Annotated in this window: 53 protein-coding genes (2 of these 53 running past the window's edge); 33 read left to right on the plus strand and 20 right to left on the minus strand. The window is 66.3% G+C overall.

Annotated elements, in window-relative coordinates:
* Window positions 1-219, plus strand: the 3' end of a protein-coding gene (locus OXR00_RS12240) for an AAA family ATPase (protein WP_242152331.1). It extends 582 nt beyond the left edge of the window; only the last 219 of its 801 coding nucleotides appear in the window; its start codon lies beyond the left edge, outside the window; the stop codon is at window positions 217-219.
* A complete protein-coding gene (locus tag OXR00_RS12245) occupies window positions 216-1,118 on the plus strand; it encodes a ParB/RepB/Spo0J family partition protein (protein WP_267388488.1) in 903 nt (300 codons plus the stop codon). The genes OXR00_RS12240 and OXR00_RS12245 overlap by 4 nt, the downstream gene beginning before the upstream one ends.
* Window positions 1,119-1,121: 3 nt before the next feature.
* Here OXR00_RS12245 and holA read toward each other — a convergent pair whose 3' ends face one another.
* The 4 genes from holA to OXR00_RS12265 are packed head-to-tail and all read right to left on the minus strand — an operon-like array spanning window position 1,122 to window position 5,648.
* Window positions 1,122-2,135 (minus strand): DNA polymerase III subunit delta, encoded by a 1,014-nt coding sequence (gene holA, locus OXR00_RS12250; protein ID WP_267388489.1) that lies wholly within the window; start codon window positions 2,133-2,135, stop codon window positions 1,122-1,124.
* The gene (gene lptE, locus OXR00_RS12255; protein ID WP_267388490.1) at window positions 2,132-2,632 is read right to left on the minus strand and encodes an LPS assembly lipoprotein LptE; all 501 of its coding nucleotides are present in this window, start codon (window positions 2,630-2,632) and stop codon (window positions 2,132-2,134) included. The genes holA and lptE overlap by 4 nt, the downstream gene beginning before the upstream one ends.
* Window positions 2,629-5,184 (minus strand): leucine--tRNA ligase, encoded by a 2,556-nt coding sequence (gene leuS / locus OXR00_RS12260; RefSeq protein ID WP_267388571.1) that lies wholly within the window; start codon window positions 5,182-5,184, stop codon window positions 2,629-2,631. The genes lptE and leuS overlap by 4 nt, the downstream gene beginning before the upstream one ends.
* A 26-nt stretch (window positions 5,185-5,210) precedes the next feature.
* Window positions 5,211-5,648, minus strand: a complete 438-nt coding sequence (locus OXR00_RS12265) for a DUF3576 domain-containing protein (RefSeq protein ID WP_267388491.1) — start codon at window positions 5,646-5,648, stop codon at window positions 5,211-5,213.
* A gap of 225 nt (window positions 5,649-5,873) precedes the next feature.
* Between OXR00_RS12265 and OXR00_RS12270 the strand changes: the two genes are divergently transcribed.
* On the plus strand, window positions 5,874-6,596 hold the full coding sequence (locus tag OXR00_RS12270; protein ID WP_346732001.1) for a hypothetical protein: 723 nt from the start codon (window positions 5,874-5,876) through the stop codon (window positions 6,594-6,596).
* A gap of 73 nt (window positions 6,597-6,669) precedes the next feature.
* On the opposite strand, the gene OXR00_RS12275 is transcribed toward OXR00_RS12270, so the two are convergent.
* A complete protein-coding gene (locus tag OXR00_RS12275; RefSeq protein ID WP_267388492.1) occupies window positions 6,670-7,230 on the minus strand; it encodes a thiamine phosphate synthase in 561 nt (186 codons plus the stop codon).
* A 22-nt stretch (window positions 7,231-7,252) separates the two neighbouring features.
* Between OXR00_RS12275 and OXR00_RS12280 the strand changes: the two genes are divergently transcribed.
* The 4 genes from OXR00_RS12280 to OXR00_RS12295 all read left to right on the plus strand — a co-directional run bounded on the left by OXR00_RS12280 (window position 7,253) and on the right by OXR00_RS12295 (window position 12,035).
* Window positions 7,253-7,921 (plus strand): YggS family pyridoxal phosphate-dependent enzyme, encoded by a 669-nt coding sequence (locus tag OXR00_RS12280; protein WP_267388575.1) that lies wholly within the window; start codon window positions 7,253-7,255, stop codon window positions 7,919-7,921.
* Window positions 7,918-8,631, plus strand: a complete 714-nt coding sequence (locus OXR00_RS12285) for an HAD family phosphatase (protein WP_267388493.1) — start codon at window positions 7,918-7,920, stop codon at window positions 8,629-8,631. Before OXR00_RS12280 ends, OXR00_RS12285 begins: the two co-directional genes overlap by 4 nt.
* Window positions 8,632-8,695: 64 nt before the next feature.
* Window positions 8,696-11,227 carry a DNA topoisomerase (ATP-hydrolyzing) subunit B gene (gene gyrB / locus OXR00_RS12290; RefSeq protein WP_267388494.1) on the plus strand — a complete coding sequence of 844 codons (2,532 nt, stop codon included), beginning with the start codon at window positions 8,696-8,698 and terminating at the stop codon, window positions 11,225-11,227.
* Window positions 11,228-11,303: 76 nt separating this feature from the next.
* Window positions 11,304-12,035: a methyltransferase gene (locus tag OXR00_RS12295; RefSeq protein WP_267388495.1), complete on the plus strand. Its 732-nt coding sequence runs from the start codon at window positions 11,304-11,306 to the stop codon at window positions 12,033-12,035.
* A 248-nt stretch (window positions 12,036-12,283) separates the two neighbouring features.
* Here OXR00_RS12295 and OXR00_RS12300 read toward each other — a convergent pair whose 3' ends face one another.
* Complete coding sequence (locus OXR00_RS12300; RefSeq protein ID WP_267388496.1) at window positions 12,284-13,081, minus strand: sterol desaturase family protein; 798 nt, start codon at window positions 13,079-13,081, stop codon at window positions 12,284-12,286.
* A 64-nt stretch (window positions 13,082-13,145) separates the two neighbouring features.
* On the opposite strand from OXR00_RS12300, the gene crtY reads away from it, so the two are divergent.
* From crtY to OXR00_RS12320, 4 genes are read left to right on the plus strand one after another with little or no spacing between them, the layout of a single operon-like run.
* The gene (gene crtY / locus OXR00_RS12305) at window positions 13,146-14,318 is read left to right on the plus strand and encodes a lycopene beta-cyclase CrtY (protein WP_267388497.1); all 1,173 of its coding nucleotides are present in this window, start codon (window positions 13,146-13,148) and stop codon (window positions 14,316-14,318) included.
* On the plus strand, window positions 14,318-15,808 hold the full coding sequence (locus OXR00_RS12310) for a phytoene desaturase (protein ID WP_267388498.1): 1,491 nt from the start codon (window positions 14,318-14,320) through the stop codon (window positions 15,806-15,808). Before crtY ends, OXR00_RS12310 begins: the two co-directional genes overlap by 1 nt.
* Window positions 15,808-16,389 (plus strand): TIGR00730 family Rossman fold protein, encoded by a 582-nt coding sequence (locus OXR00_RS12315; RefSeq protein ID WP_267388499.1) that lies wholly within the window; start codon window positions 15,808-15,810, stop codon window positions 16,387-16,389. Before OXR00_RS12310 ends, OXR00_RS12315 begins: the two co-directional genes overlap by 1 nt.
* A gap of 3 nt (window positions 16,390-16,392) precedes the next feature.
* Window positions 16,393-17,343, plus strand: a complete 951-nt coding sequence (locus tag OXR00_RS12320; protein ID WP_267388500.1) for a phytoene/squalene synthase family protein — start codon at window positions 16,393-16,395, stop codon at window positions 17,341-17,343.
* A 7-nt stretch (window positions 17,344-17,350) separates the two neighbouring features.
* Here the strand turns inward: OXR00_RS12320 and OXR00_RS12325 are convergent, their stop codons facing one another.
* Window positions 17,351-18,013, minus strand: coding sequence for a hypothetical protein (locus OXR00_RS12325; protein WP_267388501.1), 663 nt, complete (start codon window positions 18,011-18,013; stop codon window positions 17,351-17,353).
* A gap of 48 nt (window positions 18,014-18,061) precedes the next feature.
* Window positions 18,062-19,651 (minus strand): lysine--tRNA ligase, encoded by a 1,590-nt coding sequence (locus tag OXR00_RS12330; RefSeq protein ID WP_267388502.1) that lies wholly within the window; start codon window positions 19,649-19,651, stop codon window positions 18,062-18,064.
* Window positions 19,652-19,855: 204 nt separating this feature from the next.
* On the opposite strand from OXR00_RS12330, the gene OXR00_RS12335 reads away from it, so the two are divergent.
* The 4 genes from OXR00_RS12335 to OXR00_RS12350 all read left to right on the plus strand — a co-directional run bounded on the left by OXR00_RS12335 (window position 19,856) and on the right by OXR00_RS12350 (window position 23,726).
* A complete protein-coding gene (locus tag OXR00_RS12335) occupies window positions 19,856-20,068 on the plus strand; it encodes a hypothetical protein (RefSeq protein WP_267388503.1) in 213 nt (70 codons plus the stop codon).
* Between the two features lie 150 nt (window positions 20,069-20,218).
* Window positions 20,219-20,401, plus strand: coding sequence for a hypothetical protein (locus OXR00_RS12340; RefSeq protein ID WP_267388504.1), 183 nt, complete (start codon window positions 20,219-20,221; stop codon window positions 20,399-20,401).
* A 58-nt stretch (window positions 20,402-20,459) separates the two neighbouring features.
* Complete coding sequence (locus OXR00_RS12345; RefSeq protein ID WP_267388505.1) at window positions 20,460-23,171, plus strand: ATP-dependent DNA helicase; 2,712 nt, start codon at window positions 20,460-20,462, stop codon at window positions 23,169-23,171.
* A gap of 15 nt (window positions 23,172-23,186) precedes the next feature.
* Window positions 23,187-23,726, plus strand: a complete 540-nt coding sequence (locus tag OXR00_RS12350; protein WP_267388506.1) for a histidine phosphatase family protein — start codon at window positions 23,187-23,189, stop codon at window positions 23,724-23,726.
* A 50-nt stretch (window positions 23,727-23,776) separates the two neighbouring features.
* Here the strand turns inward: OXR00_RS12350 and OXR00_RS12355 are convergent, their stop codons facing one another.
* Complete coding sequence (locus tag OXR00_RS12355) at window positions 23,777-24,310, minus strand: DUF177 domain-containing protein (RefSeq protein ID WP_267388507.1); 534 nt, start codon at window positions 24,308-24,310, stop codon at window positions 23,777-23,779.
* Window positions 24,307-24,795 carry a ubiquinol-cytochrome C chaperone family protein gene (locus OXR00_RS12360; RefSeq protein ID WP_267388576.1) on the minus strand — a complete coding sequence of 163 codons (489 nt, stop codon included), beginning with the start codon at window positions 24,793-24,795 and terminating at the stop codon, window positions 24,307-24,309. Before OXR00_RS12360 ends, OXR00_RS12355 begins: the two co-directional genes overlap by 4 nt.
* A 155-nt stretch (window positions 24,796-24,950) precedes the next feature.
* On the opposite strand from OXR00_RS12360, the gene bamE reads away from it, so the two are divergent.
* The 6 genes from bamE to OXR00_RS12390 all read left to right on the plus strand — a co-directional run bounded on the left by bamE (window position 24,951) and on the right by OXR00_RS12390 (window position 32,069).
* On the plus strand, window positions 24,951-25,448 hold the full coding sequence (gene bamE / locus OXR00_RS12365; protein WP_242152146.1) for an outer membrane protein assembly factor BamE: 498 nt from the start codon (window positions 24,951-24,953) through the stop codon (window positions 25,446-25,448).
* Window positions 25,449-26,073: 625 nt separating this feature from the next.
* Complete coding sequence (locus tag OXR00_RS12370; protein WP_267388508.1) at window positions 26,074-27,477, plus strand: glycosyl transferase family protein; 1,404 nt, start codon at window positions 26,074-26,076, stop codon at window positions 27,475-27,477.
* Window positions 27,474-28,508: a hypothetical protein gene (locus tag OXR00_RS12375; RefSeq protein ID WP_267388509.1), complete on the plus strand. Its 1,035-nt coding sequence runs from the start codon at window positions 27,474-27,476 to the stop codon at window positions 28,506-28,508. Before OXR00_RS12370 ends, OXR00_RS12375 begins: the two co-directional genes overlap by 4 nt.
* A 116-nt stretch (window positions 28,509-28,624) precedes the next feature.
* Window positions 28,625-29,539, plus strand: coding sequence for a sulfite exporter TauE/SafE family protein (locus OXR00_RS12380; protein WP_267388510.1), 915 nt, complete (start codon window positions 28,625-28,627; stop codon window positions 29,537-29,539).
* 41 nt (window positions 29,540-29,580) lie between these two features.
* Window positions 29,581-30,306, plus strand: coding sequence for a TIGR02186 family protein (locus tag OXR00_RS12385; protein WP_242152343.1), 726 nt, complete (start codon window positions 29,581-29,583; stop codon window positions 30,304-30,306).
* A 110-nt stretch (window positions 30,307-30,416) separates the two neighbouring features.
* Window positions 30,417-32,069, plus strand: a complete 1,653-nt coding sequence (locus OXR00_RS12390) for a DUF87 domain-containing protein (RefSeq protein ID WP_267388511.1) — start codon at window positions 30,417-30,419, stop codon at window positions 32,067-32,069.
* 523 nt (window positions 32,070-32,592) lie between these two features.
* Here OXR00_RS12390 and OXR00_RS12395 read toward each other — a convergent pair.
* Window positions 32,593-34,068 (minus strand): M23 family metallopeptidase, encoded by a 1,476-nt coding sequence (locus OXR00_RS12395; RefSeq protein ID WP_346732002.1) that lies wholly within the window; start codon window positions 34,066-34,068, stop codon window positions 32,593-32,595.
* 281 nt (window positions 34,069-34,349) lie between these two features.
* Here OXR00_RS12395 and OXR00_RS12400 point away from each other — a divergent pair, with 281 nt between their 5' ends.
* The 6 genes from OXR00_RS12400 to OXR00_RS12425 all read left to right on the plus strand — a co-directional run bounded on the left by OXR00_RS12400 (window position 34,350) and on the right by OXR00_RS12425 (window position 39,894).
* A complete protein-coding gene (locus tag OXR00_RS12400) occupies window positions 34,350-36,842 on the plus strand; it encodes a helicase-related protein (RefSeq protein WP_267388513.1) in 2,493 nt (830 codons plus the stop codon).
* Window positions 36,843-36,858: 16 nt separating this feature from the next.
* Window positions 36,859-37,140, plus strand: a complete 282-nt coding sequence (locus tag OXR00_RS12405; RefSeq protein WP_242152346.1) for a S4 domain-containing protein — start codon at window positions 36,859-36,861, stop codon at window positions 37,138-37,140.
* 58 nt (window positions 37,141-37,198) lie between these two features.
* Complete coding sequence (gene fdxA, locus OXR00_RS12410; protein WP_267388514.1) at window positions 37,199-37,540, plus strand: ferredoxin FdxA; 342 nt, start codon at window positions 37,199-37,201, stop codon at window positions 37,538-37,540.
* A gap of 222 nt (window positions 37,541-37,762) precedes the next feature.
* On the plus strand, window positions 37,763-38,296 hold the full coding sequence (locus OXR00_RS12415) for a CarD family transcriptional regulator (RefSeq protein ID WP_242152172.1): 534 nt from the start codon (window positions 37,763-37,765) through the stop codon (window positions 38,294-38,296).
* Between the two features lie 109 nt (window positions 38,297-38,405).
* On the plus strand, window positions 38,406-39,134 hold the full coding sequence (locus tag OXR00_RS12420; protein ID WP_267388515.1) for a head GIN domain-containing protein: 729 nt from the start codon (window positions 38,406-38,408) through the stop codon (window positions 39,132-39,134).
* 40 nt (window positions 39,135-39,174) lie between these two features.
* Window positions 39,175-39,894, plus strand: a complete 720-nt coding sequence (locus OXR00_RS12425) for a DUF2807 domain-containing protein (RefSeq protein ID WP_267388516.1) — start codon at window positions 39,175-39,177, stop codon at window positions 39,892-39,894.
* Window positions 39,895-39,916: 22 nt separating this feature from the next.
* Here the strand turns inward: OXR00_RS12425 and OXR00_RS12430 are convergent, their stop codons facing one another.
* Together OXR00_RS12430 and mgtE are read right to left on the minus strand one after the other, a co-directional pair.
* Window positions 39,917-40,321 carry a DUF1489 domain-containing protein gene (locus OXR00_RS12430; RefSeq protein ID WP_267388517.1) on the minus strand — a complete coding sequence of 135 codons (405 nt, stop codon included), beginning with the start codon at window positions 40,319-40,321 and terminating at the stop codon, window positions 39,917-39,919.
* Between the two features lie 24 nt (window positions 40,322-40,345).
* A complete protein-coding gene (gene mgtE / locus OXR00_RS12435) occupies window positions 40,346-41,755 on the minus strand; it encodes a magnesium transporter (protein ID WP_267388518.1) in 1,410 nt (469 codons plus the stop codon).
* 151 nt (window positions 41,756-41,906) lie between these two features.
* Between mgtE and OXR00_RS12440 the strand changes: the two genes are divergently transcribed.
* Complete coding sequence (locus OXR00_RS12440) at window positions 41,907-42,362, plus strand: peptidylprolyl isomerase (protein WP_242152187.1); 456 nt, start codon at window positions 41,907-41,909, stop codon at window positions 42,360-42,362.
* Between the two features lie 42 nt (window positions 42,363-42,404).
* Here the strand turns inward: OXR00_RS12440 and OXR00_RS12445 are convergent, their stop codons facing one another.
* Complete coding sequence (locus OXR00_RS12445; protein ID WP_242152190.1) at window positions 42,405-43,295, minus strand: LysR substrate-binding domain-containing protein; 891 nt, start codon at window positions 43,293-43,295, stop codon at window positions 42,405-42,407.
* A gap of 313 nt (window positions 43,296-43,608) precedes the next feature.
* Here OXR00_RS12445 and OXR00_RS12450 point away from each other — a divergent pair, with 313 nt between their 5' ends.
* Entirely contained in the window at window positions 43,609-45,888 is a 2,280-nt protein-coding gene (locus OXR00_RS12450; RefSeq protein WP_242152193.1) for a CDC48 family AAA ATPase, read from the plus strand.
* Window positions 45,889-45,939: 51 nt separating this feature from the next.
* Here the strand turns inward: OXR00_RS12450 and OXR00_RS12455 are convergent, their stop codons facing one another.
* Window positions 45,940-46,221, minus strand: a complete 282-nt coding sequence (locus OXR00_RS12455; RefSeq protein ID WP_267388519.1) for an antibiotic biosynthesis monooxygenase — start codon at window positions 46,219-46,221, stop codon at window positions 45,940-45,942.
* Between the two features lie 198 nt (window positions 46,222-46,419).
* Here OXR00_RS12455 and OXR00_RS12460 point away from each other — a divergent pair, with 198 nt between their 5' ends.
* Window positions 46,420-46,965 (plus strand): methyltransferase domain-containing protein, encoded by a 546-nt coding sequence (locus tag OXR00_RS12460; RefSeq protein ID WP_267388577.1) that lies wholly within the window; start codon window positions 46,420-46,422, stop codon window positions 46,963-46,965.
* Here OXR00_RS12460 and pdeM read toward each other — a convergent pair.
* Window positions 46,962-47,624 (minus strand): ligase-associated DNA damage response endonuclease PdeM, encoded by a 663-nt coding sequence (gene pdeM, locus OXR00_RS12465; protein ID WP_267388520.1) that lies wholly within the window; start codon window positions 47,622-47,624, stop codon window positions 46,962-46,964. The two genes, OXR00_RS12460 and pdeM, sit on opposite strands and share 4 nt — an antisense overlap.
* Window positions 47,625-47,763: 139 nt before the next feature.
* On the opposite strand from pdeM, the gene OXR00_RS12470 reads away from it, so the two are divergent.
* The gene (locus OXR00_RS12470) at window positions 47,764-49,713 is read left to right on the plus strand and encodes a potassium transporter Kup (RefSeq protein ID WP_267388521.1); all 1,950 of its coding nucleotides are present in this window, start codon (window positions 47,764-47,766) and stop codon (window positions 49,711-49,713) included.
* A gap of 128 nt (window positions 49,714-49,841) precedes the next feature.
* On the opposite strand, the gene OXR00_RS12475 is transcribed toward OXR00_RS12470, so the two are convergent.
* On the minus strand, window positions 49,842-50,096 hold the full coding sequence (locus OXR00_RS12475; RefSeq protein WP_242152208.1) for a DUF6356 family protein: 255 nt from the start codon (window positions 50,094-50,096) through the stop codon (window positions 49,842-49,844).
* Between the two features lie 22 nt (window positions 50,097-50,118).
* A complete protein-coding gene (locus OXR00_RS12480; RefSeq protein WP_267388522.1) occupies window positions 50,119-51,516 on the minus strand; it encodes a Mur ligase family protein in 1,398 nt (465 codons plus the stop codon).
* Between the two features lie 77 nt (window positions 51,517-51,593).
* Here OXR00_RS12480 and OXR00_RS12485 point away from each other — a divergent pair, with 77 nt between their 5' ends.
* Window positions 51,594-52,412, plus strand: a complete 819-nt coding sequence (locus OXR00_RS12485) for an LD-carboxypeptidase (protein ID WP_267388523.1) — start codon at window positions 51,594-51,596, stop codon at window positions 52,410-52,412.
* Between the two features lie 74 nt (window positions 52,413-52,486).
* A complete protein-coding gene (gene thrS, locus OXR00_RS12490; RefSeq protein WP_267388524.1) occupies window positions 52,487-54,487 on the plus strand; it encodes a threonine--tRNA ligase in 2,001 nt (666 codons plus the stop codon).
* Window positions 54,488-54,547: 60 nt separating this feature from the next.
* Here the strand turns inward: thrS and OXR00_RS12495 are convergent, their stop codons facing one another.
* Window positions 54,548-55,228 (minus strand): hypothetical protein, encoded by a 681-nt coding sequence (locus tag OXR00_RS12495; protein ID WP_242152220.1) that lies wholly within the window; start codon window positions 55,226-55,228, stop codon window positions 54,548-54,550.
* Between the two features lie 1,118 nt (window positions 55,229-56,346).
* On the minus strand, window positions 56,347-56,883 hold the 3' portion of the coding sequence (locus tag OXR00_RS12500; protein WP_267388525.1) for an efflux RND transporter permease subunit. It continues 2,493 nt past the right edge of the window; only the last 537 of its 3,030 coding nucleotides appear in the window; its start codon lies beyond the right edge, outside the window; the stop codon is at window positions 56,347-56,349.

The following is a 56,883-nucleotide window of genomic DNA, read 5'->3' on the forward strand; positions in this document are numbered from 1 at the left end:
GTTTCAGCGGATGTGCGCGCTGTGCTTGGCCGCGTCGTCTTCGACACCGTCATTCCGCGTAACGTGCGCTTGTCCGAGGCACCCAGTCATGGTTTGCCCGCCCTGATCTATGATTTCCGCTGTTCGGGGTCGGAGGCCTATATCGCGCTTGCTCGTGAGTTGCTGACGCGGTTGCCCGACTCCTTCACACCTGACCACTCGACCAAAGCCGCGGCATGAGCGACAGCACCACACCGATCAGCCGTCCCAAGGGTCGATCAGGCCTAGGCCGCGGCTTGGGTGCCCTGATGGGCGAGATGACGCGCGAACAGCCGGTCGGCGCGAGCCAACCGGTCGCGCAAGGGGTGCGCATGCTCCCGGTGGGGTCGATTGCACCGCACCCGGGCCAGCCGCGTCGTCACTTCAAGGAGGAGGCGCTGGACGAACTGGCGGAATCGATCGGCGCACGCGGATTGATCCAACCGATTGTGGTGCGGCCGCATGGCACAGGCTATCAGATCGTCGCGGGCGAACGCCGTTGGCGCGCTGCGCAACGTGCACGGCTGCACGAAGTCCCGGTGATCGTGCGCGACTTTAGCGATACCGAGACGCTGGAGGTCGCGCTGATCGAAAACATCCAGCGCCAGGATCTCAACGCGATCGAAGAAGCGGAGGCGTATCAGCGCCTGCTCGCCGACTTCGGCCACACGCAAGAAGCGCTCGGCAAGATCGTCCACAAGTCGCGCAGCCATATCGCCAATCTGCTGCGCCTGCTGGAACTGCCGAAACCGGTGCAAGATCGTGTCGTCGATGGCGCGATCAGCATGGGCCATGCCCGCGCGCTGATCGGCGCGCCTGACGTTGAGGCGCTGGCCGACCAGGTTGTCGCCAAAGGGCTATCGGTCCGAGATACCGAGAAGCTCGCGCGGACGGTGAAGCCTGAAACTGCGCGGGTGCGTGGTCACGGTAGTGGCGAGCGCGATGCGGATCTCAGCGCGCTCGAGCATCAGCTTGGCGATCTGCTCGGGCTGTCGGTGCGGATCGCTTATGGTGCCAAGGGAGGTTCGTTGACGCTCGGCTTCTCGACTCTCGATCAACTCGATATGCTGTGCCAGCGCCTCAGCGGCGAGCGGATCTAACGTTCAACGTTGCCGGGCCGCCATCCTTGCGATGACCGTCATCGCAGCATCGGCGACCACGTTTCCGGGATTGTTCGGCAACATGATCGCACGCTCGGCTTGGCGGATCCGCTCGATCGCGTCGCTGATCCGGGCAGTATCCCACAGCCGTAGCGCACGCGTCGTGCTAGCCCGCTCGCGGAAGAACACGCGCTCGATCAGCGCCTTCGGGTCTGCACCGGCGTCGATGTCCGCCTGCATCTCGGCTAGCGCGATCAGGCGGCGGGCGAGTTGGCGCAACACCGGGATCGGCGATACGCCCGCTTCCGCAAGGCCGGCGAGTTCGTCGGCGAGCGTGTCGGGATAACCGTCAAGCGCAGCCTCGATCGCGCGCGACATCTCGCTGTCGCCAAGATTGGCGCCGACTGCGTCCAAGGCGGCATCGTCCAGTTCTCGTGGCCGCTCCGGCGCCGCGTCAAGATACAACGCAAGCTTTTCGAGCTCACGTGTCATCACGGCGCGATCGCCACCGCTCGCCGCTGCGAGCCTTGCGGCAGTGCCGCCGGTCGTTCGCAGGCCATGCTCACGCGCGATCGCGGTCGCGAGGCGATCGGCATCACCACCTTCTGGCAGGTAGCAGGCCAGACACATCGCGCATTGGTGGGCGAGTGCAAGCTTGACGACTTTGGCCGTGGCCTTGAGCGTTGGGGCGAGCACCACCACCGGGTTGCCGCTCCGATCAGCGTCCAAAAGCAGCGTCAGCGCTTCGAGGCTTTCCTCGCCCGCGCCGGCGACCCGGATATGGCGTGCGCCGCCGAATAACGACAGCGCTGCCGCCTCATCGGCAAGTAGCCCGGGATTACTGCGCAGTTGAGCCGGTTCGAGATCGATCCGTTCAGCTTCCGGGCCAAGCGCACGCCCGAGCCGTGCCGCCAGCTCGCGTGCGCCAGACTCGTCGGGTCCATGGAAGAGATACAAGCGAACGTCGGGGCTAACCGCGTCGATGGCGGTGCGTATCTGGTTGGCGTTTGCCTTCACGGCTCGGATGCGGGCGCGTGTTCGGCGTACAGCGCGACGCGCGACACGATCTGATCTGCGACGATGGCCGAGAGGTTTTCCAAAGCCGTGTTTTCCGCCGCGATCGTGGCGTATTCGGAATTGACCACGTCGATGCCGGCATCCGATCCGGCTGTCGCGTCCAACACCACGGTACCTTTGGCAAGCTCGACCAGTTGATAGCGCGCCCGCAGCGTGCGCCGCTCACGCGACACGCTGTCATCGCTCCGCACGCCCAGACCGATGATCTTATCGTCGAGGCGGACCTCAAGCCGATACAACGGGGCCTCGCCATTTGCCGCCAGCTTATCGCGTAGCGCATTGGACATCAGCCAGCCGGACTTGCCTGCGATCGGCGCGACTTCGACACGGGTCAGCATCGTCGCGACGGCCCCGCTGCTGCCGCCGGAGTACAGCGGATGCAGCCCACACCCCGGCAGCGCCAGCGCAAGCAACAGAGCGGCGGCACGCGCCCTCATGCGACGAGGTTCACGAGGCGGTCAGGCACGACGATGACCTTGCGCGGCTCCTTGCCTTCCAAAAAGGCAATTACCTTTTCGGATCCGCGTGCCATTGCCTCCAGCGTTGCCTTGTCGGCGCCCTTGGCGGCGGTGAGCGTATCGCGCAGCTTGCCGTTGACCTGAATCGCGATCGTCACCTCATCCTCGACAAGCAGGGCAGGGTCGACTTCCGGCCAGGCGGCGTCGGCGATCAGGCCATCCTGTCCCGCCATCGACCATAGTTCCTCCGCGATATGAGGCGTCATCGGCGCGACCAGCCGCAGCATGGTCATCGCGGCGTCCTGCCGGTCGCGCGATGCGGGCGCCTTCTCAATCGCATTCGCCAGCGTGTAGAGCGCCGCGACCGCCTTGTTGAACTGCAATCCCTCGATCGCCTTGGCGACTGCATCGGTGGTGCGGTGGACCAGCCGGCGCAGCGGCAGGTCGTCACCGGCTGTGAAATTGAAGTCTCCGCCTTCAGGGATCGGCGGCACCTCATTCTCGAACACCCGCCAGACCCGCTGCACAAACCGCCACGAACCTTCGATACCGGCCTCGCTCCACTCGAGATCGCGTTCAGGCGGAGAGTCGGACAGCACGAACCAGCGCACCGCATCGGCGCCGTATTGATCGACGATCTCGGTCGGGTCGACGGTGTTCTTCTTCGACTTCGACATCTTTTCGACGCGACCGACGATCACATCCTCGCCCGTATCGGTGACGAAGGCGGTGCCGTCCGCACGGCGTGAAATCGCCGACGGTTCGAAGTAGGTTGGCCGTTCGTGCTCTTGGCCCCGCTGGTAGTAACTCGCGTGCGTCACCATGCCTTGCGTGAACAATCCGGCAAACGGCTCGGCGATGTCGAGCATGCCGATATGCTTAAGCGCCCGCGTCCAGAACCGCGCATAGAGCAGGTGGAGAATGGCATGCTCCACCCCGCCGATATATTGCGCGACCGGCAGCCATTTTTCCGCCGCCGCCCGGTCGAACGGCTTGTCACCCGGTTGGCTGGCGAAACGGATGAAGTACCACGACGAATCGACGAACGTGTCGAGCGTATCGGTCTCACGCCGTGCGTCACCACCGCAGGACGGGCAGGGGACATGCTTCCAGGTGGGATGGCGATCGAGCGGGTTACCGGGGATGTCGAAGCTGACGTCCTCGGGCAGCACGACCGGCAACTGTTCGCGCGGCACCGGCACCGCGCCGCATGCGTCGCAGTGGATGATCGGGATCGGCGTGCCCCAGTAGCGCTGACGGCTGACGCCCCAGTCGCGCAGGCGGAACACGGTCGACCCCGTGCCCCAGCCTTCGGCCTCGGCGCGCTGGATAACAGTGCGCTTGGCATCCTCGATCTCAAGCCCGTCAAGGAACTGCGAGTTCACCAACGTACCCGGCCCGGTATAGGCGGTGTCGCCGACGAACACCGGAGCGGTGTCGTCACCCTCCGCCACAACGCGGCGCACCGGCAGGTCGTATTTACGCGCGAAATCGAGATCGCGCTGGTCGTGCGCGGGCACGCCGAACACCGCGCCGGTGCCATAGTCCATCAGCACGAAGTTGGCGATGTAGACCGGCACCTGCCAGTCGGGGTCGAACGGATGCGTCGCGGTCAGCCCGGTGTCGAAGCCGAGCTTCTCCTGCGTTTCCAGTTCGGCGGCGGTGGTGCCACCCTGTTTGCACCGCTCGATGAATGCGGTGACCTCAGGGTTTCCGGCGCTGAGCTTCTGCGCGATCGGGTGATCCGCCGCCACCGCGACGAAACTCGCGCCGAAGATCGTATCAGGCCGGGTGGTGAACACCGCGACCTGTTCGCCGTCGCTGAGGTTCCACGTGAAACGTAACCCCTGGCTCTTGCCGATCCAGTTCTCCTGCATCAGCTTGACCTTGTCGGGCCAATGCTCAAGCTCACCCAGACCGGCGAGCAACTCGTCAGCAAAGTCGGTGATCTTCAGGAACCACTGCGACAGCTTGCGCCGCTCGACCAAAGCACCCGAGCGCCAGCCGCGCCCATCGATCACCTGTTCGTTGGCGAGCACGGTCATGTCGACCGGATCCCAGTTGACCGACGATTCCTTGCGATAGACGAGATCGTGCGCGAACAGATCCAGGAATAGCGCCTGCTCCTGCCCGTAATACTCAGGATCGCAGGTGGCGAACTCGCGGCTCCAATCGAGCGCGAAGCCCAGCCGCTTCAACTGCGCCTTCATCGTCGCGATGTTGTCGCGGGTCCAGCCGCCGGGGTGGACGTGCTTCTCCATCGCGGCGTTTTCGGCCGGCATACCGAATGCGTCCCAGCCCATCGGGTGGAGCACTTCGTGGCCGGTCATGCGCCGGAAGCGCGCCAGCACGTCGCCCATCGTATAGTTGCGGACGTGCCCCATGTGAATTTTCCCCGAAGGATAGGGAAACATCTCAAGCACATAGCTACGCGGCTTAGAGGAATCGTCGCGCGCGGCGAAGGTACGGTGCTGGTCCCACGCCGCCTGCCACGCCGCGTCGGACTTCAGGCTGTTGAAGCGTGACATGATGGTATTGGTACTCCGCTAGGGGCGGTTCAGTTCGTGATCGCGGCTCGGCGCAGGTCGCGTGCGCGGGTGAGAATGATGTCTTCCAGCTTCTGCACGGTCGCGGCCTGCACCGGCGATTCGACCCACTGGCCGTTCTGGTTGACTTCGCGCAGCGCGGCGACACGGAGGCCATCGGCACGCAGATCCTGGTCGAGGATCGTCACCGTTACCTTCATCCGCTCGGTCGGCGCGGCAGGGTTTACATACCAGTCGGTGACGATCACGCCGCCGTTGGAATCGGTCTGGAGAAGCGGCATGAAGCTCAGCGTGTCGAGGCTGGCGCGCCACAAATAGGCGTTGACGCCGATGGTGGTGACCTTCGACGGCGCCAATGCCGCCGATTTGGGATGACCACCCTTGTGGGCGCAGGCGGCAGACGACAAAAGCAGCGAGACCACGATCGCGGTGCGCAACGGGCGGGACATGGGCGGTTTCCTGAGCGTGGTCATGAAGAAGCCTGTCTCTATAGAATGTACCGGCCCCGCCGCAAGCCGCGAGCGCGACCGGCACCCTGTGGCCCGGGAACCACATGCCGGATAAATTGCGTCCGTATAGTGGCAGGCGGGAATGGAATCGTGATAGGCGCGTTCCAACTTATAAGAGCGGGTAAGCGCAAGGCTTTGCCGGCAAAGGGAAACGGGGACTGTTCGGTGATTTCGATTCGGCTGCTGTCGGGAATAGGGGTGGGGGCGTTGATCGCCGTCGGCCTCGCCGTGGCGCCCGCAATCGGCGCATCGGATGATGCCAAGCTGCGTGCGGTCCGCACGACCGCGCCGGTCTATGGCGGTATCGGGGCGTTCACGCCCGCGTCGGCCGATCCTCGGCTGGCCGCGCTGCTCGCGCAGGGCGGGCTCGATCCGGCGGGTTTCCGCTTCACGCCAGCCGAATCGCATCGTGAAGGCAGCCGGGCCGTGACCGTGGCCGTGCAGGCGCGTTCCTCGCGTGGGGTGCTGGCGGCGGAACGGACCAGCGGCGCTTCGGTCGCGGCGGTGCAGCTCGCACCGATCGCCTACAATCTCGGCGTTGCGGTCGGTTGGCGGCGTTTCGCCGTATCGGGTGATATGACCAAGATCGATCTTGCCGGCCTGCCGGGCAGCCGCGAGGCTACCGATGTCGGGGTGAGCTACACGGGCAAGCGCTTCAGCGGTCAGGTCAAGGCGGGAAGCGATCGTCCGCTACCGGGTGGCCCGAAGCTGATCGAAGAGGCACCGGCCTATTCGCTCGACGTAGGTGGATCGTACCGGCTGACGCGGAACTTCGACGTTACCGCCGGCGTCCGTTACAAGGCCGAACACAGCGACCGGCTGGCGGACCTCAATGTCGATCGGCGCGACAGCCAGGCCGTTTACGTCGGGACCGCCTTCCGCTTCTAGGCGGTACTGTTTTGCCGTTCGCGCCGCGCGAATCGCCAACGACTTTCGCCACCGTAGACGACGTAGCCCTGCATTAGCCTCGCGTTGCCGGTCGGGTTTGCGCGCGATTAGCAACGCTCCAGGCGTCAATCGCAGCCCAGCCGTGAAAGCCGAGGCGACGCAGCCGTCGGAACCGAACACCATCCATCCCGCCTAATGCAATGGCAGCGATCGGCAGCCCCCGCCCGATCGCCGCCGCTCGTGTCGGGCCGAGCGCGCGCACGCCGGGGTGCGACCGTGTCGGAAAGACCGGCGACACCATTACCGCGTCCGCTCCGGCACGACATGCGGCGACCGCGTCGGACCGGCGGTGCGCAGAGCGGGTCGACAATCCGTGCGTGGCAAGGCCATTGTGGACGCCGTCCTCCCGCCACGCCAGTCTGGCGTGGCCTGCGCGCAGCAGCACCAGTCCACGCCGCCGGGCCAGCGTTGCCAATCGCGCAAACAGGGCGCGGCGTTCGGCGAGTGGCGTGGCATAGTGGCGAAACACCACGCCGCTCCCACGCGGCAACCGCGCAACTGCCTCCCATAACGCATCGCCCAGCCGCTCGTCGGTCATCAGCCAGAGCGTGGGAACGGGGTGGCGGCGCGGCATGTCGCACCCTATAGCGCCGGCGATGCCTTCCGACGATCCCGCCGCCGCGCTCGCGACCATTACCCAGGCAATCGCGCAAAGCGCGCGCCTCGCCCGCCGCGAACCCGCCGTGGTGACGCTGATCGGGATTTCCAAGACCCACCCCGCCGAAGCGATCGTGCCGCTGCTCGAAGCGGGTCAGCGTGCGTTCGGTGAAAACCGCGTGCAGGAGGCCGAGGCGAAATGGCCCGCCCTGCGCGCGCGGTTTCAGGATGTGACGCTGCATCTGGTCGGGCAGCTCCAGTCGAACAAGGCCGATGAAGCGGTTGCGCTGTTCGATGCGATCCACTCGGTCGACCGGCTGTCGCTGGTCACCGCGCTGGCCAAGGCTATGGAAAAGCAGGGCAAACGCCCCGAATGCTACCTTCAGGTCAACATTGGTGACGAACCGCAGAAGGGCGGCTGTGCGGTCGCGGATTTACCTGCTTTGCTAGGCGCCGCGCGCGCTGCCGGGTTGCCGGTCGTCGGGTTGATGGCGGTGCCGCCCGCCGATGTCGAGCCGGCGCCGTACTTCGCCTTGCTCGCCAAACTGGCGCGCGATCATGATCTTACCGGCCTCAGCATGGGCATGTCGTCCGACTTTGAAACGGCGGTGACGCTCGGCGCAACCCACGTCCGCGTCGGCAGCGCGCTGTTCGGAGCACGGGCATGACGTTCGACGCGCGCAGCAAAGGCCATCAGCCTTCCGGGCTGCTGTCCGGCAAGTTCGATGCGCTGATCTTCGATTTCGACGGCGTGTTGATCGACAGTGAGGCGCTCGGCAACGCGCATCTCGCGGACTATCTCACCGGCATCGGCCATGCGATGTCGCGGCAGGAGGCGATGACACGCTTCATGGGGTTGTCGGGACGCAGCTTCATCGACGCGATCGAAACGCATATCGGCCAGCCGCTCGGTGAGGATTTCTACGCCGCGCGGGCGGAGGAGGATGCACGCGTGATGTCGCAAGGCATCGACGCCGTCGCCGGCGCAGTCGCGTTCGTGCGCGCACTGCCCGCCGACTTGCCTAAGGCGATCGCTTCGTCCAGTTCGACCGCGTGGATCGCGCGGCATCTCGATCATATCGGCCTGCGCGATGCATTTGGCGACCACATCTACTCCGGCAAGGAGCATGTCGCCCATGGGAAGCCCGCGCCCGATCTGTACCTCCACGCAGCGCGCGCGATCGGCGTGGATATTACGCGGGCCGCAATTCTCGAGGATTCGGTCGTTGGCGCAACCGGAGCGGTGGCCTCGGGCGGGTATGTGATCGGCTTCTGCGGCGGCAGCCACTGCGCGCCCGATCATGCCGAGCGGCTCCGCGCGCTTGGTGTCGCGGCGATCGCGGCCGACTTTACCGAGGTCGCCGCGTTGCTCGCCTGACGCGCGGTCCCGCGACTCGCCCATTTTGCTTCCGTTTGGACGCGCGAATCCCTATATCCTCACCATGACGACACCCATACCCGCAGCTTCCAATCAGAACGATTATGGCGCCGACTCCATCAAGGTGCTCAAGGGCCTCGATGCGGTCCGCAAGCGCCCCGGCATGTATATCGGTGACACCGATGACGGCTCCGGCCTGCATCACATGGTGTTCGAGGTGTCGGACAATGCGATTGACGAGGCGCTGGCCGGGCATTGCGACCGGATCGACATCACGCTCAACGCGGACGGCTCGGTCTCGGTCGAGGATAACGGCCGCGGCATCCCGACCGGCATCCACTCGGAAGAAGGCGTCTCGGCGGCCGAGGTCATCATGACCCAGCTCCACGCCGGCGGTAAGTTCGAGAACACCTCGGACGACAACGCCTACAAGGTGTCGGGCGGTCTGCACGGCGTCGGCGTGTCGGTAGTCAACGCGCTGTCGGAGTGGCTCGATCTGACGATCTGGCGCGACGGGCAGGAGCATTATATGCGCTTCGCATTCGGCGATGCGGTCGCCCCCTTGAAGGTCGTCAGTGACGCCAATGGCAAGAAGGGCACCAAGGTGACGTTCTTTCCGTCGCCCGCCACCTTCAAAATCACCGATTTCGACTTCGAAAAGCTCGAGCATCGCTACCGCGAACTGGCGTTTCTCAACTCGGGCGTGCGGCTGTTCCTCACCGATGCGCGGCACGAGGAAAGCAAGACGGTCGAGCTGTTCTACGAGGGCGGCATTGCCGCGTTCGTGAAGTATCTCGACCGCAACAAGCAGCCGCTGATGCCCGAGCCGGTGGCGATCTCCGGCACCCGCGACGACGTGACGATCGACGTCGCGCTGGAGTGGAACGATTCGTATTACGAAAACGTGCTGTGCTTCACCAACAACATCCCGCAGCGCGATGGCGGCACGCATCTTGCCGCATTCCGCGCAGCGCTGACCCGCACGCTCAACAACTATGCCGAGAAATCCGGCATGTTGAAGAAGGAGAAGGTCTCGCTCACCGGCGACGACATGCGTGAGGGATTGACCGCGATCGTCTCGGTCAAGCTGCCCGATCCGAAGTTTTCGTCGCAGACCAAGGACAAGCTCGTCTCGTCGGAAGTCCGCCAACCACTCGAATCGCTGATGGCGGACAAGCTCGCCGAATGGCTCGAGGAGAACCCGGCGCACGGCAAGTCTATCGTGCTCAAGATCATCGACGCCGCCGCCGCACGCGAAGCCGCCAAGAAGGCGCGCGAGCTCACCCGGCGCAAGGGCGTGATGGATATCGCCTCGCTGCCCGGCAAGCTCGCCGATTGTCAGGAGCGGGATCCCGCCAAATCCGAACTGTTCCTGGTCGAGGGCGATTCGGCCGGTGGTTCCGCCAAGCAGGGCCGTGACCGGCATTTCCAGGCGATCTTGCCGCTCAGGGGCAAGATCCTCAACGTTGAACGCGCGCGCTTCGACCGGATGCTATCGAGCCGCGAGATCGGCACGCTCATCCAGGCGATGGGCACCGGTATCGGCCGCGACGACTTCAAGATCGACAAGCTGCGCTACCACAAGATCGTCATCATGACCGACGCGGACGTCGATGGCGCGCATATCCGCACGCTGTTGCTGACGTTCTTCTACCGGCAGATGCCCGAGATCATCACGCAGGGGCATCTCTACATCGCGCAGCCGCCGCTCTACAAAGCGACGCGCGGGCGGTCGGAAGTATACCTCAAGGACGATCCCGCGCTCGACGAATATCTGGTCGAGAACGGCGTTGCCTCGACGGTGCTGGAAGGGGCTGCCGGCGGCACGCGTTCGGGCGCGGATCTGCGCAGTCTGGTCGATCATGCCCGGCGGATGCGCACTCTCATGCGCTACGTGCCGCGCCGTTACGATCAGACCATCGTGGAGGCGCTGGCAATGGGTGGCGCGTTCGATCCTACCCTCGACGTGGCGGCGCGTGGTGCGCTCGTCGCGACCGTCGTGCAGGGTCTCGACGCCGCCGATCCCGAGGCGCGCTGGTCAGCCGACGTCAGCGAGGAAGGTGGCATTCATTTCAAGCGACTGTGGCGCGGTGTGACCGATCACCACATTCTCGAGGCGGCGTTCCTGATTTCTGCCGAGGCGCGCAAGCTGCACGCGCTCGCTGCCGAGAATGCGGAGGATTACACGCAGACCGCGCGGCTGGTGCCGTCGCGCGCCGCCGCGGCTGCGGCAACCGCCGCCGAGGCGGACGCGGATGCTGCGCCCGAGGAGGAGGACAACGCCGAAACCGCCGCGCCGATCGCGATCGGCAAAGGCGAGTCGATGGTGGCACGGCCCTCGCAGTTGCTAGAGGCGGTTCTCGCCGCCGGTCGCAAGGGGCTGGCGATCCAGCGCTACAAGGGTCTCGGCGAGATGAACCCGGAACAGCTTTGGGAAACCACGCTCGACCCGCAGGTCCGCTCGATGCTGCGCGTCGAGGTCGAACAGGCCGATGTCGCGGACGAGATCTTCACCCGGCTGATGGGCGACGTGGTCGAACCGCGCCGCGAGTTCATCCAGGAGAATGCGCTCAACGTCGCCAATCTCGACGTTTAAGCGCCTGCGCGACCCGCAGTCATTGCGGAGTCGCGCAGGCTCGATACAGTGCGGCGAACCATAAGAGGATCAGCCGATGCGTTACCTTGCTCTCGCCGCCGTCGCCGCGTTCGTACCGGGGGCAATCCTCGCTGCACCAGTGGTATCGCCCGCGATCCAGAAGGCGCTCGCCGATCCCGCGCGTGCCGATCAGCAGCCGGATGATGCACACCGCAAACCAGCGGAGTTGCTGGCGTTCGCTGGGGTGAAACCCGGCCAGCAGATCGTCGACGTGCTGCCGGGCGGCGGCTATTGGACGCGGATCTTCACCGGTGTCGTCGGCCCGAGCGGGCACGTCTATGCGGTGTGGCCTAAGGCTGCCGCCGCTTACGGGGCGAAGGGTGTGGCGGCGCTTCAGGCAAAGAACCTCGCCAACGTTACCGTCGCGGTCGATCCGGCGATCATCACCGTCACCAAGCCGGTCGATCTCGTCTGGACGGTCCAGAACTACCACGATCTCGCCAACAACGGCGGCGGCGAAGCAACACTCGGCGCATTCAACGCGGCGGTGTTCAAGGCGCTGAAGCCCGGTGGCATCTACGTCGTGGTCGATCATGCCGCGCCGACAGGCTCCGGCCTTGCGGATACCGAAACGCTGCACCGGATCGACCCGGCTGTCGTCAAGCGCGAGGTGACCAACGCGGGCTTCACGTTCGTCGGCGAATCCAAGGCGCTGGCGAACCCGGCCGACGATCATACGCTGAAGGTGTTCGACCCGGCGATCCGTGGCAAGACCGATCAGTTCGTCTACAAATTCCGACGCCCCTGACGCCGCATGCGCGGGCGCTGACCACCTGGACGGCGGCCAAGAAAACGCCGCCGCCCGTCGAGACGTGATACTACGATTGCGGACGACAGCCTCTGCGTGAAGCGCCGCGCGAACTGTGTCGATCGGCCAGCGCGCGTGCGGTTACAGCAGATAACGCATTTTCATCTGTTTCCGCTTCACGGCGCCCACCACCGTATCGAGCTTGCCGTCGCCATTTCTCGCGTGGATTATCGCGACGTCGAGCGAGTTTAGTGACGGGCGTTGCCGCCGGCAGCATCACCGGCGCGGTCGCCGCCAGTGCGGGACGCAGCGCGCGCATGATCGCGCGCGAAGGTGCCGAGGCCAAGATCGGTGCCGCACAGCCGGTCCCAGACCCGGAAATACAGGCCGTAATTACCCTTGTAATGCTCATGATGCCGCTGGTGATGGCTCGCGGTGATGATCCAGCGCCCGATCGGACCACGCCACAGCACCGGCGGGAACATCTCCCACCCCATATGATTGGTGACGCCCATCACCGTCATCACGGTCAGGACGATGCCAAGTCCGATCGGGTGGATCGGGATCACGAACACCAGCAACGGCACCACCAGCGCCCCACTCAGCGATTCGGACACCGAGAACGCCATCGCCGCCCAAGCCGTCGGCGGCCGGCTGGCATGGTGAACGGCATGGACGCGGCGAAACCATTTCGGCTGGTGCATCCAGCGATGCGACCAGTAAAACCAGGTGTCGTGCGCGAACATGTACAGCAGCACCGACACCGGCAGATACCAGAGCGGGAAAGCGTGCAGGTCGCCGTAGATGCGCGTCCACCCGCGATCGCGCCAACCCCAGGCGACCACCCCGGCGGGCACACCGTAGATCACGGCCGCAGCAAGGCTCCAGCCGATTTCGCGGCGGATCTGCGTGTTCAGCCCCGCGTACAATCCGGGATGGCGCGCCCGCGTCGCCGCGGCGAACGCGCCGCTGACAAGCAGGTACCGCAGTCCCACGATCACCGACATGGCGAGTGCGGACAGAGAGATGGCGAGCAGTGTTGTCACGAGAACACCCGTACACGCTTGGCGCGGCATTTGCACTGTTGCGTGAATCCGCTAGGGGCAGGCGATGGCCGAAGTCCACCACTGCGACCTTGCGATCGTCGGCGGCGGCCTCGCAGGCGGTCTGCTCGCGCTCGCGATTCACCAGCGCCGCCCCGATCTCGATCTTCGTCTTGTGGAGGAGAGCGATCACTTCGGCGGCAACCACGTTTGGTCGTTCTTCGCCGCCGATGTCGCGCCGGAGAATCGCTGGCTGATCGCGCCGCTCGTCAGTTACGGCTGGGCTGGGTATGACGTTGTTTTCCCTGGTCACGCACGCACCATCGACCAACATTATTACTCGATCGAATCGGAACGGCTCGACCAGCGCATCCGCCAGCGGCTCGCACCGGCCGCGCTGATGACCGGGCAGCGTGTACTGGCGGTCGCGCGCGACGGCGTGATGCTGGCGGGCGGTGACCGGATCGCCGCCAAGGGTGTGATCGATGCGCGCGGCCCGGCTGATCTGGGCCAGCTCGATCTCGGCTGGCAGAAGTTCGTCGGCCACGAATATGATCTTGCCGATCCACACGAGATCGACCGGCCAACGGTGATGGATGCCACCGTATCGCAGGCGGAGGGGTATCGCTTCGTCTACTGTCTGCCGTTCACGGCGACACGGATGTTCATCGAGGACACCTATTACAGCGACACGCCCGACCTTGACGGGCCCGGGCTGGGCGCGCGCATCCACGCCTATGCCGCGCTACGCGGATGGGCGCCGGAGCGGCTGCTGCGCGAGGAGGCGGGCGTGCTGCCGGTGGCGATGGACGGCGATTTCGAGAGCTATTGGAAAAGCGGCGGCGCTGGCGTTGCGAAAGCCGGTATGCGCGCCGGGCTGTTCCACCCGATGACCGGCTATTCGTTGCCCGATGCGGTGCGGCTCGCGGCGCTGGTGGCTGGGACGGACGATCTGTCAGGTGCGGCGCTGCATGATCTTACCCTGGATCACGCACGTCAGCTGTGGCGTGCGCGGGGCTTCTATCGTATTCTCGCACGGATGTTGTTTCGTGCCGCCGAGCCGGCGGAACGTTACCGCGTCCTCGAACGCTTCTACCGTCTCGATCCGGGCCTGATCGGGCGCTTCTACGCAGGAAACACGACGATGCCGGACAAGATCCGTATCCTTTCCGGCAAGCCGCCGGTGCCGATCACGCGCGCTGTTGCTGCGCTCGCCGGCTTTGGCGGGGGTGCGCGTTGATGCCGCCGGTGACACGCTCGGCGATCGTGGTCGGCGCCGGCTTCGGCGGGCTGGCGCTCGGCATACGCCTGCAATCTGCAGGCATCGACACGACCATCGTCGAGGCGCGCGACAAGGCCGGCGGACGCGCGTACGTATGGGAACGCGATGGCTTCACCTTTGATGCCGGCCCGACTGTCATTACCGATCCGGCCTGCCTGAGCGAGTTGTGGGCGCTGAGCGGGCGCGACATGGCCGAGGACGTGTCGCTGGTGCCGGTTACCCCGTTCTACCGGCTCAACTGGGCGGACGGCGTCAGCTTCGATTATTCCAACGACGACCCCGCGCTCACTGCCGAGATTGCCAAGCTCAATCCGGACGATGTCGCCGGCTACCGCAAATTTCTCGATTATGCGGCAGGTGTTTACGAGGAAGGTTATGTAAAGCTCGGCGCCAAGGCGTTCCTGGATTTCGCGTCGATGATCAAGGCGGCGCCGGCGCTGGCGCGGTATCAGGCGTGGCGTTCGGTCTATTCGGTGGTGTCGTCGTTCGTGCAGGACGAGCATCTCCGTCAGGCGCTGTCGTTCCACACGCTGTTGGTCGGCGGCAACCCGATGACGACCAGCGCGATCTACGCGTTGATCCACAAGCTGGAACGCGACGGCGGTGTATGGTTCGCACAAGGCGGTACCAATCGGCTGATCGCCGGGATGGTGACGCATTTCGAACGGCTGGGCGGCGTGCTGCGGCTGAACGATGCCGCTACCAGCATCGAGACGGTGGGAGACCGCGCTACCGGCGTCACCACCGCCAGCGGCTGGTCCGCCCAAGCCGACATGATCGCCTGCAACGGCGACGTGATGCACGTCTACCGCGATCTGCTCAAAACCTCGCGCAGCGCGCAACGCACCAAGAAGCGGCTCGACCGCAAGCGCTATTCGCCGTCGCTGTTCGTGGTGCATTTCGGCATCAAGGGCACGTGGCCGGGCATCCCGCACCACATGATCCTGTTCGGACCGCGCTATAAGGGGCTGCTCGCCGACATCTACGATCACGGCGTGCTGCCGGAGGACTTCTCGCTGTACCTCCACCACCCAACCGTGACCGATCCGAGCATGGCGCCGGAGGGGCATTCGACCTTTTACGCGCTTGCGCCGGTGCCGCACATGGGCAAGTTCCCGGTCGACTGGACGGAGATCGCGCCGATCCTCGAGAAGCGCATCCTCGACGAGATCGGGCGGCGGCTGATCCCGGACATTCACGAGCGGATCGTCACCAAGTTCAGCTATACGCCCAACGATTTCGCGCAGGATCTCAACGCGCATCTCGGCAGTGCGTTCTCGCTGGAGCCGATCCTCACGCAGAGCGCGTGGTTCCGCGTCCACAACCGTGACGACCAGATCCCGAACCTGTACTTCGTCGGTGCCGGCACGCATCCCGGCGCGGGCATCCCGGGCGTGGTGGGAAGCGCCAAGGCGACGGCGGCGTTGATGCTGGAGGAACTGCGGTGATGAAGCGGCTGGCGGTATATTGCGGATCGGCCTCCCCGGCGGACCCCGTCTATATCGAATCGGCGCGCGCGGTCGGGCGCACGCTGGCGGAGCGTGGCATCGGCGTGGTGTACGGCGGCGGTCGCCTTGGCCTGATGGGTGCGGTCGCCGATGGCGCGCTAGCGGCGGGTGGCGAGGTGATTGGCATCATCCCGACCGCGCTCGTCAATGCAGAGGTTGCGCACAAGGGCCTCACCGAACTGCATGTGGTCGACACGATGCATCAGCGCAAACAGGCGTTCACCGATCTCTCGGATGGTTTCATCAACCTGCCCGGCGGCACCGGCACGATGGACGAATTGTGGGAAGCGCTCAGCTGGGCGCAGATCGGCTATCATGCCAAGCCGGTCGGGCTGCTCAATGTCGCGGGCTATTACGATCACCTCATCGCCTTCGTCGCGAAGATGGGCGAGGTCGGGTTCCTGCGCCCACAGCATCAGAATATCCTGATCGTCGACGACACGCTCGACGGGTTGCTCGCCAAGATGGCGGCGCACGAGCCGGTCGAGACCATCACCAAGATGCGCAAGTCGGACCTATAACGGGTGCGATCCGGCGCCGTAGCCAGTCGTAGCGCGACGGTCGCCGCCGCGCAGCGCTCGATCGCGCTTGGGTCGAAGAGCTTTGCCGCCGCCAGCCGGCTGTTCGACCGTGAGACGCGTGAGCGGGCATGGCTGCTCTACGCGTGGTGTCGCGCCTGCGACGATATCGCCGACGGACAGAATCATGGCGGCGACCTGACCCGCGTTACGGACCCGCAGGCGCGCCTGGCGGAGATTACCGCCAAGACCGAAACTGCGCTGGCGGGGGAGGTGGTCGGCGATCCGCCGTTCGACGCACTGCGAATCGTCGCCGCCGAAACGAACATGCCACGCCGTTTCGCGCGGGATCTGATCGCCGGTTTCGCGCTCGATGCGGAGGATTGGCGACCGCGCAGCGAGGGCGATCTGTACCGGTACTGCTATCATGTCGCGGGCGTGGTCGGCTGTATGATGGCGGTGGTGATGGGCGTCTCGCCAGACGACGACGCGACGCTCGACCGCGCGTGCGATCTTGGCATGGCGTTCCAGCTTGCCAACATCGCGCGCGATATCGAGGAGGATGATCGCGGTGGGCGCTGTTACCTGCCGGTCGAATGGCTGGTCGAGATGGACTTCCCGCCCGGCCAGCACATGAAACCGCCGTTTCGCAAGCGTTTAGCCGTGTTGTCGCGCCGTCTTGCCGATCGCGCCGCCGCGTTCGAGGAGAGTGCGCGCCACGGCGCGCCCGCACTGCCGTTCCGCTCTGCCTGGGCGGTGCTGTCGGCGGCGGCGATCTATGGCGCGATCGGGCAAAAGGTGGCGGAGCGCGGTGAGCATGCGTGGGACCACCGCGTCACCACCTCGACGGGGGAGAAGGTGCGCTTCATCCTGCGCGGGTTGATCGAGGCGCGGACCCGCGTTGTGCGGTATCCGCCCACGGAGCGCCCGGCTACGCTATGGCAACGGCCACGCTAACGCGCGCTTAGAGCTTCCCGAAGGCGGCTTCGTAGCCGCTACGGTCGCCGGCGGTGAGCAGCCGCGCCTGTTCGATCCACCGATCACGCGCCATGCGGCCTTGGAACGCGCCAAGCCGCGCGTCGAGCGCCTCCGCTTCGGCGGGGCTGAGATCGGCGATCTGATCGATGCGGGTGTAGCCGAGTTCGGCAAGCGTGCTGGCAAGCTTGGGGCCGAGACCTTTCAACTGCGTCAATTCCGATGCGCTGGACGCTGCCGGAGCAGCGACCGGGGTCACGGCAGAGACCGACTCGACCGCGGGTTCCGCAGCGGGCGGGGCCGGCGGCAAAACGGCGGCGGCCGGTTCGGAAATGCTTTCGGCCGGTGGCGGCGGCGCAGGTGGTGTGATCGGTTCCGCGTCGCGGCGGACCGGGGACGTGGCGGGAACGTCGCTGCCCATCGGCGCTTCGACCGCGGGCGGAGCGGTTGCGCCCGCTTCCTCGGCGATCTCGCGATTCTCGGCGACCTGTCGGTCGGCCTGGCGGCGGCGGCGGCGCAGCACGCTGCCCCACCAGATGATGAGGATCGCAGCCGCAGCGAGCACGATCATCAGCACGATGTGGACCATGGTGATCGGCCCCATCAGATCGATCGAGGCGGTGCTGTGCTGGGCGCTCGTCGTGGTGTCCATACTATAGCTCCGTTGGGGTGGGCGGGCTCTTAACGCAACGGCACGCGATTAGTCGCGTGCCAGCGCCTCGGTGATCAGCCTGCGCGAATTGGCGATGCCGTACAGCGCGATGAAACTGCCCATACGCGGACCTTGGCTTGAGCCGAGCAACGTCTCGTACAACGCCTTAAACCAGTCGCGCAGCGTTTCGAAACCGCCGACGCCGTCAAACTGCGTCTTGCCGATCTCATAGACGATGTTCTGGATCGCTTCGGCATCGCCGTCCGCCGGCAATGCCGCCAATTCGCGATCGAGCCGTGCGAGCGCGGCGCGCTCCACCGCATCGGGCGCGCGTTTCACCAGCGTCGGCGCGACGAAATCGCGGCCATAGGCGATCGCGTAACCGATCATCCGGTCGAGTTCCGGATAGGCCTCGGGCGTCGCGTCCGGCACGTAATTGGCGAGGTACCCCCACACCTGCTCGCTTGTGGCCTCGCCCATCACGCTGACGAGGTTGAGCAGCAGCCCGAACGTCACCGGCAACGCACCCTCCGGCAGCTTGCCGTCGTGAATGTGATGCACCGGGTTGCCGAGCCGTTCCTTCACGGTCTGGCCGGCGTAATTGCCGCGGAACTGCCAGTATTCGTCCACCGCGCGCGGGATCACGCCCATGTGCAGCGACTTGGCCTTCTTCGGCTCGCGGTACGCGAAGAAGGCGAGGCTTTCCGGCGAGCCGTAGGTCAGCCATTGTTCGATCGACAGGCCATTGCCCTTCGACTTGGAGATCTTCTCGCCCTTCTCATCGAGGAACATCTCGTAGTTGAACCCCTCGGGCGGGCGACCGCCGAGCACGCGGCAGATCTTCGAAGATTGCGTGACCGAATCGATCAGATCCTTGCCCGCCATCTCGTAATCGACGCCGAGCGCGACCCAGCGCATCGCCCAATCGACCTTCCATTGCAGCTTGGCATGGCCGCCGAGCACGGTCTGGGTGATGCGTTCGCCGTCTTCGTCGGTGAACGCGATCAGCCCAGCGTCGGCGTCGACCACCTCGACCGGCACCTGCAACACGATGCCCGACTTGGGGCTGACCGGCAGCACCGGCGAATAGGTCGCACGGCGGTCCGCGCCCAGCGTCGGCAGCATCACGTCAAGGATCGCCTGATAGTGACGCAGCACACCCTTCAGCGCATCGTCGAAACGACCATCGGCATAATAGTCGGTCGAGGAGGCGAATTCGTATTCAAAACCGTAATCGTCGAGAAAGGCGCGCAGCCGGGCATTGTTGTGCGCGGCGAAGCTGTCGTGCGTGCCGAACGGATCGGGGATGCGCGACAACGGCTTGCCGAGATGTTCGGCCAGCATCGCCTTGTTGGGGACGTTGTCCGGCACTTTGCGCAGGCCGTCCATATCGTCGCTGAACGCGATCAGGCGGGTTGGCTGGTCCGACAGCGCGTGAAAGGCGTTGCGCACCATCGTCGTGCGCAGCACTTCGTTGAACGTGCCGATGTGCGGCAGCCCCGATGGGCCGTAGCCGGTTTCGAGGATGATGGCCGCACCGCCGGGCTTGCCGTTCGGGTAGCGCTTGAGCAGTTTGCGTGCTTCCTCGTAGGGCCAGGCTTTGGATTCGAGGGCGGCGGCGCGGATGTCGTCTGTCATGGTGCGAGCGGACTAGCGCGATCGCGCGCGCGCGTCACCCCGGCGCGCGTTTCGTGATTTCACGCGGATGTGTTAGGGACGTGCCATCGTCGGCACCGCTTCTCGTGTAAGCGCCGGCGGCTGAGAGACTCGTGCTCCCGCTTACCAGCCGGGGACCCGATTCATGATCCAGCTTCACACCCTTTCGTTCCGTGAGGCGCGTTGATGTCGCGCGCAGTCCAGATCGACGCCACGCGCGAGGATGTCGTCGCGATGTGCGCGAAGCGCGGCGTAACGATCAGCGCGATCGAATCTTTGGTGTCCGGTGGCACGCGCGTCGTGCTGAACACCGGCGCCGATGCCGAGATCATCCGCACCGCCTATCGCACCAAGATCATCACCGCGCCGGTGGTCCGCGCAAAATGGGCGCAGGTCTGACACCTCACCCCACTAACCTTATCGGAGAAACACGATGGCCAAAGGCCAGAAGAAGAGCAACCGCGAGGTCCGCAAGCCCAAGAAGGAGACGGCCAAGAAGCCGCTCGCCGAGCCGTCGACCAAGAACGCGGTCAAGACGGATATCAAGGCGTGAGCGGCTCGGCACCCGATAAGGGTACGGTCGAGCGCGCGTTCGAACTCGCGCGCGGCGGTGGTTGCCGCAGCGTCGACGATATTCGCCGCACGCTGGTGCGGGAACGCCACGACAGCGTGCTGTCGCATCTCAGCGCGCCATCGCTGGTGCGGCAGTTGCGCGTGGCGCTGGCGGGATGATGCCGCGCCATTGACCGGCAGCGGTTGCCATTCTGTTCCGAACCGTTATTTCTGACTTGTGCTGCCGCATCCCGCCCTCCACGCCAGCCACGGCGGCATCTGGATCGCCGATGCGGATGGTACGCGGCCGATCGGGCGTGGCGAGGCGATCCGCATCGCCGCCGACACGCCGGTGATCCTGCTCAACGCGCCGCTGGTGGCGCAACGCTTGGGCTATGCCGAACTGTCGGGTCTCGACGTGCTCGAACTGTTCGCGTTGCTGTTCCCCGCGCGCTTCATGGTGCCGACGCCCAAGGGGCTCGCGCGGGCGGCCGGACTCGACGCGCCGGCGAGCGACGGCGACGTCGCCGCGTTCCTGCGGCGTGCAGCATCGGCGCTGCTCGATGTGACCGAGAGTGACTGGCCCGAGCGCGAGGGCGCGTGGAGCGCAACGCAGAACCTCGGTCGATTGCGCTGGCCGTGGGCGCCGATCCTGGCGGCGCGGCTGCACCGCCCGGCGACGGCGGAACGCTGGCTGTTCACCAAATTGCCCGAATGGTCGGAGAGCGCACCGCGTCCCGCGCCGCGCACCGTTACGCTCGGCGTGGAGGAGACCGCCGCGCGGCTCGCCCACCTCACCGGCAGCGCCGCCGAGGAACGCGTCGGCCAGCGCGCCTTCGCACAGGCCGCGACCGAGGCGTTCGCGCCGCGTATGGTGCGCGACGCGCCCAATCTCGTTCTGGCGGAGGCAGGGACGGGCATCGGCAAGACGCTCGGCTATCTCGCGCCGGCATCCTTGTGGGCGGAGAAGGCGGGCGGGGCGGTGTGGGTGTCGACCTATACCAAGGCGCTGCAACGCCAGTTGGCCGCCGAAACGACGCGGCTGTTCCCCGATCCGGCCGAGCGGCGGCTCAAGGTCGTGACGCGCAAGGGCCGCGAGAACTACCTGTGCCTGCTCAATCTGGAAGATGCCTTGCAGGGCGGGTTCGCTGGGCGCGCCGCCATCCTCGCGCAACTGGTCGCGCGCTGGGCGGCGTATAGCGCGGATGGCGACATGGTCGGCGGCGATCTGCCCGGCTGGCTGACGACCTTGTTCCGCCGCGCCGGTCACACCGCGCTGACCGACCGGCGCGGCGAGTGCGTTTATGCCGGCTGCCCGCACTACCGCAAATGCTTCATCGAGCGCGCCGCGCGCGCCAGTGTCGAGGCGGATATCGTCATCGCCAACCATGCGCTGGTGATGGTCAATGCGGTGCGCGGGCGCGAACTCAACACGCGGCCGACCCGCTATGTGTTCGACGAGGGGCATCACCTGTTCGATGCCGCCGACATGATGTTCTCCACTGCGCTGACGGGACAGGAGACGATCGAGCTACGCCGCTGGCTGCTCGGCCCCGAATCGGGCGGGCGCGGGCGGCGGCGTGGGCTCGCAGCGCGGCTGTCCGACGTGGCGAGCTATGACGAGGCGGGGGCGCTCGCCATTGCCGATGCGGTCAAGGCGGCGGGGGCGCTTGCCGCCGATGGCTGGCTGCAACGGCTGGCGGAGGGCGCGCCGTTCGGACCCGTAGAGCATCTTCTCGCCGCCGTGCGCGGGCTGACCTATGCGCGCGCCGAGACGGATGGCGATGCGGGGTATGGGCTGGAGACCGAGCTGGTCGAACCGGACGCGGCGCTGGTCGAGGCGGCGGGGCAGGCGGCGCATGCGCTCGATGCGCTGGTGCGGCCGTTGGTCGCGCTCGGTCGGCGGCTCGAGGCGGTGCTGGCGGATGCGCCCGACTGGATGGATGCGCCCGCGCGCGCGCGGATCGAAGGCGCGATTGCCTCGCTCGGCTGGCGAGCGGAGACGGTGGCGTCATGGCTGGCGCTGCTCGCCCGCGTCGGCGGCCCGGCGGCGGAGCAGTTCGTCGACTGGCTGATCGTCAACCGCATCGAGGGGCGCGATTACGACATCGGCCTGCTGCGCCACTGGCTCGACCCCTCCAAACCCTTCGCCGAGGTGGTGCTGCGGCCCGCGCACGGTGCGCTCGTCACGTCGGCCACGCTGCGCGGCGGCGGCGCGGATGCCAACGAAGGCTGGGACGTGGCGGAGGCACGCAGCGGTGCGCAGCATCTGATTCGCCCCGGCGCGCGCTTCTCCGCGACCAGCCCGTTCGACTATGCCAATCATGCGCAGGTGCTGATCGTCACCGACGTCAAGCGTGGCGATCTCGGCGGCCTCGCCAACGCCTATGCGCGCCTCGCACTGGCCAGCGGCGGTGGGATGCTCGGGCTGTTTACCGCGATTCGCCGGCTGCGCGCGGTCCATGCCCGCATCGCCGACCGGCTCGCGCGCGAAGGGCTGCCGCTCTACGCGCAGCATGTCGATCCGATCGATACCGGCACGCTGGTCGATATCTTCCGCGACGATCTCTCCGCCTCGCTGCTCGGCACCGATGCATTGCGGGACGGGGTGGACGTGCCGGGGCGTTCGCTGCGGCTGGTGGCGATGGAGGGCGTGCCCTGGCCGAAGCCGAGCGTGCTCCACGCCGCGCGCCGACTCGCGGGCGGCGGTTCCGCCTATGACGATCGCATCGTGCGGGCGCGGCTTGCACAGGCGTTCGGCCGGCTGATCCGCCGCGCTGACGATCGCGGTGCGTTCGTATTGCTATCCTCGGCGATGCCGTCGCGGCTGCTGTCAGCCTTCCCGCCCGGCGTGCCGGTGGCGCGCGTCACGCTCGATGAAGCCATCGCGCGCGTAAGACGGCTTCCTTCCGTGGTCGAATCGGGGCAAGAGGCGGTCGAGGACGCCTGACGGAGAAGGCCCGAGTTGAAAACGCTTACCCTGCTCCGCCATGCCAAATCGGGCTGGGACGATCCCGTCGCCCGCGATTTCGACCGGCCGCTCAACGGCAAGGGCAAGCGCGCGGCCGCGATGGTCGGGCGGCATCTGCGCGATCTCGGCCTGTCGTTCGATCATGTCGTCGCCTCGCCTGCGGTGCGGGTGATGGAGACGCTCGACGAGATCGAACGCGGCTATGGCCGGGCGTTGGGCATCGGGTGGGACCGCCGGCTGTACCTCGCCTCGGCGGAAACGCTGCTCGATCTCGTTCAGGCGCTGCCCGATACGGCGGCCGACGTGCTGCTGGTCGGGCACAATCCGGGGCTTGAGGATCTGGTGCTGATGCTGGTGCCGGGCGGCACGGGCGATCTGCGCAGCGCGGTCGAGCTGAAGTACCCGACCGCGAGTGTCGCGCGAATGACGTTCGCGGTGGACGACTGGAGCGGCGTGACGACCGGCGGCGGTGCGCTGGCATTGTTCGTACGGCCGCGCGATCTCGACCCGACGCTGGGGCCGGACCAGGACTGATCCCGCGCGCTCTGAGCCGGGCCCTGCCTGCCGGAGTGCAGGCGGAAAGCTCAGCTCGGCTTCTTGCCCAGCAGATCGCCAAGCCCGGCGAGCGCGCCTTTCGGCTTCGCCTCCTCCTCGGTCAGTACGCCCGCGTCGCGCAGCACCGCCGCCGCGTTCGCGCTGCGCGGGAACGGATCGAGCGCAAGCGCCATCGTCTCGGCCGCCGCTTCGCCGAGATCGATCGCACCGCCTTCATAAGGGATGGTGTCGAGCGAGCCTTCGTCCAGTTCGATTTCCTCGTCCTCGCCCGCAAAGCCTTCGGCCACGAACAGCAGCGCGACCGGCTCGTCCACGGTGACCGGGATCGGTTCGTCGGTCACGGTGCAGGCCTGCACCACGTCCGCGCCGACACGACCGCGCACCGCGATACCCGCCGCCTCCTGCCGCACTGCCAGCGTCGCGTCGAGCCGGCCGATCGAGACCAGCCCGAACCGCGCGGCGAGCGCGGCACGTTCGGCGGCGTCGGCGGTGATCGTCACGCTGCGTTCGCCCGCTCCGATCGTATCGATCCGCTCGGGGCGCGAAAATTCAGGGGCTGTCATGGCAAATCTCCGGCGATGATCGTGGCCGTGGGGGTGTGCGCGAGCGCGTCGCGAAAGTCGTGGAGCGCTGTCGCGACGTGGGTCAGCGCGGCGGGTGACGGGGCAGTGCCACGATAGACGTTGCGCACCAGCGCGGCGTCGAGGCCGCCTGCAGCCAGTCCTTCGCGATACGCGCCGATCCGCCCGCCGAGCATGCTCATCATCTTGCTGATATGCTTGCCGACGATGATGTCACCGATGCCGATCTGGCGCAGTTGCCCGTCCATGTCGTCGACGAACCGCTCCGTCACGCGTGCGACCGTCTCGGCGCCGGCGGGATCTTCCTCCAGCCGCAGCAGCACGAAGGCGAGCAGGCCCGCGATCATGTCGAACCGGCCGTCCATCGTATCGGGCACCGCGCCGTCGAGGTACCAGTGCGGCGCGCGGCCACGTGCCACGATCGCGCTATACAGCGGCAGCGCCTCGGTATCCTGCGCCCCGAACATTCGGCCGATCCAGTTCAAGTGCGTCGACTCCCGCAAGCGCGGCCCTTGTTTGGCCATCAAGCTCGGCATATTGAGGCGATCGCGGCACGATGCAATGCGCGGTTTTTCGTTGCGGTAGCGGGTTCGGCAACTGGCTGCGTGCCGAGGAGATAATGATGACGGTGATTTCGGCGCGACGGTTCCTGGCGCCCGCTTTGGTCCTCGCGGCATTCGGCGCCAGCGGTTGCACGCAGTTGCGCACGCACCAGGGCTATGTGATCGATGCCGATCTGGTCAACTCGGTGCAGCCCGGCGTCGACACCCGCAAGTCGGTGTTGTCCGTGCTGGGCACGCCGACCTTCGCCGCCGGGTTCCAGCAGCAAGGCGACTGGTATTACATCTCGCGGGATGCGCGCAACTTCGCCTACAACAACCCGCACGTGAAATCGCAGACCACGCTCCGCATCAGCTTCGACGCGAAGGGCACCGTCACTGGGATCGACCGCACCGGCAAGGAACAGATCGCCTCGATCTCGCCGATGAAGAAGACCACGCCGACGCTCGGCCGCAAGACCAGCTTCTTCCAGCAGTTGTTCGGCAACATCGGCACGGTCGGTGCGATCGGCGGCGGTGGCAGCAGTCAGCCGAGCAACACCGGCCGCGACAAGCCGTAACGCGTCGTATCCGCTACGCAGGGCTAAGCGCATCGCTATGCCGCATTCGGCAAGGCAAAGGTGCATTCGGCGGATGACACCTCGGCCCGCCCGTCACGTCTGCTGTGCGTATGCCACCGTCATCTCGATGGATGCCTGTGGCGCGCTGCGCCGTCGACGCCGGATCGGCCGCGCACGGGTGGGGGAGGGTGCGCGGCCGGTGCCGGTACAAAGCTACTGGGCACTAGTCCCGAAAGGGGGGAAAGGGACTCCGGCGTGAACGCGCCTGACCTAAAATGGTTCTCCGGCTTTTTGTGCGCCGCACGATAAACAGCATGTGATCGACCGCGTGCCGACGAAACGACGCGCCAAAGGCGATAATTCCTGGCGACGCAGACTCCGCAGGCGCACCAACGTCGGGCACGACAGCAACCTTTGCTTCTCATCCGCTTCGTATTGCCGCTCGCCGGCACCATCAGTGTAAAACGGCCCGGCCGCTGCACCAATTTCGTCCCGGCTGAAACGGCGAGACGATCGTCGGCGGTTGATCTACGCCCAGCGCTGGTTGTTGAGCTTGATTATCAAGCGCGTTGTGCGACACACCGTGGCGACGAACGAAAGAACGCGAATTCGGGGGCGAAGCGCTTTGGGGGCAGGGGGTATCGTCATCGCGGCGGTGGACGCGGTGGCGCGGGAAAGCATGCTGTTTGCTGCGATCGGATTTCTGATCGGCGGACTCGATGATTTCGCCATCGATGGGGTGTTCCTCGCCGTCTGGGCGCGGCGCCGACTGCGGCGGGTCGATATCGGCGATGGCTTTGTTGCGGATTATCCGGTCAAGGCAACACCGCGCTGCTTCGCGGTGTTCGTACCTGCCTGGGACGAAGCGCCGGTGATCGGCGCGATGCTGCGCACCACGCTCGCCCGCTATGAAAGTATTGATTACCGGCTTTACGTCGGCACCTACCCGAACGACCGCCCAACAATCGACGCAGTCGCCGCCGTCGCGGAAACGGATGGGCGCGTGCGGTTGGTGATCGGCCAAGACGACGGGCCGACCACCAAGGCGGATTGCCTCAACACGCTGTGGCATGCGCTGAAGCGAGATGAGGCCGCGGGATCCAGGCAAGCGGCCGCGATCGTGCAGCATGACGCCGAAGACGTGGTGCACCCGCAGGAATTGCGGATTTATGATGCGTTGCTCGACCGCTATTCGGTCGTTCAGTTGCCGGTGCTGCCGCTGATCGATCGGCGCGCCCGACTCGTTTCGGGCCATTATGCGGATGAATTCGCGGAGGCGCACGCCAAGAACCTGCTCGTGCGGCAGGCGCTTGGTGCCGGCATTCCGCTTGCCGGTGTCGGCTGTTGTATCGCGCGGGAGACTTTGGAGACGTTATCGCAGGCAAGTGAAGGCAAGCCGTTCGATTCCGGCAGCATCACCGAGGATTACGAACTGGGCCTGACGCTCAGCCGGCTCGGCGCGGACAGCGTGATCGCCCGCGTGCGAGAGCGGGCGGGCGGACCGCTGGTGGCGGTGCGCGCCTATTTCCCGTCCACGGTCGCAACGTCGGTCCGCCAAAAGGCGCGCTGGATGACCGGCATCGCGCTTGCCGGGTGGGACCGGATCGGCTGGGCGCCGGCACATGATTTGGCGGAACACTGGATGCGCATGCGTGATCGCCGCGCGCCCTTTGCGGTGCTGATCCTTGCAGTGGCCTACATCGCGCTGGTTGTCTCGGCCGGGTCTGCCTTGGCGCACTGGATCGCCGCCACGCCGCGGCCGCGCATCAGCGGTACGACCGCGCGATTGCTGGAGGTCAATGCGGCGCTGCTCATCTGGCGCATGATGATGCGGGTGGCGTTCACCACGCGGGATTATGGCTGGATCGAGGGACTGTGGTCGCTACCGCGCGCGCTGGTCGGCAATTTCATCGCACTGGTCGCGGTTCGTCGCGCGGTCTGGCACTATGCGCGACTGTTGCGCGGTGCGGATCTGCACTGGGACAAGACCGCGCACGTGTTTCCCGAAGCCTCGGCGCTGGAGACGTGATCAGCGGGCCAGGGCGTCCGCTCCGCTTCCTTGGCATGTCGCTGGCGGGCTGGATCGGCTTGCGCGCGGTGATGTTGTGGCCGCACGTCGCGACCGTGCCGGACCTTGCCCGCGCGCTCGTACCAGGGCTGCCGGTGCGAGCGGTGCTGCCGCCGCTCGCGCAACTGCCGATGATGACGGCAACGCCGCATGCGCCGCTCGCCTGGTGGATGCCCTCTGCGCGCGCGGCGACGGTGCGCGGGGGGCGGCATCGGGATCCCGATCGGCTGGCGCTCGCCTTGCTTGGCTTCGCGCAGTTCGGGCCACCCGACGATGCCGCGCCCGAACCTGCCGCGCCGCAACTGCTCGCCGGGCTGCCCCGGCCTGCGCCGTCGCCGCTTGCCCCAGGTACGGCCGTGCCGTCGAGGTGGTCGGGCAGTTTCTGGCTGGTGGCGCGCGGCGGTGGCGGCGTGACGAGCGCACCGCTCGGCGGGCAGCTCGGCGGATCGCAGGCGGGTCTGCGGCTGGCCTATCTGCTGGATCGCAAGCACCGCATCGCCGCGATGGCGCGTGTCACCAGCCCGCTCGGGTCCGGCCTGCGCGAGGCGGCGGTGGGGCTGGAATGGCAGCCGACGCGACTGCCGGTGCGCATCGTCGCAGAACAGCGCGTGGCGCTGAACGCGGGCAAGGGCGGCCCGGCGGTGACGCTGGTCGGCGGCTTCGGTCCGCTGCCGATCGGCGGCGGTTTCCGGCTGGAAACCTATGCGCAGGCGGGCGCGATCCACCGCGAGCGCACCGAAGGGTTCGTCGATGGCGCGGCGCGTGTTTCGCACCGGGTGATGACGCTCGGCGCGATCCCGCTCGATCTCGGCGCCGGCCTGTGGGGCGGCGCGCAGCGCGGAGCCGAGCGGCTCGACATAGGTCCGTCGATCACGGCCACGCTGCCGATCGCGGGGCGACAGGCGCGGCTCTCGCTCGACTGGCGTGAACGGGTCGCCGGGCAGGCGCGGCCGGGCTCGGGCGTGGCGCTGACGCTGGGGGCGGATTTCTAGAGCACGCGTGCACTATGCGCCTCTCGGGAGGTCGTGCGCGGCCAGCGTATTTTTCCGCCGACTCCCGCCAACCGAGCTTTGCCCCGACCCCCGCAAGCGGGTATCGCCTATCGGCAATGGACATCTACCTGCCAATCGCGAACCTGTCGGTGAACGCGCTGGTGATCGTGCTGCTTGGCGGCGGGGTCGGGTTGCTGTCGGGTCTGCTCGGCGTCGGCGGTGGGTTCCTGACCACGCCGTTGTTGATCGTCTACGGCATTCCGCCCACCGTCGCTGCCGCGTCCGCCGCCAGTCAGGTAACCGGCGCGAGCGTGTCGGGCGTGTTCGCGCACTTCCGGCGGGGGGGCGTGGATACCAAGATGGGTGGCGTGCTGGTCGCGGGCGGGCTGCTCGGGTCGCTCGCGGGCGGGCAGGTGTTCCGGCTGCTGCAGGCGACCGGGCAGATCGATACGGTGATCGCGATCGTCTACGTGCTGCTGCTCGGCTTCATCGGATCGATGATGGCGCGCGAATCGATTGGCGCGATCCGCGTCGCGCGCGGGGCGCGGGCACCGCGTGCGCGCAAACGTCGGCATCACCCACTGGTCGCGGCGCTGCCGTTCCGCACGCGCTTCTACCGCTCGGGCCTGTATATCTCACCGCTGGCGCCGCTGTTGCTAGGCTTTTTCGTCGGCATCCTGACGATCCTGCTCGGTGTCGGCGGCGGTTTCATCCTGGTGCCGGCAATGCTGTATCTGCTCGGCATGACAACGCAGGTGGTGGTCGGCACCTCGCTGTTCCAGACGCTGTTCACCACCGCGATGGCGACGATGGTGCACGCCACCACCACCAAGGCGGTCGATATCGTGCTGGCGGCGCTGCTGCTGCTCGGCTCGGTGGCGGGCGCGCAGGTCGGCGCACGCTTCGCCGCCAAGGCCAAGCCCGAATATCTTCGGCTCGGCCTCGCAGTGGTGGTGCTGGCGCTGGCGGTGTGGATCGCGATCGGGCTGGGGTGGCGACCGGCGGAAATCTATTCGGTCGAAGTGTCGTGAGGGTTTTAGCGTCGGCACTGCTGTTGCTTGCGCCCTTGCTGATGGCGACCGCGAACAAGCCCGTGCTGGTCCCCGACGTGGCGCAACGCCAGGTCGAGATCGTCTACAGCTTCACCGGCGCGGACCTGCTGCTGTTCGGCGCGATCCTCTATCCCGGCGGACGCCTGCCCGACGACGACAAGCCCACCGACATCGTCGTGGTGGTGAAAGGCCCGACGCAATCGATCCTGATGCGCGAGAAGGAGAAGCTGGGCGGGCTGATCTGGGTCAACGCGGCGCGCCAACGTTACCGCTCCGCACCGAGTTTCTACGCGATCGCCTCGTCGCGGCCGATCGCGCGACTGCTCGACGATCGGACGCGGGCGATCTACGAACTCGGCCTCGACAGCCTGCAACTCTCGGCCGCCTCCAGCGCGGCCAGCGCCGAGCAGACTCGCTTCGCGCGCGGACTGGTCGATCTCAAACGGCGGACCGGCCTGTACGTACAGGCGCCGGGCAAGGTCGAGATCACCGATGGCGTGCTGTACCGCGCGGTGGTGACGATCCCCGCGCGCGTGCCGGTCGGGCGCTTCACCGCAGAGACGTTTCTCGTCCGCGATGGCCGGGTGCTGGCGGTGGCGACGCGCGAGATCGAGATTCGCAAGTCGGGCTTCGAGCGATTCGTCGCCCGCTCGGCCGAGCGGCATGCATTGTTGTACGGGCTCGTCGCGGTGGCGCTGTCGGTCGCGTTCGGCTGGGGCGCGGGCATGGTGGCGCGGCGGTTCTAGCCGCGCGTTACTTTCACCCCGCACCGAAGATCGGGCAAGCGCGCCAAACCCGATCTTTACGACTCATCCGTAAGGGTCGTCCAATCAACAGGTTGGGACCAACAGACGCAATGACCGAGATGCCGGGCGCCGACGCCTTCGTCACATCCGCCGATTCGCTCGCGGCCGTGCGCGACCCGATCGGCATGGTGATGGAGATTGCCGGATCGAGTAGCCAGGTGATGCTCGATCCCGATTGCCTGACGGCAATCGGGGGTCATCCCGATCCGATCGTCGCGGCCGCCGGTTCTGTCGGGAGCCCGATCAAGATGCGCGTCGGCGGTATCTGGCTGGTCGCGAGTGTGCGTTCGCTGAAACTCACCGATGGCGGCGACCGGATCGCGGCGGTGGTCGATTTCCTTGGCGAAGGCGACGAACATCCCGGCACCGGCGTGCTAAGCCGCTTCCGGCGTGGCGTGACGCGCTATCCGACGCCGGGCTGCTACGTCTACCCGGCCGCCACGGCAGATCTCAAGCAGATCTACGCCACCGAGGATCGCGCTCATATCGAGATCGGCACGGTATATCCCACGCGCGACGTGCGCGCCGCGCTGTATGTCGATGCGATGCTCGGCAAGCATTTCGCGCTGCTGGGATCGACCGGCACCGGCAAGTCGACCACCGCCGCCCTGATCCTGCACCGCATCTGCGATCTCGCGCCGCAGGGGCATATCCTGATGATTGATCCGCACGGCGAATATGCCGCTGCGTTTCGGTCGAACGGCGCGATCTTCGACGTGTCCAATCTCCAGATGCCGTACTGGCTGATGAATTTCGCGGAACATTGCGAGGTTTTCCTCACCTCGACCGGATCGTCGCGGCAGATGGATGCCGATATCCTCGCCAAATGCCTGCTGCTCGCACGCGCCAAGAGCCGGCTGGGGCAGGAGATCGCCAAACTGACGGTGGATGCGCCGATCCCGTATCTGCTCAGCGATCTGCTCAACTTCATCCAGGCGGAAATGGGCAAGCTCGACCGGGCGGGCGACACCGCGCCGTACATGCGGCTGAAAACCAAGATCGAGGAGATCAAGAGCGATCCCCGCTACGGTTTCATGTTCTCGGGCCTGCTGGTGGCGGACACGATGGCCGCGTTCATCGAACGCATCTTCCGCCTGCCCGGCGGCGGCAAGCCGATCTCGATCATCGACGTGTCGGGTGTGCCGTCCGAAATCACCTCTGTGGTGGTGGCGGTGCTGAGTCGGATGGTGTTCGATTTCGCGATCTGGTCGCGCAACGAACCGCAGCGCCCGATCCTGCTCGTCTGCGAGGAGGCGCACCGCTACATCCCCAACGATCGAAACGGCGACGCCTCATCGGTCGGCAAGATCCTCAGCCGTATCGCCAAGGAAGGCCGCAAATACGGCGTATCGCTCGGGCTCATCACGCAGCGCCCGTCCGATCTTGCCGAGGGCGTGCTGTCGCAATGCGGCACGATCATCTCGATGCGGCTCAACAACGATCGCGATCAGGCGTTCGTCCGCGCCGCCATGCCGGAGGGCGCACGCGGCTTCCTCGATTCGATCCCGGCTTTGCGCAACCGCGAGTGCATCATCTGCGGCGAGGGCGTCGCCATCCCGATCCGCGTCGCGTTCGACGGGCTGGAGGAGGCGAAGCGGCCGGCATCCGAAGACCCGCTGTTCTCCGAAGCTTGGACGGAAGTCGGCGGCGAGGACGAGATCATTGCCCGCACGATCAGGCGGTGGCGGGCGCAGGGGCGGTAGCGTCTTGATGCACACCTCAAAAATCCCGCGTCGCGCTTTGCCGTCTCGAGGAGCAGGCGTTTCGCTACCCGCGACCATCTGACAGAGTGCTGTCGGTGGCGGGGCGTGGCAGTAAAGGCGGTGTGCTGTCCGGGTACGTCAGCCAGTTTCGCCAGATCACATATGTGCGCAGGCGGGTTAGCCGAGTTCGGCACGCAATCTCCATGCTCGTCCTGATCGTGCCATCACGATATTTCTCGAAAACAGCGCCGCATTCCGAATTTCGATATGATAGCCACGAGCGTTCAGCCTGGATAAGCCCTTTGGCTACGGCAGCTCCGCTCTCGTTGCGAACGCGCCGGACGGCCGTGTCATAGTAGCGGTTTAGTACGGCATCGGCTTCACCGAAGCGCGCCGCGAGGCAGGCGTTTACCTCTATCGTGGTCGAACCGGGGCATGGCGTAGCGCCGGGATCGCTACTGGTGATCATCGCTAACGCTAGGAGGGACAGCACGCGATTTCTCCATGAGTGGCTAGCCGAAGGTCACCGGCCGCCGACCTTGACCGCCAACAAAGATCCCACCCGCGCCTTGAACGCACGCAACGCCTCGCCCGACAGTTGCACCACGCTCGACATCGAGATGTTGCGCGGGTTGACCGAAACGCCGTTCTTCCACACTTCCCAGTGCAGGTGCGGCCCGGTCGAAAGGCCCGTTGATCCGACATAGCCGATCACCGTCCCGCGCGCGACGCGCATGCCGGGGCGCACTGCGATGCGGCTCATGTGGCCATAGCCGGTGACGATACCGCCGCCGCTCGCCAGCTTGACGAAGTTGCCATAGCCACCGGTGCGACCGGCGAACTGCACCACGCCGTCCATCGCGGCGTGGATCGGCGAGCCCCATGGTGCGCCGATGTCCAGGCCCTTGTGCATTTTGAGGTACCCCAAGATCGGGTGCATCCGCAGGCCGAAGCTGGAGGTGATGTGCCCCGCCACCGGCATCCCCATCACCCCGCGCTGCTCGGTCTGGCCGGATGATTCGAACCACTGCGCGCGGTCGCCGTCACCCCATTTCACCAGTTGCAGCCGGCGTCCGCCGCCACGGTTCAGCCCGGCGAACAGCAGCTCGCCCAGTTGTACCTCACCGGTGGCGGCACGCGCCTGTTCGACGATGATGTCGAAACTGTCCGCCGCATGCACGTCGCTGCCCACCGACAGCCGGCTGGCGATCGCGCGGATGTACGATTCGACCGCCTTGGCGGGCGCGCCGGCAGCGCGCGCGGAGCGGTACAGGCTGGAGCCGACCAGGCCCTGGATGCGCAACGGGGTATGGTCGATCGCGATCACCTGCCGGCTGAGCGCGAGCGCCCCACCGACACGCTTCAGCGACAGTTGCAGATCGAAGCGCGCGCGGAACGACAGCGCGTCGAGCGGGCGTGCCACCGCCTTGCTGTCGCGCCGGCCGAGTGTCAGGTCGATCTGCGTGCCCGGCGTGAGATCGCCGAGCGAGGTCGCACTGGTGATGAGCCGCACCGCCTGGTCGGAGTCCCGCTCCGACACGCCGGCGCGGCGCAGCACCGCGGCGAAGCTGTCGCCCGTGCCGTAGCTTGCCGACAGGTCGATGCTCGGCCGCTCAGGCGTTTCGGTGAGGGGGGCCACGAAGTCGGTCGCCGCCATGCGGTGGCCGGTGTCGGCGCCGTAGGCGAGCGGCGCGATCGATTGCGCGCGGGCTTCGTCCCACTGGTCGCCGGTGAGCGGCGCGGCGACATCGCCGGCGATCGGGTGGCCGCGACCGGGCGACAGCATCAGCGCGCCCGCGCACAGCGCGGTGCAGGTGAGGGCGCCGCGCCACCACTGCGCCGATCCGATCTGCGATCCCAGATCCGGCACCCACTCGATCTTCTCGACGCCGCTGCGGAAGCGATCGAACGCGGTCGGAGCAGGGAGCGGCACCAGCGCGCGGCCGAACGACACCGTCGCCGTGCCGCCGGCCTGTTCGATCCCGGATTCGTTACGCAAGAACAAGGCTGACTGCCCCCGATACCACGCCGCCCAACACGTTAGACCCCCGGCGTGAGGTCGAATCCCGTGTGGCGATGAAAAGTGAAAGTCAATTTAACCGCGCTGCCCCGCCCGTGCCGCTGCGGTGAAGCGTTCGGCAGGTGAGACAATGCTGTCGATTAACCAAATACCACAAGCATCCGATATGGTTAGCGCGGACCAATCCCTAAGGGCTTTCCGAACATCGCGGCGGCCATGGGGTTGCGCATCGCCGTGCGCGGGGCGATGTTGATGGCATCATGTCACGCGCCGATCACCGGGTCACCGCCGTTCTGGGGCCGACCAACACCGGCAAGACGCATCTCGCGGTTGAGCGGATGTGCGCGCATTCCAGCGGCATGATCGGCTTCCCGCTGCGGCTGCTCGCCCGCGAAGTCTACGACCGGGTGGTGAAGATCAAGGGCGCCAATCAGGTCGCGCTGATCACCGGCGAGGAGAAGATCGTCCCGAAGGACGCGCGCTGGTTCCTGTGCACCGCCGAGAGCATGCCGATCGACCGCGATGTCGCCTTCGTCGCGGTGGACGAGGCGCAATTGGGTGCCGACCCGGAGCGCGGCCACGTCTTCACCGACCGAATCTTACGCGCGCGCGGCCGCGAGGAGACCATGCTGCTTGGCTCCGAGGCGTTGCGCCCGATGGTCAAGGCGCTGGTCAAGGATGCCGAGATCATTACCCGCCCGCGCTTCTCGACTTTGAGCTATGCCGGTGCGCGGAAGATCAGCCGGCTGCCCAAACGCTCGGCGATCGTCGCCTTCTCGGCGGAGGAAGTCTACGCCGTCGCGGAAATGCTGCGTCGGTTGCGCGGTGGTGCTGCGGTGGTGATGGGCGCGCTGTCCCCGCGCACCCGCAACGCGCAGGTGGCGATGTTCCAGGCGGGCGAAGTCGATTATCTCGTCGCCACCGACGCGATCGGCATGGGGCTCAACATGGACGTCAGCCATGTCGCCTTCGCCTCGCTCCACAAGTTTGACGGCCATCGCCAGCGTCGCCTCACCGTGGCGGAGATGGCGCAGATCGCTGGCCGCGCCGGTCGGCACCAGCGCGACGGCACGTTCGGCGCTTTGGTCGACGAAGGACCGAGCGCGTTCGGCCCCGAGGAGGTGCTGGCGATCGAGGAGCATCGCTTCGCTCCGCTCGACCACCTCTATTGGCGCGAGGGTGCGCCCGATCTCTCCAGCATCGACGCGTTGATCGCCAGCCTGGAGGTGCGCCCCGATTTCCGCGTGTTGCGTGCCGCACCGGAGGCGACCGATCTCGCCGTGTTGAAACGGCTGGCGGGGGAGGACTGGGTACGGCAGCGCGTGCGTGGGCAGCGCATGGTGACGCGGCTGTGGGCGGCGTGCGGCCTGCCCGATTTCCGCAAGCTTGGCGTCGATCCGCACGCGCGCTTCGTGGGTCGCGTGTTCGGCTACCTCAGTGACGGCAAAGGCCATGTTCCGCACGAATGGTTCGCGAACGAGATCGCCCGGCTCGACAATGTCGCGGGCGATGTCGAGACGCTGGCCGGTCGGATCGCAGCGGCACGAAGCTGGGCGTATATCGCCAACCGCGTCGACTGGCTCGCCGACCCGGCGCACTGGAGCGCGCGCGCCGGCGCGGTCGAGGAGCGGCTGTCGGACGCGCTCCACACCAGCCTGACGCAACGCTTCGTTGACAAGCGCACCACGCTGCTGATGCGCCAGATCGGTGCGGACCCGCGCGCACTGCCGGTCACGGTCGGGCCCGAGGGCGAGGTGAGCGTTGAGGATCACCCGATCGGCACGCTCCATGGCTTCCGCTTCGTCGTGGCACCGGAGGCGGGGCATGCCGACAAGCGCATGTTGCTCGCCGCCGCCGAACGTCGCCTCGGCAGCGAACGCGCGCGCCGCGCCAAGGCGCTGGCCGAGGCGGTGGACGCCGACCTTACCCTAGCCGACGATGCGCCCGCGATCCGCTGGGATGGGCATGAGGTGGCGCAGCTCGCGGTGGGACCGTCGCTCGCCCGCCCGCGCGTGGTGCTGGATCGTGGGCTCGATTGTCTCGACAAGGCCGCGCAAGCCGCGGTGCGCGCGCGGATCGAACGCTGGACCACCGAGCAGATCGCGCGGCGGCTGCCGGTGCTCGCCGCGCTCGATGCGGCGATGCGTGATCCGCAGGCCACGCCGCCGCTGCGCGCGGTTGCGGCGGCGCTGGTCGACGCTGGCGGTATCGCCGCGCGGATCGGCATCGGCAGCGCGGTCGACGCGCTCGATCCGCCCGCGCGCAAGCGGCTGCGGACGCTGGGGGTGACGATCGGCGCGTTGGACGTGTTCGATGCGCGGCTGCTCAAGCCCGAGCCGGCGCGCTGGCGGCGCGTGCTGCTCGCCGCGCGCGGTGTCGCGGTGTCGCCGCCGCCGCCGACCGGGCCGACGGTGCTGGCGCGCGCTGCCGCGGGCGCGTGTCTCCAGCATGGCTATCGCCCGCTGGGGGCGCAGGCGGTGCGGGTCGATCTCGCCGAACGCATCGCGCGCGCGGTGCATGACGGGCGCAGCGGCCACCGCCCGTTCGCGCCCGATCCCGCGCTCGCCACCTCGATCGGCATGACGGCGGATACGCTCGCGCGGCTGATGGCGGCACTCGGCTTCCGCACCGCCAAGCCCGAGGGCGGCGAACCGCGCTGGGTGTGGCGCGGCCTGACCCGCGCGGTCGAGACCCGGCCAAGCCACGACAACGCCTTTGCCGCGCTTGCCGATCTGGGCGTGCGGCTTGGCTGAAGGGGCTGGCGAAACGATGCGGCTCGACCGCTTCCTGTGGTTCGCGCGGCTGGTGAAGACGCGGACCGTGGCGCAGGCGCTGGCCACCGCCGGCCACCTCCGCCTCAACGGTCGTCCGGTCGATCGCGCCGCCGCCGCCGTCCGCATCGGCGCGGTGATCGCGTTCGCCACGCCCTCGGGCCGGGTCCGCGCGATTCGGGTCGCGGCACTCCCCGATCGGCGCGGGCCACCCGCCGAGGGCCGCGCCTGCTACACCGACCTGCTTGAGAACGCCTCGCAGCAAACGCCCGGTGATTGACGCGACACGCCAGCGCGCATAGCAGGGCGCCCGAGTATCGTCCCCCGGAGTGAGTACAATGACCTACGTCGTCACCGATGCCTGCATCCGCTGCAAGTATATGGACTGCGTCGAGGTGTGTCCGGTGGACTGCTTCTACGAGGGCGAGAACATGCTCGTCATCAACCCGAGCGAGTGCATCGACTGCGGCGTGTGCGAGCCGGAATGCCCGGCCGAGGCGATCCTGCCCGATACCGAGAGCAATCTCGAACAGTGGCTCGAACTCAACACCACCTTCTCGGCGCAGTGGCCCAACGTGACGCGCAAGCTCGACCAGACGCCCGCCGATGCGGATGCGATGAAGGGCGAAACGGGCAAGTTTGACAAATACTTCTCGGCCGAACCGGGCAAGGGCGACTAAGCGCCCACGTCGCTGCCGTAACGATCCCCCGCGCTGATGGTACGCCCGCGTTGTCGACGCCGGGCTGGTAATTTTGTTGCAAGTCTGTTATAGGATCGGCGACGGAAGCGCGGTTGCGCGCTTTCCTGCTGGAGACGTACCACCCACCACCCGTAGCACCTCTGCATTACCCTCGCACGGTGCTGTCGCACGGGATCACCGGTCCACAGAAAGGCTAACGGAATGGCTGCCAAGGCGCTGTCCTTCGACGTCGGCGATTATGTCGTTTATCCCAAGCACGGCGTCGGCCGTGTTATCGAACTGCAGCGGCAGGAAATCGCCGGGATGCAACTCGAACTCTATGTGTTGCGCTTCGAGAAAGAGCGCATGACGCTCCGCGTCCCCACCAACAAGGCGGAAAGCGTCGGCATGCGCAAGCTGTCGAGCGACAAGACGTTGCGTGAGGCGCTCGAAACGCTGACCGGCAAGCCGCGCGTGAAACGCACCATGTGGTCGCGCCGTGCGCAGGAATATGAAGCGAAGATCAACTCCGGTGATCTCGTTTCGATCGCCGAAGTCGTGCGCGACCTGTTCCGCGCCGACGATCAGCCCGAGCAGAGCTATTCGGAACGCCAGATTTTCGAAGCGGCGACCAGCCGCCTCGCACGCGAACTCGCCGCGATGGAGCAGATCGACGAGCCGGCCGCGCAGGAGAAAATCCTGGAGATCCTGCGCAAAGCCGCTGCGATCCACAACAAGGACAAGGTCGCAGCCTGATCCGGGCATCGCGATCGACAGGAAAAGGGGCGGCCGGCAACGGTCGCCCCTTTTCGTTTGTGCGAAATGTCGTTGTGTATTATGCGTGCAATACACGATGGAGGTTTAAATGCGCCGTTTGGTCATGATCGCTTTGCTGCCGCTGATCGCCTGCTCGCAACCCTCGCGCGGGTCCGATGCCGCCGGCGAAACGTCCGGGGCGACCAAGAGCACGTCGCGTCTGTATGACCTCTCCGGCTTCACCGCCGTTGCGGCGCGCGGGCCGGATGATGTCGATGTCCGCACCGGCAGCGGCTTTTCGGTTCGTGCCGAGGGGCCAAGCGCTGAACTCGATCGTCTGCGCATCACGCGCGATGGCGACTCCCTACGGATCGACCGCAAGCCGAATACCGGTCTGCATTGGGGCGACAGCGGACACGTCAAGATCTACGTGACGATGCCGCGCATCACCGCCGCCAATCTGGTCGGTTCGGGTGATCTCGCGATCGACCGGATCGATGGCGACCGTTTCCGGATCGACAGCCAGGGTTCGGGCGACGTCGCGATCGGCACGCTCGGCGCGGAGTCGGCGGAACTGTTGCTCGCGGGATCGGGTGCGCTCACCGCAAGGGGCGACGTACGGCGCCTGGCGATCCAGCTCTCCGGGACCGGCGATGTCGATGCCGCCGGACTGAAGGCCGGGGCCGCCACCGTCGCAGTCTCCGGCACCGGCGATGTCCGCGTCACCGTGGATGGCGCGGCGCAGGTCACCGCCTCTGGTACTGGCGACGTCGATCTCGGTCCGAAGGCGCGCTGTACGATCCGCAAAGGCGGCACTGGCGAGGTTCGCTGCGGCTGAACCCCTTGCGCGCTGCGGTAAAGCGGGCGATGCCTGCGGCGTGACCCGCTTTTTCCTCGCCATGCCGCTTTTCGCGCTCGCCGTTCCCGCGCACGCGGAGGAGCGGACGTTCGCAATCGGCAGCTTCGACCGGGTGCGCGTCGAGGGGCCGTTCCGCGTGATCGTCACGGTCGGTGCGTCGCCCGCCGGTTCCGCAAGCGGTGACGCCCGCACCATCGGCAATCTCGACGTGCACGTTGACGGCACCACGCTCAGCGTGCGCGCCGGCACCAGCGGCTGGGGCGAGCAGGGCGGGGCGGGCGGCTCGGCCGCGCCGGTCATCCGGGTCGCGACGCCGGCGCTGCGCAGCATCGTCACGATCGGCGCGGCGCAGGTGCGGGTGGCCGGCGCTGCATGGCGTGGGCAGCGGCTCGACGTATCGCTCACCGGCAGCGGTTCGTTCGCCGCGCCATCGATCGACGCGGACCAGCTCGTCGCCACGGTGCTCGGCTCGGGTACGATGACGCTCGGCGGGCGCGCGGCGCGGGTGCGGCTGACCACCAGCGGCACCCCCAGCGTCGCGGCGGCCGCGTTGGTGGCGAACGACCTGATCGTCCGGCTCGACGGCAACGGCACGATCGACGCGCAGGCACGCTACACCGCCGCCGTCACCAGCACCGGCCTCGGCGAGGTCACCGTCTATGGCAAGCCGGCCTGTACGGTGCGGGCGGACGCGGGTGGTCCGGTGGTGTGCGGCAAGCAGGACGCGCCGGCGGGTTGACGCGGTACGCGGTGGGCGTAGTCTAAAGCAGCGCCAGCGCGCTCAGCTTGGCCAGCAGCGCCGACGGCATCGCGTCCGCCTCATAATCGCCTTCGCCAAAGTCGAGCGGCGCATCGTCCGCCTCCAGATAGCGCCAGCCCTGATGCGCGCGCTTGGGCCGGGGCTGTACCCGCATCAGCGTGGGGCCAAGCAGGATCGCCACGCGCCCGTCCTCGGCCTCCCCGAAACCGGTGATCGTCGACCGCGCCACCAGGGTATGTTTGATGATCCAGAACAGCGAACCCTGGCCCGCGATCTCCTCGTGCCGCTTGGGCAGGTAACGGGTGGTGAGGAACAGCGGACCCGCCGCGACGCGCGCCGCCAGCCGTTCGTCGAGCATGTCGAAGCTGGTGGACCCGAACGCGACCTTGGTGAGGTGGAGTGGCATCCACTCCATCTGGGCGTGGGGTGGCTAAGCGCCAAGCCCCCACAGGGTTGCCAGCCCCAGAAAGGAGAAAAACCCCATCACGTCGGTCATTGTCGTCACGAACACCGCCGAGGATACGGCGGGATCGACATCGAGCCGGTCGAGCGTGACCGGGATCAGCACACCCGACAGGCCGGCGATCAGGTTGTTGATGATCATCGCCAGCCCGATGACGATGCCGAGGTGCGCGTTGCCGAAGATCAGGAACGTGCCGACGCCGATCAGCAGCCCCAGCATCGCACCGTTGGCGGCGGCAATGCGGAATTCGCGGAAGATCATGCGCGCGGTGTTCGAACTGGTCAGCTGGTTGGTGGCGAGCGCGCGCACCACCACCGCCAGCGTCTGCGTGCCGGCGTTGCCGCCCATCCCCGACACGATCGGCATCAGTACGGCAAGCAGCGCGAACCGCCCGATTTCGCCCTGAAACAGCCCGACCACCGATGCGGCGAGCATCGCCGTGCCGAGATTGACGACCAGCCACAGAATGCGCGTGCGCACCGTCAGCAGCAGCGGTTCGTTGATATCGCCTTCACCCGCGCCCGACAGGCGCAGGATATCCTCACCGGCCTCCTGCTGGATGATATGCACGATGTCATCGACGGTAATCATGCCGACCAGCCGGCCGTTCATGTCGATCACGGCGGCGGAGATCAGCGCATATTTCTGGAAGCGCAGCGCGACTTCCTCCTGATCCATGTCGACCGGTATCAGGGTCTGCTCGCGCTGCATGACGTCGGCGATGGCGATGTTGCGCGGGGTGCGGAGAATCCACGACAGCTTGCACGTCCCGATCGGCTTATGCGCGGGGTCGACCACGTAGATTTCCCAGAAATCGGTGGTCAGCGCCTCGTGCGTACGCAGATAGTCGAGCACGTCGCCGACCCGCCAGTGTTCCGGCACCGCGATCAGCTCGCGCTGCATCAGGCGGCCGGCGGATTCCTCGGGGTAGCTCAGCGCCTCCTCGATCGCGGCGCGGTCATCGGGGTCGAGCGCGCGCAACACCTCGCGCTGATCCTCCGCATCCATGTCCTCGATGATCGCGACGGCATCGTCGGTGTCGAGTTCTGCGGCGATGTCGGCGATCTGGTGCGGCTCGAGCGCGTCGATCAGATCCTCGCGGACGTAATCGTTCATCTCGGCGAACACGTCGCCGTCGAGCAGGTCGGTCACCGCCTTGGCGAGATCGGCGCGATCCTCGTGCGGGGTCAGCTCGAACAGATCGGCAATGTCGGCGGGGTGGAGCGGCTCGACCAGCGCACGTGCGCCCTCGGCATCGCCCGCGTACACCGCGTCGAGCACCGCCCGGACGAACTCGGGTTTGAGGCGATCGTCCTCGTCGAGCTGGTCTTCGGTCTCGTCTTCGGCCTCGACCGGGGGGAGTTCGGTTTCGCTCATGCTTTCGCCTCCCTGCCAACCGGCGATCCGTTCGCGGGCTCTAACGCTGCGGGGACACAAAGCCAACGCTTGTGCTTTACACATGACGTGATTGTCAGCGGAAGGGATACTCCCTACGTGGCGATCATCTCATCAGGACAAGGATAGCAGGATGGCCGATACCCCCGAAACGCTGACGCTGACGCTGGAAACCGGCGATGTCGTGATCAAGCTGCGCCCCGATCTCGCGCCCAAGCACGTCGCGCGCATCGCCGAACTGGCCAACGAAGGTTTCTACGACGGCGTGGTGTTCCACCGCGTGATCCCGGGCTTCATGGCGCAGGGTGGCGATCCGTCGGGCACCGGCATGCGCGGCTCGGACAAGCCGAACCTGCCGGCGGAATTCTCCAAGGAGCCGCACGTGCGCGGCGTCGCGTCGATGGCACGTACCAACGATCCGAACTCGGCGAACAGCCAGTTCTTCATTGTGTTTGACGACGCCCGCTTCCTTGACGGACAGTACACCGTGTGGGGCGAAGTGACCTCGGGCATGGAGCATGTCGATGCACTGCCCAAGGGCGAGCCGCCGCGCACCCCGGGCAAGATCGTCAAGGCGACGGCTGCCTGAACCGGATCGGCCTCCTCCCCGTTGGCGGGGAGGGGGCATCTGCTAGACGCTTGGGTCGGCGATCGCCGTCACCAGCCAGTCGTGGAACAGCTTGACCGGCCGTTGCAGCATTGCCCTTGGCCGGCACGCGAACCAATAGGAATACGGGCTTTCGATCTCGATATCGAACAGCCGCACTAGCCGCGGATCGCGCGCATCCTCGAAATGGCTCTCGTGCATGAACGCGACGCCAAGGCCCTGCGCGGCGGCCTCCAGCATCAGCGGCCCTGAATCGAAATGATCGATCGCGAGCGGTGCGGTATCCTGCAACCCTGCCGCGCTCCAGAATTCGGTGAACAGATCGGGCATGTCCTTATGCACGAGCGCCGTGATACCGGCGAGCTGCTCCGGGCGGGTGATCGGTTTCGGTCCCTCCAGCATCGCGCGCGCGCCGATCACGTACACCGCATTGCGGTCGAGCCGCTTGCCGTACAGCGCCGGGTCCATCTCCCGCGCCAACGCGATCACCGCGTCCAGCCCTTCGCCCAGTCGCGCGAAGCCGTGGCTAGCGGTGTCGATATCGAGATGCAGTTCGGGATGCTTGCTGCGCAAATCCCCCAGATGCGGGAACAGCCGCTGCGACGCGTACAGCGGCATGATTCCCAGCCGCAGCCGCAGCATCTCGGTGCCGCTGGTCATCACTTCGACCGCGTCGGACAGGCTGTCGAGCGCGGGCGCGATCTGCTGCAGCAGCCGTTCGCCGTCACCGTTCAGCACCACCGCCTGATGGCGGCGTTCGAACAGCGGCTTGCCGATGAAACGCTCCAGCGCCTGGACGCGCCGGCTCAGCGCCGGCGCCGACAGCGCCAGTTCCTGCGACGCGGCCTTGATCGAGCCGAGCCGAGCGACTTGGACGAACGCCTCAATCGCGGTCAACGGGGGCAGTCTGCGCATCGAACTCCCGCTTCCTTGTGCACTGCAACGTAAGCGTTCTGGATGAAGCTAACCAGCTTTAAGATGCAAAAAGTGAAGTGCGATTGCAATATACGCATCTTTGCGGAAACCTTTCGCACTTGCACAAGTTTCCGCCGCGCTGCACAAAGCCCGTGCCTTTCAGGCATCCTCTCCTAAAAACTTTCACGGCCAGCCCTTTCGGGTTGGCCTTTTTTTTGTGTCGCTGATGTGCCGACCGCGGCTGCCTCGCCCTAGCCGTGATGGAACCACCTTCCTATCTTCCGCGCTTGACGGTCGGATTTGGGAGCGGGTGATGGCTGACAGCGAACCGGGAAAGAAGTTGCAGGTCGCCAACGCGCGCCCGGAGGATAGCGGGCGTGGTCTCGCCCATGTGCCCCGCGCGATCATGGCGGCGCTCGGCCTGACCGAAGGCGACGTGATCGAGATCGAGGGCAAATCGACCACGCCGGCGCGCGCGGTCGCGCCGTATCCGGAGGACGAAGGTCTCGAGATCATCCGTATCGATGGTCTCCAGCGTGCCAATGCCGGCGTCGGCTCGGGCGATTATGTCGAGGTGCGCCGGGTCGAATCGAAGCCGGCGACGCGGGTGGTGTTCGCACCCGCACAACAGAATCTGCGGCTGCAGGGTTCTTCGAACGCGTTGAAACGCACCTTTCTCGGTCGCCCGCTGACGCAGGGCGATATCGTTGCCACCGCCGGGCAGCAGCGTGTCGAGAACATGCCGCCGGGCGTGCAGCAGTTCCTGCGCTCGCCGGCCTATGCGCTTCAGGAAATCCGTCTCGCCGTCATCAGCACCACGCCGAAGGGCGTTGTGCACGTCGACGAGAACACCGAGATCGAGCTGCGCCCCGAATATGAGGAACCCAAGGAAGCCCGCCGCGCCGACGTTACCTATGACGACATCGGCGGCATGGGGCCGACCATTGATCAGTTGCGCGAGATGGTCGAGCTGCCCTTGCGCTATCCCGAACTGTTCCAGCGACTCGGCGTCGATCCGCCCAAGGGGGTGTTGCTGCATGGGCCGCCCGGCACCGGCAAGACCCGGCTCGCGCGCGCGGTCGCCAACGAATCGGCGGCGGAGTTCTTCCTCATCAACGGCCCGGAGATCATGGGGTCGGCCTATGGCGAATCGGAAAAGCGCCTGCGCGACGTGTTCGAGGAAGCCGCCGCCAACGCTCCCTCGATCGTGTTCATCGACGAGATCGATTCGATTGCCCCCAAGCGCGGCCAGGTGTCGGGCGAGGCGGAGAAGCGTCTCGTTGCGCAGTTGCTGACGCTGATGGACGGGCTGGAGGCGCGCGCCAACGTGGTGGTGATCGCCGCCACCAACCGGCCAGAGGCGATCGACGAGGCGCTGCGCCGGCCCGGCCGGTTCGACCGCGAGATCATCGTCGGCGTGCCGGACGAACGCGGTCGTCGCGAAATCCTCGGCATCCACACGCGCGGTATGCCGCTTGGCGACAAGGTCGATTTGGCGGAACTGGCGCGCACCACGTACGGCTTTGTCGGTGCCGATCTCTCCGCGCTGGCGCGGGAGGCGGCGATTGAGGCGGTGCGGCGGATCATGCCACGGCTCAATCTCGCCGAGGGAACGATTCCGCCCGAGGTGCTCGATACGCTGGCGGTTACGCGAGAGGACTTCCTCGACGCGCTGAAACGTGTCCAGCCGAGCGCGATGCGCGAGGTGATGGTCGAGGCGCCGCGCGTCCGCTGGGAAGATGTCGGCGGGCTCGACGATGCGCAGATGCGGCTCAAGGAAGGCGTCGAGCTGCCCTTGAAGGATCCGGATGCGTTCCGCCGCCTCGGCATCCGCCCGGCCACCGGTTTCCTGCTCTACGGCCCGCCCGGCACCGGCAAGACCTTGCTGGCGAAGGCGGTGGCGCGCGAGGCGCAGGCAAACTTCATCGCGACCAAATCGTCCGATCTGCTCAGCAAATGGTACGGCGAAAGTGAACAGCAAATTGCCAAGCTGTTCGCGCGCGCGCGGCAGGTCGCACCGTGCGTGATCTTCATCGACGAACTCGATTCGCTGGTGCCGGCGCGCGGCGGCGGCATGGGCGAGCCGCAGGTGACCGAACGCGTCGTCAACACCATCCTTGCCGAAATGGACGGCCTGGAGGAATTGCAGGCGGTCGTCGTGATCGGCGCGACCAACCGTCCGAACCTGATCGACCCGGCGTTGCTCAGGCCAGGCCGGTTCGACGAGTTGATTTACGTCGGCGTGCCCGACCGCGCCGGGCGAGAGCGCATCCTGCGGATCCAGTCGGCGAAGATGCCGCTCGCGGACGATGTTGATCTTGCCGATCTCGCTGGCCGGACCGATCGCTTCACCGGCGCGGATCTTGGCGATCTGGTGCGGCGAGCGGGTCTGGTGGCGCTGCGCCAGTCGCTCTCGGTCGACCTGGTCACGCAGGCACATTTCGACGAAGCGCTGAAGGAATCGCGCGCTTCGGTGACGCCTGAGTTGGAACGCGAGTACGAGCAGATGTCGACCCGGCTCAAGCAGGACGCATCGTCGCTCCAGCCGATCGGCTTTGTCGCGCCTGGCCAGTTGCGGCCCCGCGAGAGCTGATGGCAGGGTGTCGCGACCGGCCGTTCGCCGGCGCGGCACCCGCCGCTGTCGCTACTTCCGCCAGCAATAGCCGCGCGTAGCCTTGGCGATGATCACTTCATATCGCGCATACCAACGGCCGCGCCCGGCTTCGCGAATTTGGGCGTGGCGTGGGTTCTCGCGCCACGCGATCGCGCTGGCCTCATCCGCCCAGAAACTGACGGTGATGCCGAAAAGATCGTCGCCGCGCGCGCTTTCGATGCCGCAGTAGCCCGGTTGCGTGGCCGCCAAGGCCGCCATCTCCGCCGCAGCCGCAGCGTAGCCGGCGTCATCCTCGCCGGTCCGAAGCGACATAAACACGACGATCGTCTGGCCATTCCGGTCCTGATCCACGCTTTGGCGATGCCCCGTGCACGTCGGGCTTGCAACCGATTTGCGATCGTGGTGGTTACGCCGATGTGACAACCACGACAGGATGCGCCGTTGCCCCCTTCCAGCCTTAGTGATCGCGCAGCCGTCCGTCCGCGCAAATGGCAGAACTCTCCGCAGGCGATGTTCCTGCGCGGTTTCATCAAACATCCCGTGATGGTGGGGTCGATCGTGCCGTCTTCGCAGCGGCTGATCGCGAAGATGCTGGCGCGGGTCGACTGGGGCAGGACCAAGCTGTTCGTCGAATATGGCCCCGGAGTCGGCACGTTCTGCCAGCCGATCCTCGACCGGCTCGCCCCCGATGCGACGCTGCTGGTAATCGATACCAATCCGGATTTCATCCAGCATCTGCGCCGAGAAATCCGCGATTCGCGGTTTATCGCGGTCCAGGGATCGGCGGCGGACGTGGCGGCGATCATCGCCGGGCATGGGTTCGACGCGGCCGATTACGTGTTGTCAGGCCTGCCGTTCTCGACACTGCCGCCCGGCGTCGGCGATGCCATCGCGGCGGCCACCCATACGGTGCTGCGTCCAGGCGGCGCGTTCCTGGTCTACCAGTTCCGCGCCCGCGTGCGCGATTTCCTCGCCCCGCATTTCACCCGGATCGACCCCGGGTTCGAATGGTGGAACGTGCCGCCCGCGCACTTGTTCTGGGCCTGGAAGGACTAAGCCGCGATCGGGAAGCGCAACAGCCGGTCCTGCACCGGCACCAGCGCCTCGGCACCGACGCCCACCGCGCGCACGATCTCGGGATGGCCGACGTCGAGCCCGCCGGTCAGCGATCCGAATGCCGGCAGCACCAGCTTGCGCGCGGTCGCTACGAAGCACCGCCGCGAGATGTTCTGGCCACGCACGCGCAGCCGTAGCTTGGGATGGTAATGGCCGGATACTTCTGCCCGCACCTCTCCCGCGACGGCTTCGTGACGCAGCACCAGTCCGTCGACCACCGCCTCCGCCACCACATCGCCGCCGCAGCGATCGACGAGCGCGAAATCGTGATTGCCGGTAATCCATGTCCAGCGGCGCGTGGCAGTCAGATCGCGCAACATCGCCTGCGCCGCCTCCGGCAAGCGGTCGCAGCCCGCGCTGTCGTGAAAACTGTCGCCCAGACACCAGATTTCCGCCGCTTCGGTAGCGGCAGCGAGCGCGGTCAGATCCGCCAGCGTCGCCAGCGAATCATATGGCGGCAGCATCTGCCCGCGCATCGCGAACCAGCTCGCCTTCTCGAAGTGCAGATCGGCGACGATCAGCGCGGCGCGCGCCGGCCAGAACAACGCGCCTTGCGTCAACGCGATCAGATCGTAGCCTGCGAACGAAAAGCGAACCATGCTCCGGCTATGACGGCAAAAGCGCTGCCGGATCAAGCCCGGACCGGTACATGCGCGGCGCAACAATTCCCTTTGCACGCCCGTTCAGCAAGCGTACAGCGCCCCGTCTTTCAAGCCGCCCACATTGACAGGTCTGCCCATGTCCTCCGTGCCTGAAACGACAGGTCAGCCCGCGTCAGCGCACTTGGCGCACCCGCATCCCGCCATCGCGGCGCTGACGATCGGCGCGATCGGCGTGGTGTTCGGCGACATCGGCACCAGCCCGATCTATGCTTTCCGAGCTGCCCTTGCGCTCACCACTGCTGACGGTGCGGAGGTGAACGAGGTGCTCGGCGTGCTGAGCCTCGCCTTGTGGTCGCTGATCTTCGTCGTCACCATCAAATACGTCGTGTTCCTGATGCGCGCCGACAATCACGGTGAGGGTGGTGTGCTCGCGCTGACCGCGCTGGCTCGGCGGGCGCTCGGCAAACGCTCGATGATCGCCCTGGTGCTGGGCGCATCGGGCGCCGCGCTGTTCTACGGCGATGCGATCATCACGCCCGCTCTATCGGTGTTGTCGGCGGTCGAGGGGCTTAAAACACTGCCCGGCGCGGGCGGGATGTTCGGCGATGACCTGATCCTGTTCCTCACCATCGCAATCCTGATCGGTCTGTTCGCGATCCAGTCGCGCGGCACTGCCAGCGTGTCGAGGCTGTTCGGGCCGGTGTGCATCCTGTGGTTCCTGTGCATCGGCGCGCTTGGCCTGTGGCATATTTCCGACGAGTTCTCGATCGTGCGCGCGTTCCTGCCGTCCTACGGCGTAATGTTCCTCGCGACCCACGGTGTGACCGGGATGTTCGTGCTGGGCGCGGTGTTCCTGACGGTGACCGGCGCGGAGGCACTGACCGCCGACATGGGTCATTTCGGGGTGCGTCCGATCCGGATCGGCTGGTTCAGTCTCGTGCTGCCGTGCCTGTTCCTGAACTATCTGGGCCAGGGCGCCTTTGTATTGAACGCGCTGGAGACGGCGCATGCGGCGGGTCGCGACATCGGCGATCAGGACTGGTTCTTCCTGATGGCTCCCGAATCGGTGCGACCGTTCCTCATCGTGCTGTCGTTGATGGCGACGATCATCGCGAGCCAGGCGGTCATCACCGGCGCCTATTCGCTCACGCAACAGGCGATCCAGCTTGGCCTGCTGCCGCGCCTGCGCATCCGCCAGACCTCCGCGTCGCAGGCCGGGCAGATCTACCTGCCGTCGATCAACTGGCTGTTGCTGGCCGGCGTGCTGATCCTGGTCGTTCAGTTTCGCACCTCCTCGGCGATGGCGGCGGCATACGGCATCGCGGTGACCGGTACGATGGTGGTGACGACCTGCCTCGCCTATATCGTCGTGCGGCATACCTGGGGCTGGTCACGGGCGCGATCGATTCCGCTGATCCTGCCGTTCCTCGCGCTCGATCTGGTGTTCTTCGGCGCGAATATCCTGCGCGTGGTCGAGGGGGGCTGGGTGCCGCTGCTGGTGGCGGCAGTGATCGGCTTCCTCGTCGCGACATGGGTGCGCGGGCGTGGCATCGTGCGCGCGTTCGAGAAGCGGCAGAGCGTTCCGCTCGCCGATCTCGCCGCCGCCTTGTCGCGCCGTCCGCCGGAGCGGGTGGAAGGGACGGCGGTGTTCCTCACCGCCAACGCGGAGGGCGCGCCGGGCGCGTTGCTCCATAATCTCAAGCACAACAAGGTGCTGCACGAGCGTAACCTGATCGTCAGCATCCGCACCGCCGACCGACCCTTCGTCGATGAGGAGGAGCGGATCCGCACCAACCCGATCGACGATAATTTCAGTTCGATCGTGTTGACTTACGGCTTCATGGAATCGCCCGACGTGCCGCATGACCTCGGGCTGGTGAACACGGGCGAGCGCAAGGTCCTCAATCCGGCCAAGACGAGCTATTTCATCGGCCGCAACACCATTAAGCCAGCGGCGGATCAGGGTATGCCGATCTGGCAGGACCGCGTGTTCATGTTCCTCCAGCGCAACGCCAGCGACCCGACCGACTTCTTCCACATCCCGCCGGGCAAGGTGCTGGAACTGGGCGAGCAGGTCACGGTGTAGGCTGGACGGGCCGCGGCGCTTGCTTGCTTCCCGGGTCGGGGTCAGGCGCTACACAGGCATGAACGCTCGCTTCTGACTGGACTCCGGCGTTCGCCAGGAAAGAACGGCAGAACGCGGGGACCAGCCGGTCAGATCACATATTCGACCGTTTTCGCCTGTTCGGTCGCCTGCGCGGTGGCCGCGCGTTTGGCCGCGATCTCGCGGTGGAGGCGGATGATCGTGCGGCTGCCGGTGGTCTTGAACGCGAACGGCAGCACGCCGTGCAGCACCGCCGCGACGCCTGCACCGATCATGATGACGCCAAAGCGCGTCGCCACGCCGAAATGCTCGGCATAGCTTTCGCCGACCGAGGCAGGGTGATCGAGGAACAGGCGGCGGAACATCGGCTTCTCCTTTGCCGGCAGTCTAGGCGTGCGACGCCTTGGCCGCAATTTGTGTCAGCATGTCGGCGGCGAGTGCGCTCAGCGTGTCGTCGCGCGCACCCATCACCACCACCCGGTCGCCCGGCCGCGTCTCGGCGATCAGCACGGCGGCAGCCGCGTCGCGATCCGCGACATGACGCGCGCGCGGACCAATATCCGCGATCAGGTCCGCACTGGTGACTTCGCGGTTGACGGTGCCGCCCTGATACACCGGATCGGGCATCACCAGCAGGTCGTCCGCCCCAAGTTTTTCGCGCAGCATCTCGACCAAGGCATGCCGCATGACCTTGAGCGGGCCGTAGCCATGCGGCTGGAACAGCAGGAGCAGCCGCCCCGGGAAGGCGTGCAGCGTATCGAGCGTCGCGCCGATCTTATCGGGGTTGTGCCCAAAATCGTCGATCACCGCCACCCCGCCGGCTTCGCCCACCAGCTCGAATCGCCGTTTGAGGCCGACGAACCCCTCGATCGCGGCGATCGCTTCGGCAAGCGGCACGCCAGCGGCCCGCGCCGCGCCGATCGCGGCGAGCGCGTTGGAGACGTTGTGCCGCCCGGGCACCTTCAGCCGCACCCGGTGACGCGCGCCGTTTGCCACCAGATCGAACGAGCAGGCGAACGGTTCGGGCGCGAGGTTCTCGGCGACGAGATCGGCCGCGCCTTCCACCGCAAAGGTGATCGGCGGCTTGGGCAGCGATGCGGCCAGTGCCGCCGTTTCGGCATCGCCGATGTTGAGCACCACCGTCTCGGCGCCTCGCGCGAAGTCGCCGAACAACGTACGCAGTTCCTCGAGCGACTTGTGGTCGAGGCTGACGTTGTTGAGCACCGCGATCCGGGGCCGATACAGCACGATCGAGCCGTCGCTTTCATCGACCTCGCTGACGAAAGCCGCGCCGCTGCCGACCAGCGCGCTGGCGAACGGTGCTTGCGGCGCGGCGAAGTTTTTCATCACCGCGCCGTTCATCACGGTTGGATCGCGGCCGCATGTGTGCAGGATCCAGCCGATCATGCCGGTCACGGTCGATTTCCCGCTGGTACCGGCGACACCGATCGGCAGACGGCTCGCGCTGAACAAATCAGCAAGCAGCTGCGCCCGGGAAAGCCGTGCCGCACCCAACCCCTCGGCGGCGACGATGTCGGCCACGGTCGCCTCGATCGCGGCGGACGCCACCACGATCTGTTCCCCCGAGGTGACGCCGCTGCCGTCCTGCGCGTACAGATCGATGCCGAGCGCACGCAGTGCGGCAAATTTCGCGGGCAACCGCGCCTGGTCGAGAGCACGGTCGGACCCCGACACGCGCGCACCGCGCCCGGCGAGGATCATCGCAAGCGGCATCATTCCGCTGCCGCCGATACCGACGAAGAAGTATGGGTTGGTGAACTGCATCGCCTCCGGCTAACGCGTTTTGCATCATCAGGGCAATCGTCGTTCGCCTATGGCGGGGGCGGGCGGGAGTGACAGAAATGAAAATCGCGGTTTGCGCGCCAGCCCGTCCGATCGATCCCGTCGTGGAGCCGCGCATCAAGGCGCTGGTGGCGATCACCTCTCCGGAGGTCGAGATCGTCTTCCACCCGCAATGCTATCTCGAGGAGGGGCATTTCGCCGGCAGCGATGCGGTACGCGCCGCCGCATTCCTGGAAATGGCCAACGATGCCGCGTTCGATGCGATCTGGTTCGCGCGCGGCGGGTATGGGTCGAATCGCATCCTCCACACCGTGATGCCGCAGCTTGGGCCGGCAGCGCAGCACAAACACTATCTCGGCTATTCCGACATGGGCTTCCTGCTCGGTGCGCTCTATGCGCGGCGGATCGGGCGTCCGGCGCATGGGCCGATGCCGTCGGAAGTCAGCCGCAAGGACGATCAGGCGCACGATGTGATGCGGTCGCTCGGCTGGCTGGTGCGTGGTGACCGCTCGGGGCTGGAGCCAAGCCTCGACGGACGGCCGGCGGCGGCGTTCAACCTGTCGATCCTGAGCGCGCTGATCGGCACGCACTGGTTGCCCGACCTGACCGACCACGTGCTGATGATAGAGGAGGTGTCCGAACCGCTCTACCGCGTCGACCGGATGCTGTCGCAGATGGCGCACGCCACGCAGCTGAAGGGCATCGCCGGCATTCGGCTAGGCCGCGTTACCGACATACAGGTCAACGTGCCTGCCTTCGCCGAGACGCCCGAACAGATGATCGTGCGCTGGTGCGGTGAGATGGGCGTGCCATATCTCGGCCGCGCCGATATCGCGCATGACGCGCAGAACAAGGTTGTGCCGTTCGGCGTGGCGTGAGCGGCCGCGCTTGCCTATATAGTGTTCGCCCGCATAAGCGGTGCCATTCCCTTCCCTAGCCGAGCGAACCCTTCATGTCCGAGATGTTCCGAATCACGCTGCCCGACGGTTCCGTCCGTGAGGTAGCCCCGGGTACTACCCCGGCGGACATCGCCGCCGCGATCGGGCCGGGCCTCGCCAAGGCGGCGATCGGCGCGCGCGTCGACGGCGAACTGCGCGACATCACGCGCCCGTTTGAGCAGGACTCGCAACTCGCGCTGGTGACCAACCGCGACGAGGCGGATGCGCTCGAATTCGCGCGCCACGATTACGCGCACATCCTCGCCGAGGCGGTGCAGCAACTGTTTCCGGGTACGCAGATCACCTTCGGTCCGTCGACCGACGACGGCTTCTATTACGACTTCGCGCCCAAGGACCGGCCGTTCACCGAAGAAGATCTGCCCACGATCGAGGAAGCGATGCGCGACATCATCCGCGCCGACAAGCCGCTCAAGCGCGAAGTGTGGGACCGCCAGACGCTGATCTCGCGCTGGAAGCAGCAGGGCGAGACGTTCAAGGCGGAATGGGCCGCCGAACTGTCGGGCGATGAGCCGATCACGGTCTATTGGTCGGGCGAGGACTGGCTCGACATGTGCCGCGGCCCGCACCTCGCCTCGACCGGCAAGCTCGATCCGGATGCGTTCAAGCTGACGCGCGTGTCCGGCGCCTATTGGCGCGGCGACCAGAACAACGCGATGCTGAGCCGGATCTATGGCACCGGCTGGCTCAACAAGAAGCAGCTTGCCGAGCATCTCACGCGGCAGGAAGAGGCCGCCAAGCGCGACCACCGCCGCATCGGCGCGGAGATGGACCTGTTCCACCTCCAGAGCGAGGCGCAGGGGTCCGTATTCTGGCACCCCAACGGCTTCGTGCTGTGGCGCGCGCTGGAGGCGTATATGCGCCGCCGGCTCGACGCGGCCGGCTATGCCGAGGTCAAGACGCCGCAGTTGATGGACGCGCGCCAGTGGGAGCAGTCCGGCCACTGGGGCAAATACCGCGAGAATATGTTCGTGGTGCCCGACGAAATCCCCAATGCGGAAGAAGAGGGGCCTATCCTGTCGGGCAAGGCCGACCTCATGGCCCTGAAGCCGATGAACTGCCCCGCGCACGTGCTGATCTTCCGGCAGGGCATCAAATCGTACCGCGACCTGCCGATCCGCATGGCCGAGTTCGGCTGCTGCCACCGCAACGAACCGCATGGCGCGCTGCATGGCATCATGCGCGTCCGCCAGTTCACGCAGGACGACGCGCATATCTTCGTGCGCGAGGATCAGTTGATCGGCGAAGTGCGAGACTTCTGCGAACTGCTCGACAGCGTGTACCGCGATCTCGGCTTCGAGGATTATGCGGTGAAGCTGGCGCTGCGGCCGGAGAAGCGCTTCGGCTCGGACGAAATGTGGGACACGGCCGAGCGCGAACTGCGCGAGGCGGTGCTGCAATCGAACTTGAGCAACACGATCAAGGACAAGTTCGAGGAGCTGCCGGGCGAAGGCGCGTTCTACGCACCGAAGCTTGAATTCCACCTCACCGACGCGATCGGGCGGACGTGGCAGGTCGGCACCATCCAGTCCGACCGCGTTCTGCCCGAGCGGCTCGACGCCTCGTACGTCGGTGACGATGGCGAGCGGCATCGCCCGGTGATGCTCCACCGCGCGATTCTTGGCACGTTCGAGCGGTTCCTCGGCATCCTGATCGAACATCATGCCGGCCGCTTCCCGCTGTGGCTGGCGCCTGTGCAGGCGGTGGTGGCGACGATCGTGTCGGACGCGGATGGTTATGCGGCGGAGGTTGCGCGGCGGCTCAAGGCGGCGGGGCTTCGCGTCGAAACCGATCTGCGCAACGAGAAGATCAACTACAAGGTGCGCGAACATTCGCTGGCCAAGGTGCCGAACCTGCTGGTGGTCGGCAAGCGCGAGGCCGAGGAAGGCACGGTGGCGCTACGTCCGCTGGGCGAGGGCGCCAAGCAGGAAGTGCTGACGCTCGACACCGCGATCGCGCGGCTGGTGGCGGAGGCGACTCCGCCCGACCTGCGCTGAAACGCATGAAGCCGGCCGGACCTTGTGGTTCGACCGGCTTCGCGTGCGCTCGGCTAACGATCAGAGGCGGTATTTCAGGCCGAGTTGCAGGATCGGATAGACCTTGTACTTGTCGAGCGTGTCCTGAACCTTGAGTCGTTCCTGATCGAGTTGGGCGATGAACAACGCGTTGTTCGACAGCGATCCGTTTGCACGGTAATCGCGGATCTGCACCGCGCCCTGGAACAGCGCGCCCGCCTCGATCGACAGGCTCAGGCCACGGCGTAGCGTGCCGCCGTAACCGAGCGTAAGCTGCGGTGCGAAGTCCTTGGTGTCCGCATCTCCGTCGATGGTGCCGATCTGCGCGGGCGTAAAGTTGATACCGCCGATCCGGGTGTCGCGCATCGGCGTGGCATGGATGCGGCCTGAATTGCCGTTCGCGCGCGCGCCCGCCGACAGGCGGAAGCCGCCGCCGAACGGATAGATGTCGATCATCGCGCCGCCGGACTTCAGGTTGGCGGTGCCGTCGTACCGGACATCGTTCGACTTCACGGTGTGGCTGAACGACAGGAACGTCGCGTTCGCGCGCACGCCGATCGTTTGGTTTACGCGGTAACCGACTTCCGGCCCGACACCAAGCGTACCGCCGGTCACACCCAGGCTGACGTGCCCCGAGTTCGAAGCTGACCTATCCTGCGCGGACGCAGGCGGGGCAAGCACCGGCACTGCCGCGACTAGCGCAGCCCAAAACATCGCCTTCATGAAAACCCCCGAATCCTATCATCGCCTATGGCGACGCGTGAACAACCAACGACTCGCTACCCGCACGGCAGTAGATTTTCCATTTCGGAGACGTACTTACGGGATGAGCACGAGCCGCCCGGCAGGGACTCGTAAAGGTTTGCTATTAACGATTGGTTTTCGTCCGTGTCCTTCGACACCGAAACTTGCCCTCTCGAGTCAGAACAAAGCGTGATATGTTAGAATGCGGTGGCAGGCGATTTTACCTTTGAGGCCGTTCTCTGATACTGCTTCTATTCGAGCCTTGCATTTAGTGTCTTACATCGACGCCGCGGCTTTACCGCGTGTGGCATGCGACCTCACATCATCCCCGCTGAGCGTAGTAACTTGTAAGAATCGTTGAACTGGTCCTAAAAGTCCGCGGTACGATGCTCTTTGCGACAGGCCGGAGCAAACTTGATTGATCGTCAATCTTCGGGGGGAACGACCGTGACGGTCAAAAGGCCGACTATCGCCCAGCAGGCGTTGGACGAGCAGATTGCACGCATGATCCGGACCCTGCGGCGTCAGCGGATCGCGATGATACTGATCGGCCTGGCCGGCGCCGCAATCGAACTTACGACGTTGTACCCTCACCTTTAGTGCTTGCAGCACGCGACCATCGCCATCGCGCAACTATCTTGATCCTGTGCCTCCTGCTGTCGCACAATCTAGCGTGATGACGTTGATACGACCTAGCCGGAGTGACTGGTTAAATGACAGGAAAGAGCCGCTTTGTGGCACTGCCCCCCGATCTGTCACGTAGATGCTCGTTTGCAGAGCGTCTCGATCTTTACATTCAACGTCATAAATATCCGCGCTGATTGGCACCCGCTTCAGCGGTTTATAGTGCGATGCGCAGTCCCGAAAAGGATCGCATATTAGAACGCCAGCGGCTTCCTAAAACCTGTCTTCGGCAGGAATTTAAGAAGATTGACGGCGTCCGGAACGACAATACGTGGTGGAAGGCGAACGTTCGCTTCGTGGTAGTTGGATAACGGGAGGGATGGGTACATCAGGTTCCGATTGCTCCATCCGTCTCGCCGGCGCTTCGCTGCGGCACGGGCGGAATGACTTTGATAGCCGGCGGGCTTATGCTTTCATGCGGCAGTTCCGCGCCGCCGCGTCAGCACGAGCATCAGCGTGGGGAGGAACACCAACACGAGCGGCACTGCCGCGCTCAACCCGAAGATGATTGCGGTGGCGAGCGGGCGCTGCAGCCCCGCACCGCGCGACAGCCCTAGCGCGAGCGGCGCCAGCGTCAGCGCCGCGATCAGCGCCGACATCAGGATCGGCCTCAAACGCTTGGCGCCCGCCTCGCGCAGCGCGGCGGCGTCCACCACGCCGTCCCGGGGCAGTTCGGCGAGGAAGAAGATTACGAGCTCGGTCACCATGCCGACCACCATCGTCAGCCCCATCAGTGCCGAAATGTCGAGTTCGATCCCCGTTGCCCAAAGTCCGGCCAGCACCACCGCTGCTGACAGCAGTACGGTGAGGATCGCCGCAAGTGTCCAGCTCAGCCGACCGAACAGGACCGTCAGCAGCAGTGCGCTCAGCAGCAGTGCAGCGAGGAACACCATCGTGAGATCTGCAAAGCTCTGCTGCTGCTGTGCGTAAAGGCCGCCATATTCGACCCG

The sequence above is a fragment of the Sphingomonas sp. GC_Shp_3 genome (assembly GCF_026540945.1).
GTDB lineage: Bacteria > Pseudomonadota > Alphaproteobacteria > Sphingomonadales > Sphingomonadaceae > Sphingomonas.

What these genes read in the sequence shown, in the direction of transcription:
- OXR00_RS12245 (WP_267388488.1), top strand. Translation starts at nt 216, where the DNA reads ATGAGCGACAGCACCACACCGATCAGCCGTCCCAAGGGTCGATCAGGC.
- lptE (WP_267388490.1), bottom strand. Translation starts at nt 2,632, where the DNA reads ATGAGGGCGCGTGCCGCCGCTCTGTTGCTTGCGCTGGCGCTGCCGGGG.
- OXR00_RS12265 (WP_267388491.1), bottom strand. Translation starts at nt 5,648, where the DNA reads ATGTCCCGCCCGTTGCGCACCGCGATCGTGGTCTCGCTGCTTTTGTCG.
- OXR00_RS12275 (WP_267388492.1), bottom strand. Translation starts at nt 7,230, where the DNA reads ATGCCGCGCCGCCACCCCGTTCCCACGCTCTGGCTGATGACCGACGAG.
- OXR00_RS12280 (WP_267388575.1), top strand. Translation starts at nt 7,253, where the DNA reads ATGCCTTCCGACGATCCCGCCGCCGCGCTCGCGACCATTACCCAGGCA.
- OXR00_RS12285 (WP_267388493.1), top strand. Translation starts at nt 7,918, where the DNA reads ATGACGTTCGACGCGCGCAGCAAAGGCCATCAGCCTTCCGGGCTGCTG.
- gyrB (WP_267388494.1), top strand. Translation starts at nt 8,696, where the DNA reads ATGACGACACCCATACCCGCAGCTTCCAATCAGAACGATTATGGCGCC.
- OXR00_RS12295 (WP_267388495.1), top strand. Translation starts at nt 11,304, where the DNA reads ATGCGTTACCTTGCTCTCGCCGCCGTCGCCGCGTTCGTACCGGGGGCA.
- crtY (WP_267388497.1), top strand. Translation starts at nt 13,146, where the DNA reads ATGGCCGAAGTCCACCACTGCGACCTTGCGATCGTCGGCGGCGGCCTC.
- OXR00_RS12310 (WP_267388498.1), top strand. Translation starts at nt 14,318, where the DNA reads ATGCCGCCGGTGACACGCTCGGCGATCGTGGTCGGCGCCGGCTTCGGC.
- OXR00_RS12315 (WP_267388499.1), top strand. Translation starts at nt 15,808, where the DNA reads ATGAAGCGGCTGGCGGTATATTGCGGATCGGCCTCCCCGGCGGACCCC.
- OXR00_RS12325 (WP_267388501.1), bottom strand. Translation starts at nt 18,013, where the DNA reads ATGGACACCACGACGAGCGCCCAGCACAGCACCGCCTCGATCGATCTG.
- OXR00_RS12330 (WP_267388502.1), bottom strand. Translation starts at nt 19,651, where the DNA reads ATGACAGACGACATCCGCGCCGCCGCCCTCGAATCCAAAGCCTGGCCC.
- OXR00_RS12335 (WP_267388503.1), top strand. Translation starts at nt 19,856, where the DNA reads ATGTCGCGCGCAGTCCAGATCGACGCCACGCGCGAGGATGTCGTCGCG.
- OXR00_RS12355 (WP_267388507.1), bottom strand. Translation starts at nt 24,310, where the DNA reads ATGACAGCCCCTGAATTTTCGCGCCCCGAGCGGATCGATACGATCGGA.
- OXR00_RS12360 (WP_267388576.1), bottom strand. Translation starts at nt 24,795, where the DNA reads ATGTTCGGGGCGCAGGATACCGAGGCGCTGCCGCTGTATAGCGCGATC.
- bamE (WP_242152146.1), top strand. Translation starts at nt 24,951, where the DNA reads ATGACGGTGATTTCGGCGCGACGGTTCCTGGCGCCCGCTTTGGTCCTC.
- OXR00_RS12380 (WP_267388510.1), top strand. Translation starts at nt 28,625, where the DNA reads ATGGACATCTACCTGCCAATCGCGAACCTGTCGGTGAACGCGCTGGTG.
- OXR00_RS12385 (WP_242152343.1), top strand. Translation starts at nt 29,581, where the DNA reads ATGGCGACCGCGAACAAGCCCGTGCTGGTCCCCGACGTGGCGCAACGC.
- OXR00_RS12390 (WP_267388511.1), top strand. Translation starts at nt 30,417, where the DNA reads ATGACCGAGATGCCGGGCGCCGACGCCTTCGTCACATCCGCCGATTCG.
- OXR00_RS12400 (WP_267388513.1), top strand. Translation starts at nt 34,350, where the DNA reads ATGTCACGCGCCGATCACCGGGTCACCGCCGTTCTGGGGCCGACCAAC.
- OXR00_RS12405 (WP_242152346.1), top strand. Translation starts at nt 36,859, where the DNA reads ATGCGGCTCGACCGCTTCCTGTGGTTCGCGCGGCTGGTGAAGACGCGG.
- fdxA (WP_267388514.1), top strand. Translation starts at nt 37,199, where the DNA reads ATGACCTACGTCGTCACCGATGCCTGCATCCGCTGCAAGTATATGGAC.
- OXR00_RS12415 (WP_242152172.1), top strand. Translation starts at nt 37,763, where the DNA reads ATGGCTGCCAAGGCGCTGTCCTTCGACGTCGGCGATTATGTCGTTTAT.
- OXR00_RS12420 (WP_267388515.1), top strand. Translation starts at nt 38,406, where the DNA reads ATGCGCCGTTTGGTCATGATCGCTTTGCTGCCGCTGATCGCCTGCTCG.
- OXR00_RS12430 (WP_267388517.1), bottom strand. Translation starts at nt 40,321, where the DNA reads ATGCCACTCCACCTCACCAAGGTCGCGTTCGGGTCCACCAGCTTCGAC.
- mgtE (WP_267388518.1), bottom strand. Translation starts at nt 41,755, where the DNA reads ATGAGCGAAACCGAACTCCCCCCGGTCGAGGCCGAAGACGAGACCGAA.
- OXR00_RS12440 (WP_242152187.1), top strand. Translation starts at nt 41,907, where the DNA reads ATGGCCGATACCCCCGAAACGCTGACGCTGACGCTGGAAACCGGCGAT.
- OXR00_RS12445 (WP_242152190.1), bottom strand. Translation starts at nt 43,295, where the DNA reads ATGCGCAGACTGCCCCCGTTGACCGCGATTGAGGCGTTCGTCCAAGTC.
- OXR00_RS12450 (WP_242152193.1), top strand. Translation starts at nt 43,609, where the DNA reads ATGGCTGACAGCGAACCGGGAAAGAAGTTGCAGGTCGCCAACGCGCGC.
- OXR00_RS12455 (WP_267388519.1), bottom strand. Translation starts at nt 46,221, where the DNA reads ATGTCGCTTCGGACCGGCGAGGATGACGCCGGCTACGCTGCGGCTGCG.
- OXR00_RS12460 (WP_267388577.1), top strand. Translation starts at nt 46,420, where the DNA reads ATGTTCCTGCGCGGTTTCATCAAACATCCCGTGATGGTGGGGTCGATC.
- pdeM (WP_267388520.1), bottom strand. Translation starts at nt 47,624, where the DNA reads ATGGTTCGCTTTTCGTTCGCAGGCTACGATCTGATCGCGTTGACGCAA.
- OXR00_RS12470 (WP_267388521.1), top strand. Translation starts at nt 47,764, where the DNA reads ATGTCCTCCGTGCCTGAAACGACAGGTCAGCCCGCGTCAGCGCACTTG.
- OXR00_RS12475 (WP_242152208.1), bottom strand. Translation starts at nt 50,096, where the DNA reads ATGTTCCGCCGCCTGTTCCTCGATCACCCTGCCTCGGTCGGCGAAAGC.
- OXR00_RS12480 (WP_267388522.1), bottom strand. Translation starts at nt 51,516, where the DNA reads ATGCAGTTCACCAACCCATACTTCTTCGTCGGTATCGGCGGCAGCGGA.
- OXR00_RS12485 (WP_267388523.1), top strand. Translation starts at nt 51,594, where the DNA reads ATGAAAATCGCGGTTTGCGCGCCAGCCCGTCCGATCGATCCCGTCGTG.
- thrS (WP_267388524.1), top strand. Translation starts at nt 52,487, where the DNA reads ATGTCCGAGATGTTCCGAATCACGCTGCCCGACGGTTCCGTCCGTGAG.
- OXR00_RS12495 (WP_242152220.1), bottom strand. Translation starts at nt 55,228, where the DNA reads ATGAAGGCGATGTTTTGGGCTGCGCTAGTCGCGGCAGTGCCGGTGCTT.